This window comes from Variovorax sp. GW821-FHT09B05 (assembly GCF_059418265.1).
Map to the genome: position 1 here is coordinate 166,988 of NZ_JBWKPN010000015.1, position 48,526 is coordinate 215,513.

Below are 48,526 nucleotides of genomic sequence, written 5' to 3' on the forward strand. Positions count from 1 at the left end.
GAGCGCGGCATGAAGATCCACCAGCCCTCGGCCAAGCTCGACACCGACATGCGCCAGGTCGGCGGCATCATGCAGGCCGACTGGCTCAAGGCCGCCGGTGCCGACGGCGCCGCGATCGTCGACGCCTACAAGAAGAACTGATCGTGCGCCGCTTCCTCGATCGCCTGTACGACGGTGCAGGCGCCCTCGGTGCGTTTTGCGTGTTCCTGATCTTCGTGCTGATGATCGTGGCCGGCGTGGGCCGGCAGATGAACTGGCACGTGAGCGGGCTCAACGACGTGGTGGCGTGGCTGTGCGCGGCTGCGGCTTTCTTCGCGATGGCCCATGCGTTTCGCCACGGCGACTTCGTGCGCGTCACGCTGCTGCTCGAGGCCGTGCCCGAGAAGATGCGCCGCGCGCTCGACGTCACCTGCCTGCTGATCGCGGCGGTGTCGGTGGCCTACCTCACCTACTGGGCCACGAGCTTCACTTACGAGAGCTACGAGTTCGCCGAGATGGCCACGGGCCTGGTCGTGATCCCGATCTGGATTCCGCAATCGACCTTCGCCATCGGCTGCTGGCTGCTTCTGATCGCCATGGTCGACGAACTGGTCGGCGTGCTGCGCGGCCACAAACCCAGCTACCAGCGCGCGGTCGAGGAACGACACGCCGCCGGCGATTTTTCTTCCGAAGTCTGAGCCTCCCATGATCGAAACACTCCTCATCGGCGCGCTGCTGCTCGTCATCATGGTGGTGCTGCTCACGGGCGGCGTCTGGATCGCGATGACGCTGGCCATCGTCGGCTGGATCGGCCAGGCCTTCTTCACCAACACGCTGCCCGGCAAGAACCTGTTCTCGGCCTTCTGGGAGTCGAACGCCTCCTGGGAGCTGGCGGCCTTGCCGCTGTTCATCTGGATGGGCGAGATCCTGTTCCGCACCAAGCTCAGCGAGCAGATGTTCGACGGCCTGCGGCCCTGGCTCAACAACGTGCCGGGCCGGCTGATGCACACCACCATCCTCGGCTGCGGCGTGTTCGGCTCGGTCTCGGGCTCCTCGGCCGCGACCTGCGCCACCATCGCCAAGGTCGCGCTGCCCGAGCTCAAGCGCCGCGGCTACAACGAGAAGCTCGCCATCGGCTCGCTCGCCACGGCCGGCACGCTCGGCATCCTGATCCCGCCCTCGATCACCATGGTGGTCTACGCGGTCGCGGCCGACGTCTCGATCATCCGCATCTTCCTGGCCGGCTTCCTGCCGGGCTTCCTGCTGATGCTGCTGTTCTCGGGCTACATCGGCTGGTGGAGCCTGCGCAATCCCGACAAGGTGCCGCCGGCCGATCCGCCGACCACCTTCATCGAGAAGATCCGGCTCTCGGGCAACCTGATCCCCTGCGCGCTGCTGATCGTGTTCATCGTCTGGGTGCTGGTCGCGGGCTGGGCCACGGCCACCGAATGCGCGGCCTTCGGCGTGCTCGGTTCGCTGGCCATCGCCGCCTGGGGCCGCAGCCTGACCTGGAAGAACTTCAGCGACGGGATCATGGGCGCCACGCGCACCAGCTGCATGATCATGTTCATCCTCGCGGGCGCGGCCTTCCTCACCAAGACCATGGCCTTCACGGGCATCCCGCGCGAGCTGGCCGAATGGGTCGACGGCATGCACCTGTCGCCCTATGCGCTGATCAGCGTGCTGGTGCTCGTCTACCTCGTGCTCGGCACGGCGCTCGACGGCATCTCGATGATCGTGCTGACCAGCGCGGTGGTGCTGCCGATGATCCAGAAAGCGGGCTTCGACCTCGTGTGGTTCGGCATCTTCGTCGTGCTGCTGGTCGAGATCGCCGAGGTCACGCCACCGGTTGGCTTCAACCTCTTCGTGCTGCAGAACATGACGGGCAAGGACAGCAACGTGATCGCCAAGGCGGCGATCCCGTTCTTCTTCTGTCTCGTGCTGTGCATCGCGCTGGTCACCTTGTTCCCGAGCATCGTGACGATCCTGCCCGACGTCTTCATGGGCGTGGAGCGGTAGCGCCGCTCCCACCCGCGCACACCGCGCCACCACCGATCGACGAACAACCGCCATGAGGCGGAGGGGTGCGCTCGCCCCTGGAGATCCAGAACGAGCAACACCAGAGGCCCAGGGAGTCTGTTTCCAGTGCCGCCCGCGGTCCGCGAGGACCGCAGGAAGCGGCGCGACCAGACCGGAGGGATTGCGAACGAAAAACCCACGACGTCCCCAGCGAGAAGCGATCAGGGAAGCCGCCGGCGTGCGCGTTGCACCGCGGCTTCCGACAACTCACAAGGAAATCGAAGCATGTTGAATCGTCAAAGAATGAAGCTTTCGGCCATGTCGGTCCTCGTCGCGGCAGTGGTTGCCGCCTGCGGTGGTGGTGGAGGAGGGGACAGCGTCGTCTCCATCGTTCCGCCCGGCACGGGCAATCCGCCCCCCAACACCATGGCCAAATGCAGCTGGGATGCCAGTGCCAAGCTCGCCTACGAAGAGCGCAGGCTCGCGACGCCGCTGCCCTACAGCACCGCCTCGGTGGTGGGCATCGACGAGCGGCCGCTGGCCGACCGCATCGTGAAGGACACGGGGTTCGACCAGTTCGCGCCGAACTTCTCGGCCAAGCTGTGCGGCAGCGATGGCCGCACCAGCGTCGCCGGCTACGACGCCGCGGTGACGCTCGTCAAGTCGGAGGGCGCGGCCCTGTGGCGCGCGGCCGTCGACCGGGTGCAGGGGCGTCGTGCTTCGCCCGCGGGCAGCCAGTTGCCCAACAGCGACGACCGGATGCTGTACTGGGCCCGCGTGCAGATGACCAAGGTGCTGCGCCAGTGGGCACCCGAGTTCGCGCTCTCGGATGCGCAGAAGGCCTCGCTGCAGTGGGAGTTCGAGCGCGCCTCGCGCGGCCAGTACGACATCGAACTGCCCGAAGGCAATGCGCCGAGCGGCGGCAAGTACCGCCGCATGATCGTGAGCGGCTTCGATACCTTCACGCTCGGCGCGCTGGGCACGCCCAACACCGGCCTGCGCAACGGCAACCCCTCGGGCGCCACCGCGCTCGAGATGGACGGCCGCGAGATCACGCTCGACGACGGCAGCGTGCTGCACGTGGAGAGCTACGTGCTGCCGGTGAGCTACGACCCGTTCCACGCGGGCATGCAGGAGGACACGCTGGGTCCGTGGTTCAAGGCCGGGCCGAAGCGCGTCGATGCCTCGATCACCATGAGCCAGGGCAGCGCCAACGTCTTCAACCTCGAGCAGTGGAACGCCCGCTACCACGGTCCCTCGGCGGGCAACGACGGCATCATCTATTGCCCGGTCGGCAACAGGCTGCCGAAGTACGTGCTGCCGATCGGCACCATCACCGTGCCGAACACCGCGCCGATCTCGATGCCGGGCTCGGGCTGCGACACCAACCCGCAGTCCCGCTGGCTGGGCTACGACGCCATCAGCGCCTGGCTCAAGGAAGCACCGCCGCAGTTCACCACCTCGTCGCTGCCGATCGCCGCGATGGTGACCGGCAAGACGGGCGCCGGCGTTGCGCGTCCGCCGGGTGCCACGAGCGAGGGCGCCGACGGCTTCGACGTGACCTGGCACACCAACTACGCGTACTTCGCGGACTGCGACAACGAGGCGGGTACCTCCGTGGCTTCGAACGGCGTGATGAACGCCATGCCCGACCCCTCGCTGGTGAAGGCCCCGCCGGCCACCGCCTGCGCGCAGTCCGGCGGCGGCGGCAACTACCTGTCGAACGAGAGCGCCTACCGCAACACGCTGCTGCGCGATACCTTCAAGCTCGACATCCCGGCGGGCCACATCCACGTGCCGGTGATGACGAACTTCTTCACCGCCGCCACCGGCGGGGTGCCCGACGACAACGCCATGACCGACGCCCGTTTCGAGGCCTACCGCACGGCGATCGTCGCGCAGACGAAGAAGCTGCTGGTGGTGATCGGCAACAACCTCAAGTGACGGGGCACGGCATTCGCTTATCTTCACGAACACACGAAAGCATCACCATGAAACTCAAGCTCACCCTCGCCGCCGCCTCGCTGCTGCTGGCCGGCCTCGCCATGGCGCAGCCCAGCGAGTACTACCTCTGGAAGAACAACAGCACGGGCAAGACCGTCTGCGAGCCCGACATGCCCGCCGACAAGTGGACCAAGCAATCGGGCCCCTACGAGGACCCGAACTGCAAGATCCGCCTGCCGGGCTGAGCTCGACAGAGCCGCGCCGCGCTTCGTGGCGCGGCGCGCGTCGGACCTAGACGCTCCAGCCCGAGTCGTTGATGTGCCGCGCGTACACCGCGAGCACGATGCGTTCGGAATGCACCAGGTAGTCGTTGAGCGCCGCGGCGGCGCGGGCGAATTCGCCGGCCTCCGCGAGCTCCAGGATGCTGGTGTTCATCTCGACGTAGGGCGCATGCAGGAACTCGGCGTCGCGCAGCAGGCCGAAGGCCAGTCGCAGTTCGGCCAGCACCGAACCGAAGAGCTGGTTGAGCCGCTCGCTGTCGGCGAGTTCGACCACGGCCATGTGGAAGGCCATGTTCGCCGTGCCTACGCCGAGCCAGTCGCCGCCGTCGCGGCAGGTCTTCGCGGTCTCGACCGCCTCGCGCATCTTCTTCTTCGCGGGATGGCGCGGGTAGGCCTGCGCGAGCGCCTGGCACTCGATCAGGCGGCGCACGCGGTAGATGTCGATGATCGACGCGATGCTCGGGATGACCACGAACACGCCGCGGTTCGGCGCGTGCTTCACGAGGCCGTCCTTGGCGAGCATGCGGAACACCTCGCGCAGCGTGTTGCGCGAGATGCCGAGGCTCTCGCTCAGCGACTGCTCGGACAGGCGTTCGCCGGGCATGAACTCGCCCTGCGTGATCTTCTGCCGCAAGGCTTCGGCCATGCGCTCGCTCAAGGCCTGGGCAGGGGGAGTCAGCGGTTCGGAAGCGGCGGAGGTCATGCGGATGGGGGATTTCAGGGGTGAGGGGTTGTAGCAGATTCCGTTCCTCGCGCCGCGGCGTCCGGTGCATGGAATCAGGGTTTGCCCCTGTGAGTCGGCATGCATATTGCTCAACTGATTGATTGAATTGTTCAACAATCAAATAAACTTCGTTCCAACAAAACGGCCAGATTCGAGTCGATCCCATGTTCTTCATGCGCCTTCCGAAGCCCTCCCTCCCGCGCCCGGCCCGGCGTGCCCTTCTGTCGGGCACCGCAGCGTGAGCGCCGCGCCGGGCCGCCCCCAGCAAGCTCGCACCGCAGTGCGAAGCACGAAGGTATTCCAATGAGCGCGCTGGATCTCAACAGCGACCTGGGCGAGAGCTTCGGCGCCTGGCGCATGGGCGACGACGCGGCGATGCTCGGCATCGTGAGCAGCGCCAACGTGGCCTGCGGCTTCCATGCCGGCGACGCGGCCGGCATCCTCGACACGCTGCGCCATGCCAAGGCCCATGGCGTGGCGGTCGGTGCCCACGTGTCCTATCCCGATCTCGCGGGCTTCGGCCGCCGCGCGATGGCGATGGGCAGCGCCGAGCTCGTGGCCGACGTGATCTACCAGATCGGCGCGCTGCAGGGCCTGGCCCGCGCCGCCGGCACCTCGGTGCGCTACGTGAAGCCGCACGGCGCGCTCTACAACGCCATCGCGCACGACGAGCGGCAGGCGCGCGACGTGATCGCCGCCGTCCGCGCGATCGACGACCGGCTCTGGCTGGTCGGTCTCGCCGGTTCGCCGCTGCTCGGCTGGGCACGCGCGAGCGGCCTGCGCACCGTCTCCGAGGCCTATGCGGACCGCGCGTACCGCGCCGACGGCACGCTGGTGCCGCGCAGCGAGCCGGGCGCGGTGCTGCACGACGCGCAGGCGGTGGCGCGGCGCATGCTGCGGCTGGCCACGCACGGCGAGGTCGAGGCCATCGACGGCAGCACGCTGCGCCTGCAGGCCGATTCGGTCTGCGTGCATGGCGACAGCCCCGGCGCGGTGGCGATGGCGCGCGAGGTGCGCGCCGCCTTCGAGCGCGCGGGCGTCGCGGTGCGGGCCTTCGCGCGCGAGGACGACGAGCCGGCGGGAGCGCCGCGATGATGCGTTTCCTGCCGGTCAACCTCGACGCGCTGCTGGTCGAGCTCGACGACCTCGCGCAGACGCTCGCGCTGCTGGCCTCGCTGCAGGCCGAGCCGATCGAGGGCATCGAGGAACTGGTGCCGGCCGCGCGCACGATCCTGGTCCGCTTCCGCCCCGGCGCGGTCACGCACGAGGCGCTCGCGCGGCGCATCGGCGAGCACCGCCTCGACGGCACGGTCGAACGCGCGGGCCGGCGCATCGAGATCCCGGTCGACTACGACGGCGAGGACCTCGACGAGGTCGCGCGGCACCTGGGCCTCGCGCGCGAGGAGGTGATCCGCCGCCACACCGGCCACGACTACACCGTGGCCTTCACCGGCTTCGCGCCGGGCTTCGCCTACCTGAGCGGCGGCCACCCGAGCCTCGACGTGCCGCGCCGCGCCACGCCGCGCACCCGCATCCCGGCCGGCGCGGTCGCGCTCGCGGGGCGCTTCAGCGGCGTCTATCCGCAGGCCAGCCCCGGCGGCTGGCAGATCATCGGCGTGACCGCCACGCCGATGTGGGACCTGGGCCGCGCGCAGCCGGCGCTGCTGCAGCCGGGCTACACGGTGCGCTTCGTCGATGTCTCGGGGCAGGCCGCGCCAGCCATCGCGCCACCCGTTTCGGCCCCGGCGCCATCGGCCATGCACGAAGGGCCGGCGCTCGAGGTCCATGCCACCGGCCTGCAGGCGCTGTTCCAGGACCTGGGCCGCCACGGGCTCGCGGGCCAGGGCGTCTCGGCCTCGGGCGCGATGGACCGCGGCGCGCTGCGCGCGGCCAACCGCCTCGTGGGCAATGCCAGCGACGCGGCCTGCATCGAGATCGTCGGCGCGGGCTTCCGCTTCAGCTGCCGCGGCGATGCGGTGCTGGCCATCGCGGGTGCCGACGTGCCGCTGCAACTGCGCGGCGCCGGCGGCGCGCGCTGGACGGTGCCCACGCACGAGGCCATCGCGCTGGCCGATGGCGACAGCCTCACGGTCGGCGAACCGCGCGCGGGCCTGCGCAGCTACCTCGCGGTGCGCGGCGGCTTCGAGGTCGCGCCCGTGCTCGGCAGCGCGGCCACCGACACGCTGGCGCACATCGGCCCGCGGCCGATCGCCGCCGGCGACCGGCTGGCGCTGCGGCCGGTGGCGCGCGGTGCCATCGTCGGCCTGCCCGATGCGGCGCCGCCCGCGCTGCCGACGCTGCACGAGGACGTGGTGCTCGACGTGGTGCTGGGCCCGCGCACCGACTGGTTCACGCCCGAGGCGGTCGCGCTGCTCGCGAGCCAGCGCTGGACCGTCACGCCGCAGTCCAACCGCGTCGGCCTGCGGCTCGCGGGCGAGACACCGCTGGCGCGCCTCGACATCGCCGAGCTGCCCAGCGAGGGCACCGCGCTCGGCGCGATCCAGGTGCCGCCGAGCGGGCAGCCCGTGCTGTTCCTCGCCGACCATCCGCTGACCGGCGGCTACCCGGTGATCGGCGCGGTCGCCACCCACCACCTCGATCGCGCCGGCCAGATCCCGGTCGGCGCGCGCCTGCGTTTCAACCCGGTGCGTGCCTTCGACGCGCACTGCCTTCCCGCTCCTTCCTCCGACACGCCATGAAGAAAGTCCTGATCGCCAACCGCGGCGAGATCGCCGTGCGCATCGCGCGTGCCTGCGCCGACTACGGCGTGCGCTCGGTGGCCGTCTATGCCGACGCCGATTTCGATGCACTGCACACGCGCGTGGCCGACGAGGCCCATGCGCTCGAGGGCACGCGCCCGGCCGACACCTACCTGGCCATCGACAAGCTGCTGGCCGCGGCCGCGCGCAGCGGCGCCGACGCGGTGCATCCGGGCTACGGCTTCCTCTCGGAGAGCGCGGCCTTCGCGCGCGCCGTGATCGAGGCCGGCCTGTGCTGGATCGGCCCGCCGCCTTCGGCGATCGAGGCGCTGGGCGACAAGGTGCAGGCACGCCGCATCGCGCTCGAGGTCGGCGCGCCGCTGGTGGCCGGCACGCCGGCGCCGGTGCGCGACGCGCAGGAGGTGCTGGCCTTCGCCGAGGCGCACGGCCTGCCGATCGCGATCAAGGCGGCCTTCGGCGGCGGCGGCCGCGGCCTCAAGGTCGCGTGGCGGCTCGACGAGGTGGCCGAGCTCTACGAATCGGCGGTGCGCGAGGCCGTCACCGCCTTCGGTCGCGGCGAGTGCTTCGTCGAGCAGTTCCTCGACCGGCCGCGCCACGTCGAGGCGCAGGTGATCGCCGACACGCACGGCCGCGTGGTGGTGCTCGGCACGCGCGACTGCTCGCTGCAGCGGCGCAACCAGAAGCTGGTGGAGGAGGCGCCCGCGCCCTTCCTCACCGAGGCGCAGCGCGAGCGCATCCACCGCGCCGCGCACGACATCTGCGCGCGCGCCGGCTATGTCGGCGCGGGCACGGTCGAGTTCCTGCTCGGGCCCACGGGCGCGATCTCCTTCCTCGAGGTCAACACGCGGCTGCAGGTCGAGCATCCGGTGACCGAGGAAACCACCGGCATCGACCTCGTGGTCGAGCAGCTGCGCATCGCCGACGGGCTGCCGCTGTCGGTCAGCGAGACGCCCGCGCCGCGCGGCCATGCTTTCGAGTTCCGCATCAACGCCGAGGACCCGGGCCGCGGCTTCCTGCCCACGCCCGGACCGGTGCGCCTGTTCGAGCCGCCCTCGGGACCCGGCGTGCGCGTCGACACCGGCGTGGTCTCGGGCTCGAGCGTGCCGGGCAGCTTCGATTCGCTGATGGCCAAGCTGGTCGTCACCGGTGCCACGCGCGCGCAGGCGATGGCGCGCGCGCGCCGCGCCTTGCGCGAGTTCCGCATCGAGGGCGTGGCCTCGGTGCTGCCGTTCCACCGCGCCGTGGTCGAGGCGCCCGACTTCGTGGCCGAGGACGGCTTCAAGGTCCACACGCGCTGGATCGAGACCGACTTCGCGCAGCCGCTGGCCGCGGCCGTGCGCGCCGAGCCCGTGCGCGATGCCGCGCTGCTGCGCACGGCGGTGGAGATCGACGGCCGGCGCGTGACGCTGGGCCTGCCGCCGGCGCTGCTGCGCGGCATCGGTGATGCGCCCGCCGCGCCATCGTCATCGCCGCAGTCCGAGGAGGCCGCCGACCCCGCCGCCGTGGCCGCGCCCATCACCGGCACGCTTCAGGCGTGGACCGTGGACGAGGGCGCGCTGGTCGCGCAGGGCGATCCGATCGCGGTGATGGAAGCGATGAAGATGGAGGTGCAGGTCGTGGCCCACCGCGCGGGCCGGCTCGCGCGGCTGGCCGCGGGCGCGGCGCCGGTGGTGGCGGGCACGACCATCGCGCGCATCGGCTGAACGTTCAAGGCCGGACCATCTTGCAGTCGGTGCCCTGTGCCAGTTCGTTACCGCTGTAGACCGCGTCGGTGCGGAAGCCGTAGTTCGTGCCTTCCCAGCCCAGCTTCACGGCCTTGCCGTCGACCGGCGCGATGGTGTTGACCACCTGCGGCAGCAGCAGCTGGTGGTCCTCGCCGCGCATGCGCACCGGGCCGACCACCGAGTCGTAGCTCAGGTCCTCGAGCGCGCGCGCCACCTTCACGGTGTCGGTGCTCGCGGCCTTCTCGATCGCGGCCGCGAGCAGGCGCGGCGTCAGGTCGATGCGCGGCGCGAGGAAGTCCTTGCCGGTCTTGGCCTTGTAGGCCTTGGCCAGCGCATCGACCTTCGGCGTACCGGCCTGGCCCGGATGCCATTCGGCGACCCATGTGAGCTGGCCCAGCTTCGCCTGCGACACCGCCGTGACCGTGCCCGGCACCGAGCCCGCGCTGTGGTTGAAGTAGCGCAGGTCGTAGCCGGCATCGCCCGCGGCCTTGAGCAGCAGCGTCATGTCCTGCCCCCAGTTGCCGGTGATGACCGAGTCGGCGCCGCTCTGCTTGATGTTGGCGATGTAGGGCGAGAAGTCCTTGACCCGGCCGATCGGATGCAGCGCCTCGCCGACGAACTGGATGTCGGGCCGCGCCAGGCCCACGAGCTGGCGGCCGTAGCTGGCCCACTGCTTGCCATGCGCATAGTCCTGGTTCAGCAGGTAGACCTTCTTCACCTCGGGCGTCTTCTTGATGTAGTTGGCCAGCGCCTTCATCTTCATCGCCGTGTTGGCCTCGGTCTGGAAATGCCAGAAGCTGCAGGCCTTGCCGGTCATCTCGGGATCGATCGACGAGTGGTTGAGCACCAGCAGCTCCTTGCCCGGGTTGCGCTGGTTCCAGCGCGCCACCGCCTGCACCAGCGCCGTCACCACCGAGGAGCCCGAGCCGCCGGTCACGATGGCCTTGGCGCCCTGGTCGATCGCGGCCTGCAGCGCGCTCTGGCTCTCCTGCGCCGAGAGCTTGCTGTCGAACTGCAGCAGCTGCAGCTTCGTGCCGCCGAGCACGCCGCCCCTGGCGTTGATCTCCTCGATCGCGTACTGCGTGTGCATCAGCATCAGTTCGCCGACGTTGGCGAAGGGGCCCGAGAGCGGGTCGATGTAGGCGAGCTTGTAGGTCTGCTGGGCCTGCGCGGTGCTGGCGGCACCGGTGGCGATCAGGCAGGCGAGCGCGATCCGCGCCAGGGGCGCTGGGTGGAACTTCATGGTGTATCTCCTGGGATGGGTGGTCAGTGGCCGGTGCGCAGCCCGATCACGCGGCTCGCGAGCTTCGTGAGCTCGGCCACCACTTCGTCGGGCGAGAGCCGTCCGCCCGGGCGGTACCAGCTGTAGAGGAAGCCCGGCAGGCTGCAGGCCGCGAGCGCGGTGATCTTGGTCTCGTCGAAATCGAGGTCGCCGTCGCGCCGCGCCTGTTCGAGCAGCGGGCACAGCAGGTCGTAGAAGTGGTGCGCGAGCTTCTTCTGCGCGGCCAGGTACTCGGGCCGGTAGACCTGCGGTTCGCGGTAGGGGAAGAAGGCGGCCGGATGGTGCGCGACGGTGGCGCGGATCAGCCGCTCGATGCCCTCGAGCACCTTCTCGCTCGCGCGGCGCGGATCGTCGGCCGCGAAGTCGAGCGCGGTGAAGCAGTCGACCGCGGGGCGCCAGGAGATGGTCTCGAAGATCTCCTGCTTGTCGCGGAAGTAGTAATAGACGAAGGGCTTCGTGACACCGAGCGCGCGCACGATCTGCGCCATGGTGGTGTTGGCGTAGCCCTGCGCCGCGAACAGCTGCGTGGCGGCCTGCAGGATGCGCTCGCGCTGCAGGTCGGTGCCCTGCGTGGCGGCACGCTGGCGGCCGGTGCCCTGCGGCAGGTCGGGGCGCGCCGTGAGGGCAGTGGCCTCCGTCGCATGCGCCTCGTGCATGTCCTGCATGCCTGGCACGCGTGGAGGATCGTCCTGCTCCGCGCGCGCCTTGCGCCCAGAGGGTTTGTGCCGTGTCGCGGAAGTTATACCCATGGGTAGGATTGTTCGTGCACCATCCGGCGATGGCAAGCGCCCGCCAGGCGCGAGCGGCTATCGATAACCCTGAGAAAGTGACGCCATGGAGACAACCGACGAACCCTTGCTGCGCGCGCTCCCGCCGCGCGCGCAACAGCCGCTGCACGACTACCTGCGCGCCCATGCGCGCGAGCGCGGCGGGCATCCGGCCTGCCACTGGTACGGCCATGCGATGAGCTGGCGCGAACTGGACCGCGCGAGCGATGCCTTCGCCGCGCGGCTGCAGGCCCTGGGCGTGCGCAAGGGCGAGCCGGTGGTGCTGTTCCTCAACAACTGCCCGCAGTACCTGGTGGCGCACTTCGGCATCCAGAAGATCGGCGCCATCGTCTGCCCCAGCGGGCCGCTCAACAAGGAGCACGAGCTTGCCTACCAGGTCAACGACCTGAAGGCACGCGTGATCGTCGCGGCCGCGCCGCTGCTGCCGGTGGTCGAGAAGGTTAAGCCCGGCAGCGCGCTCGAACACGTGTTCGTCGTGCACTACGCCGACCTCTTGCCTGAGACGCCCGCGCTCGACCTGCCGGCCGAACTCGCCGCGGAGCGCAACGCCGAACGCACGGTGCCCGCGGGCTGCGAGGACTTCCTCGCCGTCATGAACGCCGATGCGAAGCCGCAGCCGGTGGCGATCGCCATGAATGACGTCGCGCTGATGACCTACACCTCGGGCACCACCGGCCTGCCCAAGGGCGCGATGCTCAGCTACGGCAATGCGCTGTTCAAGACCCGCGCCGCGGCCGACTGCAATGGCGTCGGGCCCGATGACGTGCTGCTGTCGATCGCGCCGCTGTATCACATCGCCGGCATGCTGATGGGCGTCAACGTGCCGGTGCTCACGGGCGCGGCCTCGGTGCTGCTGCACCGCTTCGATCCGCGCGCGGCGCTGCAGGCGATCGCGCGCCACGAGGTGAGCTGGTGGTACAGCATCGCGCCGATGAACGTGGCCTGCATGCAGCTGCCCGACATCGCGGGCTTCGACCTCGCGAGCCTGCGCATGAACCCGGTCACCAGCTTCGGCATCGCCTTCACCGAGCCGCTGGCCGCGCAGTGGCGTTCGCATGCGCCGAGCTGCACCTCCTTCGAGGCCGCCTACGGCCTGAGCGAAACCCACACCTGCGACACCTACACGCCGCGCCATGCGCCGCGCTGGGGCACGCAGGGCGTGGCGGTGCCGGGCGTCACGATCCGCATCGTCGACACGGAAACGCAAGCCGACATGCCCACGGGGGAGGTCGGCGAGATCGTGCTGACCAGCCCGGGCTCCTTCAAGGGCTACTGGAACAAGCCCGAGGCCACGGCCGCCACGCTGCGCGACGGCTGGGTGCACACGGGCGACATGGGCAAGCTCGATGCCGATGGCTACCTGACCTTCATCGGCCGCTTCAAGGAGATGATCAAGGTCTCGGGCTACAGCGTGTTCCCCGAGGAGGTCGAGACCATCCTGATCAAGCATCCGGCGGTGGCGCAGGCCGCGGTGATCGCGCAGCCCGATCCCGAGAAGGGCGAGGTGGTCAAGGCCTTCGTGGTGCGCAAGCCCGGCGCCGGGATCGCGGCCGAGGCGCTGATCGCCTGGTCGCGCGAGAACATGGCGAGCTACAAGGCGCCGCGCTCCGTGAGCTTCATCGATGCATTGCCCACCACCGGCGCCGGCAAGGTGCTGCGCCGGCTGCTCAAAGACAAGAACTGAAAGACCCCGCGTGTTTTCCAAAGTCCTGATTGCCAACCGCGGCGAGATCGCCGTGCGCCTGGTGCGCGCCCTGCGCGACCTCGGCATCGCCAGCGTGGCCGTGCATGCGCGCGACGACGCCTCGGCCCTCCACGTGCAGCTGGCCGACGTGGCGCTCGCGCTCGACGCGACCGGGCCCGCGGCCTACCTCGACATCGGCGCGCTGATCGCGGCCGCGAAGGCGCAGGGTTGCGACGCGGTGCATCCGGGCTACGGCTTCCTCAGCGAGCGCGCCGACTTCGCGCAGGCCTGCGCCGATGCGGGCCTGGTCTTCATCGGGCCCACGCCCGAGCAGCTCGCGCTGTTCGGCGACAAGGCGCGCGCGCGCGAACTGGCCACGCGCTGCGAGGTGCCCGTGATGCCCGGCAGCGCGGGCGCGGTGACGCTCGCGCAGGCGCAGGCCTTCTTCGCCGAGCAGCAGGCGCAGGGCGCGGGCGTGATGGTCAAGGCCATCGGCGGTGGCGGCGGGCGCGGCATGCGCGCGGTGCACGAGGCGGGCGAACTGGCCGAGGCGCATGCGCGCTGCATGTCGGAAGCGCGCGCGGCCTTCGGCATCGAGGGCGTGTACGTCGAGCGGCTGATGCGCGATGCGCGCCACATCGAGGTGCAGGTGCTCGGCGACGGCCAGGCCGTGGCCAGCCTCGGCGAGCGCGAGTGCACCCTGCAGCGGCGCTTCCAGAAGCTGGTCGAGATCGCGCCCAGTCCCTCGCTGCCCGAGGCGCTGCGCGCAGATCTCACGCAGGCCGCGTTGCGCATGGCGCGGGCCGTGGGCTACCGCGGGCTCGGCACCTTCGAGTTCCTGGTCGACGCGGCCTCGGCCACGCTGCCCTATGTCTTCATCGAGGCCAATCCGCGGCTGCAGGTCGAGCACACGGTGACCGAGGCCGTGACCGGGCTCGACCTGGTGCAGCTGCAGATCGCGGTGGCGGCCGGTGAATCGCTGGCGGCGCTCGGCATCGAGGCCGACCGCACCGCGGCGCAGCGCGGCTTCGCGCTGCAGTGGCGCATCAATGCCGAGACCCTCGATGCGCAGGGCCAGGCGCGGCCCTCGGGCGGCACGCTGGCGCGCTTCGACCTGCCCGCCGGGCCGGGCGTGCGCGTCGACACGCATGGCTATGCGGGCCTGGCGCCCTCGCCGCACTACGACACGCTGCTGGCCAAGCTGATCGTGCATGCGCCCTCGGCGCGCTTCGCCGATGCGCTGCGCCGCTCGCTGCGTGCGCTCGACGAGTGCCGCATCGAGGGCATCGCCACCAACCTGCCGCTGCTGCGCGCGATCGCCGCGCGGCCCGAGTTCGCGACCCAGGCGGTGCACACGCGCTTCGTCGAGGCGCATCTGGGCGATCTGCTGGCGGCCGCGGCGTCGCTCGAGAAGCGCGCGAAAGAGACAACACCGGTCGTCGCGCAAGCGGCCGCCCCCGCGATCGATGAAATCGACGATGGCCTCACGGTCAAGGCCCCGATGCCCGCGAAGCTGGTGCAGTTCGAGGTCGCGGTCGGCGACGTGCTGCCCGCGGGCGCGCAGCTCGGCGTGCTCGAGGCCATGAAGATGGAACACCTGCTGCACGCGCCGACCGCGGGCCGCGTGGTGGCACTGCTGGCCGCGCCCGGCGACTACCTGGTCGAGGGCCAGTCGCTGCTGCGGCTGGAGGCGGTCGACGCGCAGGCCGTGGACACCGAGGCGCGCGCCGCGCACGACCTCGACGCGATCCGGCCCGACCTGAAGAAGGTCATCGACCGCCATGCGTTCACGCTCGACGAGAACCGCCGGGCGGCCGTCGACAAGCGCCATGCACAGGGCGGGCGCACCGCGCGCGAGAACATCGCCGACCTCTGCGACAGCGCGGCCGATCCCGGCAACTTCATCGAGTACGGCGCGCTCGCCATCGCGGCGCAGACGCGCCGCCGCACGCTCGAGGACCTGGTCGCCAACACGCCGGCCGACGGCATGGTGACCGGCATCGGCAGCATCAACGCGAGGCAGTTCGGCTCCGAGCAGTCGCGCTGCGCCGTGCTGGCCTACGACTACACGGTGCTGGCCGGCACGCAGGGCATGCGCAACCACCACAAGACCGACCGGCTGCTCGCGGTGGCGCACCAGCTGCGGCTGCCGGTGGTGCTGTTCGCCGAGGGCGGCGGCGGCCGGCCCGGCGACACGGACATGCCAATCGTCGCGGGCCTCAACAACCACACCTTCAGCCAGTTCGCCGCGCTCTCGGGCAAGGTGCCGGTGGTCGGCATCGTGCATGGCCGCTGCTTCGCGGGCAACGCGGCCTTGCTGGGCTGCGCCGACGTGATCATTGCCACGAAGGGCAGCAACATCGGCATGAGTGGCCCCGCGATGATCGAGGGCGGCGGCCTCGGCACCTTCGCGCCCGAGCAGATCGGGCCGAGCGGCGTGCAGTCGCGCAACGGCGTGATCGACATCCTGGTGGAGGACGAGGCAGCGGCGGTCTCGGCCGCGAAGCAGTACCTGTCGTACTTCCAGGGCCCGGTCACCGACTGGCAGTGCGCCGACCCGCGCGCCTTGCGCCACGTGGTGCCCGAGAACCGGCTGCGCGTGTACGACGTGCGCGCCGCGATGCGCGGCGTGGCCGACACCGGCTCGCTGCTCGAACTGCGCGCGGGCTTCGGCGCGGGCATCGTGACGGCACTCGCGCGCATCGAGGGCAAGCCCGTCGGGTTGATGGCCAACAACCCGCACCACCTGGGCGGCGCGATCGACGTGGAGGCGGCCGGCAAGTCGGCGCGCTTCATGCAGCTGTGCAATGCGCACGGCCTGCCGATCGTCTCGCTGTGCGACACGCCGGGCTTCATGGTCGGTCCCGAGATCGAGGCGCAGGCACAGGTGCGCCATGTCTGCCGCATGTTCATGGTGGCCTCGCACCTGCGCGTGCCCTTCTTCGCGGTGGTGCTGCGCAAGGGCTACGGCCTGGGCGCGCAGGCGATGACGGCCGGCGGCTTCGACGCGCCGGTGTTCACCGTGGCCTGGCCCACGGGCGAGTTCGGCGCGATGGGGCTCGAGGGCGCGGTGCGGCTGGGCTTCCGCAAGGAGCTCGCCGCGGCGGCCGAAGGGGCCGAGCGCGATGCGCTGTTCAGGCAGCTGGTGGCGCAGCAGTACGAGAACGGCGAGGCGATCCACATGGCGCAGACGCTGGAGATCGACGCCGTGATCGATCCCGCGCAGACGCGCGACTGGCTGGTGCGCGGGCTGGCCTCGGCCACGCGTCCCCACGAGGCGCCGGCGCCCTACGTAGACACCTGGTAACCAGGCGGCAGACCCTGCCGCGCGAAGTGACACGGGGGCTCCGTACACTTTGGCGCTTTTGCGCGAGGGGCATGACGCTGGTTTCATATCGATTCGCCGGGATCGGCGCCAGGCTGGCGACGGGCATGCTGTGCCTGGCGCTGTTCGCCGCTGTCGCGCACGCCGCGACCCCCTCGGGTGCGCCCGTTGCCCCGATCGCCGGTGAGCACTGGGTCGGCAGCTGGGCCGCCGCGCCGCTGGATTTCCGCCAGCTCTCGCCGCTGGGCACGCCGCCGCCGGTGGCGCCCGAGGACCGCGCCTTCCCCGGCCTCACGCTGCGCCAGCAGCTGCAGCCCAGCGTGGGCGGGTCGCGTCTGCGCGTGCGCTTCTCCAACCGCTTCGGCACCGCGCCGCTGGCCGTGAGCGCCGCGAGCGTGGCGCGCGGCACGGGGGGCGGCGCGATCTCGCCGGCCTCGCTGCAGCCCTTGCGCTTCGACGGCCGCCCGGGCCTCACGATCGCACCGGGCGCCGATGCCTGGAGCGACGGCATCGACTTCGCGGTCGAGGCCGGCCAGACGCTGGTGGTCAGCAGCTACTTCGAGCGTTCCACGCCGCTGTCGACGGTGCACCTGCAGCCGAGCAACGCGACCTGGATGTCGAACGGCAACGCGGTGTCGGCGCCGCGCCTGCCCGACGCGCAGCGGGTGCCGGTCAATGCCTTCGTGACGGGCGTGGACGTCTGGGCCGCGCGCGCCATCCGCACGGTGGTGGCCTTCGGCGATTCGATCACCGCGGGCGGGCTCGACGGCGACGGCGGCGGCAATTCGTACCCGCAGCAACTGGCCACGCTGCTGCGCAAGAGCCCGGGCCCGGGCGCCGCGCGCGAGGTGGCGGTGCTCAACGTCGGCATCGGCGGCAACCGGCTGCTCTACGGCGGCGCGGGGCAGAGCGGCCTCGCGCGCTTCGGCGCCGACGTGCTGGGCCAGAGCGGCGTCACGCACGTGATCGTGCTGATGGGCACCAACGACATCGGCCGCACCGCCTTCATCGGCGCGCCCGGGCAGGTGGTGCCGGCGAGCGAGATCCCGACGCCCGAGCAGTTGCAGGCCGGGCTGCAGCAGCTGGTGCGGCAGGCGCGCGAGAAGGGCCTGAAGGTGCTGCTGGGCACGATCCCGCCGTTCGGCGGCTCGTCGTACTGGAACGAGCACACCGAGGCGCTGCGCGGTGCGGTCAACCGCTGGATCCGCGGCCGGCAGGACGTGGACGCGGTGGTCGATTTCGACGCCGCGGTGCGCAACCCGGCGCAGCCGCTGGCACTGCTGCCGGCCTACGACAGCGGCGACCACCTGCATCCCAATGCCGCGGGCCTCGCGGCGATGGCCGGCGCGGTGGATCTGCAGGAATTGCGGGAATAGGCCTACGCGCGTCGGCCGCGGCCTGCAGGCGGCGCGCCGGGCGCCGCGTCACAGCTCTACACAAGATTTCGCGTGGCGCTTACAGGCGCTTCACAAGGCACCGGCAGCATGAAGGCTCCTCCAACAACTCATGGAGCCTTGCCATGAAAAGACTCGCAGCCATCGCTTTTTCCGTCGCCGCCACCTCGCTGTTCTCGGTGGGCGCGCTCACGCTGCCGACGGCCGCCCAGGCGCAGCCGGTGGTCATGATCCAGGTGCCGCCTCCGCCGCCGCGCTACGAGCGGGTGCCGCCGCCGCGCCGCGGCTATGTCTGGGCACCGGGCCACTACGAGTGGCGCGGCGGCCGCCATGTCTGGACCAACGGCGTCTGGGTGCGGGCCCGCCCGGGCTATGCCTACCGCGCGCCCGAATGGCGCCAGGAGGGCGGCCGCTGGGCCTACAGCGCCGGCCGCTGGGACCGCGACGGCGACGGCGTGCCCAACCGCTACGACCGCCGCCCGAACAACCCGAACCGCAACTGACGCGGCCGGCATGAAAAAGCCCCCGGGGCGACCTGCAAAGGCCGCCCCGGGGGCTTTTTTTTCCGGGCGACGCTCGCTCAGCGGAACACGACGGTGCGGTGCCCGTTGAGCAGCACGCGGTGCTCGCTGTGCCACTTCACCGCGCGCGCCAGCACCTGGCTCTCGGTGTCGCGGCCGCGGGCCGTGAGGTCCTCGACGGTGTCGGTGTGGTCGGCGCGCGCCACGTCCTGCTCGATGATCGGGCCCTCGTCGAGGTCGGCCGTCACGTAGTGGGCGGTGGCGCCGATCAGCTTCACGCCGCGGTCGTGCGCCTGGTAGTAGGGCTTGGCGCCCTTGAAGCTCGGCAGGAACGAGTGGTGGATGTTGATCGCGCGGCCGGCCAGGCTCTGGCACAGGCCGTTGCTGAGGATCTGCATGTAGCGCGCCAGCACCACGAGCTCGGCGCCCTCGGCCTCGATGATCTCGAGCTGCTTGGCCTCGGCCTGCGCCTTGGTCGCGGCCGTCACCGGGATGTGGTGGAAGGGCACGTTGTAGCTGGCCGCCAGCTGGTAGAAGTCGCGGTGGTTCGAGACGATCGCGCGCACGTCGATGGCCAGCAGGCCGCTCTTCCAGCGGAACAGCAGGTCGTTGAGGCAGTGGCCTTCCTTGCTGACCAGGATCACCGTCTTCATCGGCTGGGCGGCGGCCTGCAATTGCAAGGTCATGCCGAAGCCCTGGGCGAAGGCGGCGAGCTGCTCGCGCAGCGCGGCCTCGCCATGCTCGGCGCAGGCGAAGCGCACGCGCATGAAGAACAGGCCCGTGTCGTGGTCGTTGTACTGGGCGGCCTCTTCGATGTTGCCGCCGCGCTCCAGCAGGAAGCCCGAGACGGCATGCACGATGCCCGTACGGTCGGGGCAGGAGAGGGTGAGGATGTAGGCAGGGGTGGTGGTCATGGTCAGGGGCGTGATTGTCGCAGGGGTGCCAGAATGCCGTTCTCCCCGTCCGCCACGTCCCTTTTCCCGGGGGCGCCGGCCGTTCGGCGGCGGGACCTTCCACATTCCGACGAGACACACAGGAGCACGCGCATGGCCTACCAGGACTTCAACATGGACAACCAGTGGTTGCCCTTCACCCCGAACCGCCATTTCAAGAAGGACCCGCGGGTCTTCGTGGCGGCCGACGGGATGGAGTTCACCACCCACGACGGCCGCAAGGTGATCGACGGCATCTCGTCGCTGTGGTGCGTGGGCGCGGGCCACAACCGCAAGCCGATCAACGAGGCGATCAAGCAGCAGCTCGACACGCTCGACTACGCCACCGCCTTCCAGATCAGCAACGACAAGGCCTTCCGCGCGGCCGAGATGATCGCCGCGCTGGCCCCCGGCGACCTCAACAAGGTGCTGTTCTGCAACTCCGGCAGCGAGGCCGCCGACACCTCGATGAAGGTGGCGCTGGCCTACCACCGCGCACGCGGCGAGGGCCACCGCAACGTCTTCATCGGCCGCGAGCGCGGCTACCACGGCGTGGGCTTCGGCGGCATGTCGGTGGGCGGCATCCCGGGCAACCGCAAGGTGTTCGGCTCGGCCTTCCTGCCGCGCGTGGACCACATGCGCTTCATCCACGACCCGGTCAACAACGCCTACATCCACAACCAGGAACCGGTGTGGGCCGAGGACCCGCTGGTCGAGCTCGAGACCCGCATCCTGCCGCTGCACGACCCGAGCAACGTGGCCGCGATCATCGTCGAGCCGGTGGCCGGTTCGGCCGGCTGGTACCTGCCGCCGCAGGGCTACCTTAAGCGCCTGCGCGAGATCTGCGACAAGCACGGCATCCTGCTGATCTTCGACGAGGTCATCACCGGCTTCGGCCGCATGGGCACCAACTTCGCGTCGGACTACTTCGGCGTGGTGCCCGACATGCTGAACTTCGCCAAGTGCGTGACCAACGGCGTGATCCCGCTGGGCGGCGTGATCTGCCGCGACAAGCTCTACGACGCGATGATGAAGACCGACGCGCCCGAGCACGTGGTCGAGTTCTTCCACGGCTACACCTACTCGGGCCACCCGGTGGCCTGCGCGGCGGCGATCGCCACGCTCGAGCTGTTCGAGAAGGAAAGCCTGTTCCCGCGCGCCGGCGAGATGGGCAAGCTGCTGGGCGACGCCTTCCACGGCACCTTCAAGGGCCTGCCCAACGTGATCGGCATCCGCAGCCTCGGCCTGGCCGCGGCGGTCGAGCTGGCGCCGATCGCGGGCGCGCCCGGCAAGCGGGCCTACGACATCTTCCTCGACTGCTTCCACAAGGGCGCGCTGGTGCGCCCCGCGGGCGACGTGCTGGTGATCGCGCCGCCGTACATCGTCGAGAAGTCGCACATCGACACGCTGGTGAACACGCTGGCGGACGCGATCAAGGCGCACGCCTGATCGCAGGCCCCACCGCGGCCCGCAACGGGCCGCGGACGCGCCCCCGCCACGGGGGCGCGAGCCCCGGCCGGCCCCTCGTGCGGCGCACAGGATCGGGGCGGCCGCACTGTCCGGCCATCCAGTAATCACCGCTGGTTTGTACTCATAGGTACTACTGGTTTCCGGAATAGCCAGCCTGCCGGCCCGATCCATAGCATCCTCTTTACAAAGAAGTAGCACTTTTCGTTTAAGTGCTCTTCCTCCTGAAAGGAGCTGCCATGCCTCGTGCATCCCGTGCCGCCGTATCCCGGTGCTCCGATCGTCGTCGTGGTGCGCCCTGGGCCGCCACGGTGCACGTGGCCCTGGTGGTGGCGCTGCTCCTGGTGGCGGCGCCGCGCGCGCAGGCCAACAACGTCGGCGAGAACGCCGCCTGGCAGTTCCAGACCAGCTCCGACAAGGTCAACCAGGCCGCGGTGCAGGACATGATCCGCAAGCAGAAGAGCGGCTACTACGCGGCGCCGGTCTACAACACCACGGTCGGGCGCCAGTACAACTGCAACGTCTCGGCGACCTCGACCGGCAACGACGGCAACAACAGCACGGTCGCCAACTCGCCCGCGAATGCCGGGGCGCGCTCGGGCGCCACGGGCAACGACAGCAACAGCGCGGTCGGCACGCTCGGCGCCGCGGTGGTGGGCACCAACCAGGCCAACGCGGGCACGGTGGGCTCGGCGGTCGTCGGCGGCACCAGCACGCAGGTGCAGGGCGCGGCCTGGCAGGCGCTGAACTCGGCCCAGGGCAATACCGGCGCGCAGACGGCGGGGGTGAACGGCAGCGCCGCCTGCGCCTTCGGCGTGCTCAACTGAACGGGGGCGCCATGCACTGCATCTCGCCCCACGCCCGCCGGGCGGTCTTTCTCGCGGCGCCGCTGGCCGGCGCGCTGGTGCTGGCCGGCTGCACCTCGGCGCCGCAGCAGCGCTTCGCGCCCAACGAGGCACCGGTGGTGCTCGGGCCCTCGGTGCGCGACAACGTCACGCCGATGGAACCGGTGCTGGCCTGCTTCGCCGACCACATCGCGGCCACGCGCCGGCCCGAGGTGGTGATCGGCGTGGGCGACGTGAAGGACTACACCGGCAAGTACAGCATCAACGAAGGCAACGCGATCACGCAGGGCGGCGCGCTGATGGTCTATTCGGCGCTCGGCAAGCTCGGCGGCGCGGTGCGCATCGCCGAGCGCTTCGACCCGGTGATCGCCGAGCGCGAGCTGGCCTACGCCGACCGGCGCCAGCTCGGCGACGGCCGCACGCACCAGCTCGGCGGCGGGCCCGGCGGCGGCGCGCAGGTGGTGCCGTGGCTGCCGTACTTCGGTGGCACGATCAACAAGTCCGACTACTTCATCGTCGGCGGCATCACCGAGCTCAACTACAACATCAACTCGGGCGGTGCCGAGGTGGCGGTGAACCAGGTCGGCGTGAAGGCGCGCACCTTCACCCAGTCGGTGGGCGTGGACCTGCGCATCGTCGACACGCGTTCGCTGATGGTGGTGCGCACGGTGAGCCTCACCAAGCAGTTCAACGGCTACGAGGTCGGGCTCAACGTGTTCCGCTTCTTCGGCAGCCGGCTCTACGACGTCGACATCGGCGCCAAGGGCCAGGAGCCGGTGCAGATGGGCGTGCGCGCCGCGCTCGAGGAGGGCGTGGTGCGGCTGATGGCCGCGGTCACGCAGGTCGACCACCGGCCCTGCATGACCCTGCGCCCCGGCGGCGGCGAGCAGATCCCGCTGGTGCCGGCCGAGCAGCTGCGCAAGGTGCAGAACCCGGCCGATGCCGGTGCGGCCGGCGGCGCGGCGCCGCCGGTGGTGCAGGCGGCCCCGGGCGTGGCCGTCAACGCCGCGGGCACGGGCGGCGCGCGGCTGACCGGCGCGGCGCTGCAGGTGGCCTTCGACTTCGGCGCCACCACGCTCGGCGGCAGCGCGCTGGCGCAGATCGACCAGGTCGCGGGCGCCGCGAAGAAGGGCGCCACCGACATCGTGCTGGTGGCGCGCGACACCGAGAACTGGGATGCGCGCAAGCGCGACGAGCTGATCGACCAGCGCATCGCCGCCGTGACCTCGGCGCTGGCCAACCGCGGCATTCCGCCGGGCGCGATCACGGTGCTGTGGCGGCCCGACGCGGCCGACACCTCGATCCACCGCGACGGCCCCGGGCTGCAGGAGATCGCGAAGCTGCGCATCGGCGCGCCGGTGGTGGGCAACGGGCCGGCGCCCGCCGCGCCGCAGGGCGCCGCCACGGTCGCGCCCACGCCCAGCGCCTCCGTCGCGCCCGCGCCGGCACCGGCGGGCGACAGCGCGGTCGCCCCGGCCGGCGCCGCCGACACCGCCGCCGTGCCCGAGGCGGCCGAGACCGTCAGCGCGAGCGGCCCCGCCGCCGCCGCCAGCCCCGATCCCGCCGCCGCCCCCGGCCGCGGCAGCTGACACCCCCGTTCCCGCGAACCGTGCGCGCCTGCGAGGGCGGCCCGGTTCCCCTGCGTTCGTCCGTCCCTTTCGTCCACAACGTCTTCACACCAGGAGTCACGCCATGAAAGCTCGCAAGATCCGCAATCGGGGCGCCCGCAGGCCCGCCACCAGTCTCAGCCGCATCGGTTCCGCGGTCGCGGTCGCGCTGCTCGCCGCCGGCGCCGCGCAGGCGGCCGACACCACCGTGAGCAACACGCTCAACGGCTCGGTGTCGGGGGCGTCGACGGCGAACTCGCAGCCCTCCAACACCAACGGCGTGACGGCGGGGATCACGGGCGCCGTCGGCGGCACCACGGTCAGCGGCACGCCGGCCAATCCGAACCCGATCGCGGCCAGCACCACCGGCAACCTGATCGGCGCCAGCGCCGCCGGCAACGACTTCGCGAACGCGATCCAGCCCGCCTCGGGCAGCCCGGCCTCCACGCCGGTCGACAACGCGGCTTCGCTGGGCGTGGCCACCAACAGCGGATCGATCGCCGCCGGCGTCGCCAACAGCAGGCTCGCGGTCGAGCTCAACAACTTCACGAGCGGCAGCGCGGCCGCCACCGACAACACGATCTCGGCCTCGACCGTGATCAACAAGGGCAGCTCGCTGGTGACCGGCGGCGCGATGGCCGGCGCCGTCGGCATCACCGGCGGCGCGGCGCTGACCTACCCGGGCGGCACGCCGCTGTTCGACGCGCAGGGCAACATCGTCGTGACCTCGCTGCAGCTGGGCACCGGCCCGGCCTCGGGCGCGGGCCTGGCCAACAACAGGATCGACCTGGCGCTGACCTCGACGATGGCCAATGCCGTGACCGTGGGCGCCTCGCTCGACCGCAACACGCTGTCGGCCACGCTGCGGGGCAACAGCGCGAGCAGCGCGGCCGAGATCCAGTCGGGCGCGGCGCCGAGCTTCGCGGGCTCGGCGGTGGTGTCGAACCTGCAGGCCAACGGCAACGGCATCCTCGCGGCGGTCACGCATGCGGCCGACAACACCAACTCGACCGTGCAGGCGCTGGTCACCGGCGCGCCCGCGGGCGTGGTCAACGAACTGCGCGGCTCGCTCTCGGTGCAGGGCAACACCATCTCGAGCGCCGCCACCGGCAACGAGGCGCTCTCGGCCACCGCCGGCAGCGCGGGCAACCGCATCGTGATGAACGGCGTGTCGGTGGTCGCCGCGACCCCGCCCCTCACGCCGGTCAATGCCAGCGTGCACGGCGGCACGGCCGTCACCACCACCCTCGATGCCGACCTGGCCGTGCTCAACAGCCAGGGCAACCTGCGCTCCAGCGTGCTGGCACAGACCATCAACGGCCAGGTGCTCGCGGGCGTGCAGTCCATCGACAGCGGCAGCGTCACGCTCAAGGACAACAGCGTGAGCGCCGCGGCCACCGGCAACATCGCCTCGAGCGCGATCCTGCCCGGCACCACCGCGGCCAGCTTCACGGGCACGGCGGGCATCTCGAACCAGCAGGCCAACACCGAATCGACGGTGTCGGCCGTCGCCAACGGCACCGTCATCGCGGTGCAGACCGGCGACGCCACCGGCCAGACGAATGCCAGCACCGTGACCGTGGCGAACAACAGCGCGGCGGTCGCGGCGCGCGGCAACCAGATCAACCAGGGCCTGGCGCTCGACGCCAACACCGTGGCGCTCGGCAGCGATGCGGTGGCGCTCGGCGGCGGCACCAGCGCCGACGGCCGCGTGTCGGCCACCGGCGCCGTCACGCTGACCAACCTGCAGGGCAACTACAACGGCAGCCTGGTCACGGCGATCAACGGCGGCTCCAAGGTCTGGCTGGTCGCGAACGGACCGGCCACGGTGGCCGACAGCGCGCTGTCGCTCACCGGCAATCGCCAGGAGGCGGTGGCGGTCGGCAGCGGCGCCACCAGCGACCTGTCGATCAAGGGCAATGCGGTCGGCACCGGCGCCGGCATCGCCAGCGTCCAGATGAACGATGCCACCTCCTCGGTCGGCGCGGTGCTCAGCGTGCCCGAGGCCCGCGTCGCCGTGTTCGGCAACCTGTCGGGCGGCTCGGCCACGGTCAGCGACAACCTGCAGCGCGCGATCGCCTACGGCAACTCGGCCACCAGCACGCTGGGCGTGCAGGCCGGCAACGTCACGGTGAACCCGTCCACGGACGTCGCCTCGACCATCACGGCCAACCTCGGCAACAACCTGCCCTTCGACAACAGCCTGGCCACGCAGCCGGCGGTGAATGCCTCCTACGCCATCCTCGGCAGCCAGTCGATCCAGTCGACGGTGAGCACCACGGCCAGCGGCGTGAATTCGTTCGCGGCCTCGGTGAGCGGCGACGTGGCGTCGGCCAGCCTCGGCAACGACCGCAACGCCTTCGTCGCCGCGAGCTACGGCAACGATGCGGCCAACGGCCTGAAGCTCGCGGCCAACCAGATCGCCTCGAGCGACTTCGCCTCGGTGGCCAACGTGACCAACGTGCAGTCGGTGGCCGGTGCCAACACCAAGGTCGAGGCCAACACGGTCGGCGGCAACGTGGTGCGCACGGTGGTCGGCGGCGGCCTGCAGGACGCCTCGGTCTCGAGCAGCGGCAACACCACCCAGGCCCTGGCCTACGGCAGCCGCGCCACCGGCAACACGGTGGACGTGACGGCCACCTCGATCGACGCGGCGGGCTTCGTGCTCTCGGGCGCCACCGTCACCGGCGGGGTCGCGACCACCGATGCCTCGTTCAGCGTGCAGAACGCGCAGTCGGGCCAGGGCACGGTGGCGGCCACGCGCAGCGGCGGGCCCGAGGTGCTGACGCAGATCGCCTTCGGCGTCGGCAACTCGAAGCTCGATGCCGACAACAACACCACCGCGGCCGCCGCGACCAGCAACAGCGCGGTCAACGGCGTGCGGCTCGGCGCGGCCGGCATCGCCACCACCACGGCGGTGCAGAACCTGCAGGTCACCACCGCCAAGACCACCTCCGAACTCGGGCTCGAGGGCGGCGCGTTGACCGACCAGGCCGGGGTGCAGCTCGCGGTCAGCGGCAAGGGCATCGTCGACTCGCAGCTCTCGGTGGACGGCAACGCGGTGCGCGGCGCCGCCACCGGCAACACGGCCGTCAACGGCATCGACGTGAAGGGCAACACCATCGACACGGGCGGCGTGCTGCCGGTGGCCGCGGCGGCCAACGCCGCGGTGCTGACCGGCGCGCTCGGCGACCATGCGCTGTCGAACGCGCAGCTGATGCTGAGCACCGCGACGATCTCGTCCAAGGCGGCCGGTGCCTTCGGCATCGACACCGCGCCGGGCACGGGGGTCAACGGCAGCACGCTCAGCGTGTCGAACAACGCCCAGAGCGCGAAGGCGGTGGCCAACAGCGCCAGCAACGACATCGCGCTGGCGGCCGGCAGCGTCTCGGCCACCTCGGCGCTGCAGTCGGGCCAGGCCAGCCTGGCGGCGGTGGAAGCGCGTTCCTTCGTGCAGGCCTTCGCGCCGGCCTCGGTGTCGAGCGCGTCGGTGACGATCTCGGGCAACGCCAACAGCGCGCTGGCCGTGGTCAACGACGCGACCAGCCGCATCGCCGTCGCGGCCGACACCACGGCCGGCGCGATCCTGCCCACCCTGGTGCTGCAGACCGCGGGACCGGGCGACGGGGGCACGGTCGCCATCCATGCGCTGATGAACCGCCAGTCGGCCGTCACCTCGGCCAGCGCGACCGCCGACAGCGCGATCTACAACGACGACCGCGCCGTGCCGGGCGGCCCGGGCGTGGTCGACAGCGCGGTCGCGATGTCGGGCAACCAGACGCTGGCCGAGGCCGCGGGCAACCGCGCGGGCAATGCGGTGTCGCTCACGGGCGGTGCGTCGCAGGGCGCCACCACCGGCCTGCTGAACTCGCAGGCCTCCGCCGCCGCCGTGGGCGGGGTCGCCAACAACACGACCCGGCTGACCCTGAACGGCACCACCGCGCTGATCGACAGCAGCGCCACGCTCGAGGGCAACACCACCGGCGCGGCCGCCACCGGCAATGCCTCGACCAACAGCATCGAGGTGAAGGGCGGCGCCATCGCCACCGGCCTGGCGGGTTCCGCGGGGATCGCGGCCGCGGGCTCGGCGGTGCTCGCGAGCGCCGACCATGCGCTGGTCAACGTGCAGGTGGGCGCCGGCCCGGTGGGCGCGATCGCGACCGGCAGCATCGGCATCGACACCGCCGGCACCGCCGCGGTGCAGGGCGCGACGCTGAGCGTGTCCGACAACCGGCAGAGCGCGCGCGCCGCCTCGAACACCACGGTCAACGGCGTGACGCTCTCGAGCGCCAACGTCGATGCGCGCGCGGTGGTCCAGTCGACGCAGGTCGGCCAGGCGGCGGTCGCGGCCAGCTCGAGCGCCGAGCTGTTCGCGCCGGCCGCATCCTCGGGCTCGTCGGTGCGGATCTCGGGCAACACCAACACGGCGCTGGGCGTGATGAACGACGCGACCAACACGCTCGACGTGAAGGCCGCCAACCTGCAGCCGGCGGCGACGACCGGTGCCGTGGCGCTGTCGGAGACGGCGGCGGGCGGCCAGGCGGCCACGGGCGACCACCTGGTGGCGAACCGCCAGGCCGCGTCGACCTCGGTCACCAGCAGCGCCAGCACCGCGATCTACAACGACGACCGGCTGGTGCCGAACACGGCGGGGCTGTTCAACGGCGCGGTGACGATCTCGAACAACAGCACGCTGGCCGAGGCCTCGGCGAACCGCGCGATCAACACCGCCACGGTGGCGGGCGACGCGACGCAGGGCGCGAGCGTGGGGGTGTCGAACGCGCAGACCAGCAGCGCGGTGGTGACCTCGTCGGCCGTCACGGCCGCGGGCGTGACGATCGCGGGCACCGATCCGCTCAATGCGGGCAGCGTGGCCCTCAACGGCAACACCACCTCGGCGCTGGCGCGCGGCAACGCGGCCACCAACCTGGTCGACTCGAGCGCGGGCGGCAGCTACGGCGGCGCGGCCCCGAGCGGCAGCGTGGGCTTCGTGGCCTCGCCGCTGGCGCTCAACCTCGGTGCCAGCGTGGGCGTGCTCAACAGCCAGACCAACAGCGGGCAGGTGAACGCGTCCAGCACGAACACCAGCTACCAGGTGGCGCTCAACGCGACCGGCCCGGGCACGCTCAACGGCAGCGTCGGTGTCTACGGCAACACGCTGAGCGCGCAGGCCTTCGGCAACAGCGCCACCAACCGCGTGACGCAGACCGCGCTGAACACCGGCACGGCGAGCGCGGCGGTCGGCAACTACCAGGTCAACAGCGGCGCGGTGTCGGCCACGGTGACGACGGTGAACTTCGGCGTCGGCGTGGTGGGACCGGTGGGCAGCAGCACCTTGCGCACCACGGGCAACCAGGTCACGGCCTCGGCCACCGGCAACTCGGCGACCTCGTCGATCCTGTCGCGCTGAGGCGGGCGCGGGCCTGCGGGCCCGCCGCATGAAGAAAGACGAAGGCCGCGGCCGGACGTTCGTCCTGCCGCGGCCTTCGCACGTCCGGGTCGCTCAGGACTTCTTCGCCGGGCCCATCGACTTGCGGAGTTCCGCGCAGTAGTCCTTCTCGGGCAGGGGCGGCGTGCGCCAGGTGCGGTCGTAGCCGGCCGATGCCGCGTCGGCACCGGCGGGCGCGGCGAGCAGGCGCACGGCCTTGAACGAAACCTCGTTCGGCAGGTGCTGCGCCACGCCGAGCTGGCGGTCGACATGGCCCGCGCCCGCGATCAGCAGCACGGTGCGGCCCGGCTGGCGCGCCTTGACGATGGCCTGGGCCATGGCGCGGTCGCGGCCGACCTGGATCCGGGTCATGGGCACGATCTGCGCTTCGGGCAGCAGCTTGCAGTGGCCCTCGCGCACGGCGTCCTGCTGTGCGGTGTAGGCCTCGCCGTTGAGCTGCACGTCGAGCGAGACGTCGGCCATCGCGTCCTTCATGCGCGCGCGCGGCAGGTTGGCGCCGACCACCGGCACGCCGGCGCGCACCGCGGCCATCACGGCCGGACCGTAGTCGGCCCAGGGCCAGGCCTTGTCGTTCCAGCTCAGCGCGGTGCGCACCTGGGCTTCGGTGGCCGCGGCCGGCAGGTGGGCGGTGCCGTTGCCTTCCTCGGCCATCTCGAGCGCCAGCGCGGCGAGCCGGCCGCGCGCGGCCAGCGCCTCGACCGTCTCGCGCTCGATCGCATGGTGCTCGGGGGCGTCGTGCTGCTCGCCGAGCAGCAGGGCGTCGGTGGGCAGCAGGGCCTCGACGCGGCGCGCGATGGGGGCGTCGGGTGCCTCGGCGCCGCCGGGCCAGCCCGCGCAGCCGGCGATGAGGGTGCTGCCGAGAAGAGCAAGCAGGAGGGAGGAGACGGGCCGGTGCGCGAAAGACATCGCGCCATACTACGCAACGGCGCCGCGCGCGCTGCCGTCCTTTGCCCCTACCGCCTGTCCGTCCGTTCCGCGTGTCCCTTTCCTTCCCGGTCCGCGTGCTGGCCACGCTGCTGCTCGCCTTCGTGGCGGCCCAGATCTGCCTCGCGCTCCACACCCCGCTGCCCTGGATGATCGGCCCGCTGGTGGCGGTGTCGCTGGCCTCGATCGCCGGCGCGCCCATGGCCAGCCACGTGCCGCTGCGCAATGCCGGGCAGTGGACCATCGGCACCGCGCTGGGCCTGTACTTCACGCCGCACGTGGTCGCGCTGGTGGCCAGCGTCTGGTGGGCGATCGTGCTCGCGATCGCCTGGGCGCTGCTGCTGGGCTGGGGCTTCGGGCGCTGGCTCTACGGCCTGCATGCGCCGCGCATGCCCCAGGTGCCGGAGCGTTCCATGAGAGCCACGACTTACTTCGCGGGCGCGATCGGCGGCGCCTCGGAGATGACGCTGCTGGCCGAGGCCCAGGGCGCGCGCACCGACCTGGTGGCCGCGGCCCACAGCCTGCGCGTGCTGATCGTGACGGTGACGATCCCGTTCGCGATGCAGTGGAGCGGGCTGCATGGCCTGGAGATCAGCCCGCCGAGCGCGCGCGAGGTGAACCCCGGCGGCCTCGCGCTGCTGGCCGTGGCCACCGGCGCGGGCGGCTTGGCGATGCGCGCGCTGGGCCGCACCAACCCCTGGTTCATGGGGGCGCTGCTGGTCGCGATGGGTTTCACGGTCGCCGGGCTGTCGCTGTCGGCGGTGCCGGGCTGGATGTCGAATGCCGCGCAGCTGGTGATCGCCGTCAGCCTGGGCGTGCGCTTCAGCCGCGAGTTCCTGCACACCGCGCCGCGCTGGCTCGGCTCGGTGACGCTGGGCACGCTGGCCATGCTCGTGGTGTGCGCCGGCGTGGCCTGGCTGCTGGCCTGGGCCACCGGGCTGCATCCGGCGACCATGATCCTCGGCACCTCGCCGGGCGGCATCGCCGAGATGTCGATCACGGCCAAGGTGCTGCAGCTCGGGGTGCCGGTAGTGACGGCGTTCCAGGTCTGCCGGCTGGTGGCGGTGCTGCTGCTGGTGGGGCCGATGTTCCGCTGGATCTATCGTTAGCCCCCCGGCTTTTCACTCGCTTCGCTCCTGTAACTCCACCCCCCGAGGGGGAGGCGCGGCCGCCTTGGGGCGGCCCGGCGGCGGCCGTTCGTCGCGCCCCAAAGAAAAAGCGCCCCGCGGGGCGCTTCGTTTCTTGTAGCACGGGGCTCGGGCTCGGCTCAGTGCACCAGCAGCGGCGTCTGCGCCAGCTCGGCGTAGCCCTCGAGCGTGTCCTCGACCTCTTCCTGGGTCGGGGTGTTGAGCTGCCAGGCCGCGATCTGCTGGCGGAACAGCTCGGCCCAGGAACCGTCGAGGTAGAGCTCCTTGCCGGAGCGCTTGTCGACGATCTCGAAGCCGTGGCGCTCGAGCACCGGCACGTTGGGTTCGGCCGGAACTTCGCCTTCGTTCGGCTGCACGTGCACGACGACGAAGGAATCCGAGTCGTAAAGCATGTTCATGGCGGGGCCTGTGAGGATGTCGAGGGCGTTCATGAGGGTTACATAGCAATCAACGCGCCAGTTTCAAGATGGGTTGTCGTGTTGCCATTAAAACGTTTGGATGACTGGTTTTTCGCATCAACCGGCCGGTGCGGCGGGTAGGGGTTTGCGCAATTGGGCGTCGGCGAAGTCGCCGTTCGGCTCGGTCTGGCGGATCCGCACCGGCAGGTAGCCGTAGGCCGGGGCCAGCCAGAGCTCGACCTTGCGGTCGAAAGGCTTGCGCGGATCGCGCGTGAGCTTGCGCGCCAGGTACTCGCCGGCCGGCAGGCTCAGCTTCTCCTCGTCGCCGACCACGAACACCCAGACGTCGGCATCGCGCGCGCCCACGGTCTGGATCGCGATCCGGGTGCCGGCCGGGTAGCGCTCGGGGCTGGCGGCCAGCAGGCCGCCGAGCTGCATCATGACGCTCATGCGGTCCTGGGCGCCGGGCTGGAGCGGCACGGGCGGCGCGTTGTTGCTGAACACCACCTCGCCGCGGTCGCGCGCGAAATGCGAGGCCACCTCGGCCTTGCGGCTCTCGGAATAGCGCTCGGGCTCCAGGCCCGACAGGCCGATCTGGCCGGTGCTGCGCCAGTTCAGCAAGGTGAAGAAGACGGCCTTGAGCGTGAGCCGGCCGTCGTAGCGGGTGCCGTCGTGCAGCCACACCAGCTCGCCGAACACGCCGCGCTGCGGCGAGGCGCCGATCTGGCCCGTGGCCTCGAAATCCAGCGTGACAGAGCCCGGGATGCGCAGCGACTGGGTGCCGGCCATCGTGGTGGTCGCTTCGCCAGTGCCGGCGGCGGGGGCGCTGGCCGGCGTGGCCGATGGGGCGGCGGCCGCGCTGGCGGGCTGTTCGGGCGTGGGTGCTGCTCCTGAATCGGGAGCAGCCTGCGCCACCAGGTCGGGCGATTCGGGATCCTTGGGCGCCGTGGCCTCGGGCGCGGGGTCGGGCGAGGGCGCGGCCGCCGCGGGGACCGGATCGGGCTTGGGCCGCGGCGCATGCACCGCGCGCGGCCGCAGCGGCTTGGTCGCCGCGGGCGGGGCCGTCGCGGCCGGTGGCGGCGCCGCCGCGGGCGTTTCGGCCACCGGGGGCGCGATCACGATCGTGCGCGTGCTGAACTTCGTGATCGGCGACACCGGCTCGGCCCCGAGCCCGGCCGGCGCGAGGCCCAGCAGCGCCATGTGCGCGAGCGCCACCAGCAGGACCAGCAGCGCCAGCGCCCGCCACGAAGGCCGCCAGGGCACCGGGGAGGGCGCCAGGGCGGAGGACGGCGGGGCGACGGTCGTCGGCATGGAAGGTGGAGTGGGCGTCGCCGCCGAGGTTCATCGAAGCCACCTCGGTACACTGCCGCCCGTCCAACCAGTTTAGGGGAGCGGCGCGCGGCCCGGCGCGGCGCCCCGTCGCCTTTTTCCCAGCACCGCACCATGAAACTCGCCACCCTCAAGGACGGCTCCCGCGACGGCCAGCTCGTCGTCGTGTCGCGCGACCTCACGCTCGCCCACTACGCCACCGGCATCGCCCACCGCCTGCAGCAGGTGCTCGACGACTGGGGTTTCATGGCGCCGCAGCTGCAGGACCTGTACGCCGCGCTCAACGCCGGCCGCGCGCGCCATGCCTTTCCCTTCGATCCCGCCCAGTGCATGGCACCGCTGCCGCGCGCCTACCAGTGGGCCGACGGCTCGGCCTACCTCAACCACGTCGAGCTGGTGCGCAAGGCCCGCAACGCCGAGGTGCCCGAGAGCTTCTACCAGGATCCGCTGATGTACCAGGGCGGCAGCGACGACTTCATCGGCCCGACCGACGACGTGGTCGTGCCCAGCGAGGCCATGGGCATCGACTTCGAGGCCGAGATCGCGGTCGTCACCGGCGACGTGAAGATGGGCGCCACGCCCGAGCAGGCGCTCGACGGCATCCGCCTCGTGATGCTGGCCAACGACGTCAGCCTGCGCAACCTGATCCCGGCCGAGCTCGCCAAGGGCTTCGGCTTCTTCCAGAGCAAGCCCGCCACCGCCTTCAGCCCCGTGGCCGTGACCCTCGACGAGCTCGGCGAGGCCTGGGCCGGCGGCCGCGTGCACCTCGCGCTGCAGAGCAACTGGAACGGCCGCAAGGTCGGCCTGTGCGAGGCCGGTCCCGAGATGACCTTCCACTTCGGCCAGCTCATCGCCCATGTCGCCAAGACGCGCAACGTGCGCGCCGGCAGCATCGTCGGCAGCGGCACCGTGAGCAACAAGGGCGTGGAGAAGAACGGCCGCATGGAATGGCCGCGCGGCTATTCGTGCATCGCCGAGAAGCGCTGCATCGAGACCATTCAGGACGGCGCGCCCTCGACCGAGTTCATGCGCTACGGCGACACCATCCGCATCGAGATGAAGGGGCTCGACGGCCGCTCGATGTTCGGCGCGATCGACCAGGAGATCGTGGCGCCGGGCGGGCGCGCGAAGGCGGCGGCGGACGAGGCCGCGAAGCCCGCGCCGGTGGCGGTGCCCGACGACGCGGCCGAGGCGCAGGCTTCCGAGGACTGAGCCCCGCTCACTGCGCGGCGGGCCAGCCGCGCAGCAATTCCTTCTGCGACCGTATCCCCAGCCGCCGGAACGCCCGGTACTGGTGGGTACGCACGGTCGTGAGCTCGACGCCGATCTCGCGCGCCGCCTCCTTCGCGGTGCGCCCGGCCATCAGGTGGCCGATGACCTCGCGCTCGCGCAGGCTCAACGTGAGCAGCCGCGAGGCCAGTGCGGGTGCCGTGGCCTCGCGCGCGGCCACGGCGCTGCGGCCATGGGCGGTGGTGGCGTCGGCCAGCAGGGTGGCGTGGCGCTCGATGACGGCGAAGTCGGCGGCGCCGAACTCGGGCTGCGCCAGGCTGCGGTAGAAGCTCACGGCCACGCGCTGGCCCGTGGGCAGCAGCAACAGCACCGAGGCGCGCTCGCGGATGCCGACGTCGCCATAGCAGGCGGCACGGTAGGCCGGGTCGGCCACCTCGTCGCCGAGCTGGTGGCCCAGCCACAGCTGCGCGCGCCGCGGCAGCTTGCGCGCGGCCAGCCAGGCCATGTTGGGATCGAGCAGGTCGAAGCGCTGCGCCACGTAGCGCTCGGCCGTGCGCTCGGCCGTGCTGCCGTAGCTGCTGGCGGCCGACACGGTCTCGATGCGGCCGCTGGCGCCGACCGCGAACACGGTGCAGAAGGTGACGGGCATCACGCGCTGCATCGCGGCGAGGTAGCTGGCCGCGAGGTGCGGCGTGCCGACGCCGGCGAGCACGTCGCCGACCACGCTGGCCGACAGCGTGGCCTCGGGCGCGGCGGGAAGGCGCCAGCGTTTCATGGGGCGGGGAGAGGGCGGGGGATTCGGGTAAACACTTCGTACGAAGTTATGACAATGCGGAGCCGGGCGCGTCGGGACAATCCCGGGCATGAACCGCCCCGTTGCTCTCTCGAACCCCGTGCCGGTTGTGCCGGCCGCGCGCCCCGGCGACGCCGCCGGCGGACCGCTGCCGCCGGCCGTGGCCGGCCTGCCGCCCTCGGTCGGCGCCTTCGACTACACGCGCTACCCGGTGCGCCTGCCGGCGCTCGCGGCCGACGGCCTCGAGGCCGTGGCGGGCGGCAGCCATCCGGTGGTGATCGCGGGCGGCGGCCCGGTCGGCATGGCGCTCGCGCTGGGGCTCGCCAACCATGGTGTGCGCAGCGTGATCCTCGAGGCCGACGACACGGTCTGCGTGGGCAGCCGAGCGGCCTGCATCTCGCGCCGCAGCCTGGAGATCATGGCGCGGCTGGGCGCGCTGCCGGCCTTCCTGGCCAAGGGCCTGCCGTGGACCGGCGGGCGCAGCTTCTACAAGACCGAGGAGGTGTTCCGCTTCGAGATGCCGCACGACGCGCGGCAGAAGCTGCCGCCGATGATCAACCTCGAGCAGTACTACGCCGAGCACTACCTGCTCGAGGAGATCGAGCGCCGCAACGCCGCGGCGCCGGGGCTGATCGACATCCGCTGGGGCACCGAGCTCACCGGCCTTTCGCAGGACGACGCGGGCGTGCTGCTCGAGGCACGCAACGCGCAGGGCGACTACCAGCTGCGCGGCCAGTGGCTCGCGGCCTGCGACGGCGGCCAGAGCTTCGTGCGCAAGGCGCTGGGTCTGGCGCTCGAGGGCACGGGCTATGAAGGCCGCTACGTGATCATCGACATCGAACTGAAGAGCGGCCATCCGACCGAGCGCCGCGCCTGGTTCGACCCGCCGTGGAACCCGGGCTCGACCGTGCTGATGCACCGGCAGCCTGACGACATCTGGCGCATCGACTACCAGTTGCGCGCCGGCCAGAGCACCGAGGAGGCGCTGCAGCCGCCGGCCGTGGCCGAGTTCGTGCAGCGCCACCTCGACGCCATCGGCGAGGGCCACCTGCCGTGGAAGACGGTCTGGACCTCGGTCTACCGCGCCGGCGCGATGACGCTCTCGAGCTACCGCCACGGCCGCGTACTGTTCGCGGGCAACGCGGCGCATGCGATGCCGATCTTCGGCGTGCGCGGCCTCAACTCGGGCTTCGACGATGCCGACAACCTGGCCTGGAAGCTGGCCTTCGTGGCGCGCGGGCTGTCGGATGCCGCGCTGCTCGACAGCTACTCGGCCGAGCGCATCGCCGCCTTCCACGTCAATGCCGAGAACGCGATGCGCAGCACCGAGTTCATGTCGCCGCCCTCGCGCGGCTTCGACCTGCTGCGCGAGGCCGCGCTGTCGCTGTCGGGCGCGCACCGCGGCATCGCGCAGCTGATCAATCCGCGCCAGACGCAGGCGGTGCGCTACGAACATTCGCCGCTGTCGAGCGAGGACGGCGACGCGTTGCTCGCGGGCCCGCTGCCCGGCGAGGCGATGCCCGAGCAGCAGCTCGCGCAGGGCCATCTCACCGACCGGATCGGCGCGCGCTTCACGCTGCTGGTGCTGCGGCCCGCGCAGGGCGCCGCCATCGACTTGCCGGCCAACGACATCGCTCGAGCGCAACAGGGACCCCTGCCGTTCGCGCTGTGCACGATCGCGGCCGACGGCCCCGCCGATGCCCATGCCGACGCGCGGGTGTTCGAGGCCCTCGGCGCGCGCGAGGGCGCCGTCTACCTGCTGCGCCCCGACGGCCACGTGGCCGCGCGCTGGCGCCGCCTGCCCGCAGGCGCGCTGCCGCGCACGCTCGAACGCGCGGCCGCCGCCGTGCAACTGGAGACCCTCGCCGTATGACCACCGCACTTCCCACCCTGGCCCCCGAGGCCCGCGACCGGCTCTATGCCGACTGCGCGAACGCCATCAGCGAGGCCGGCACCGAGCGCGAATCGCTGTTCCTCGCGCGGCTCGCGCTGCTGCTGTTCGAGCAGGTCGGCGACGAGGCGCGCTGCCGCGCCGCGCTGGCCGACGCGCTGCATGCGCTGCCCGTACCATCGCTGTCCGCAACCGAATGACAACCTGGAGATGACCCTCATGGACCGCCGTACCCTCCTTGCCACGCTCGCCTCGGGCGCCGCCGTGGCCGCCGCGCCCTTCGCCCGCGCGCAGGACTATCCCTCGCAACTGATCCGCTGGGTGGTGCCCTATCCCGCGGGCGGCGGCACCGACGTGATCGCGCGCGCGCTGGCCGAGGCCATGCGCCAGACGCTGGGCCAGCAGATCGTGATCGACAACCGCCCCGGCGCCTCGACCAACATCGGCGCCGACATGGTCGCCAAGAGCAAGCCCGACGGCTACACCGTGCTGTCGGCCGACAACGCGGTGCTGGCCTTCAACGAGCACCTGTTCGGCAAGCTGCCCTTCAACCCCGAGAAGGACTTCAGCTACATCGGCGCGATCGGCAAGTTCCCGCTGGCGCTGGTGGTGCACCCGGACTTCCCGGCCAAGAACTTCAAGGAGTTCCTGGCCTACGTGAAGGCGAACCCGGGCAAGGTCAACTACGCCTCGCCGGGCAACGGCTCGCCGCACCACCTGGCGATGGAGATGTTCAAGGTGCGCACCGGCACCTTCATCACCCACATCCCCTACCGTGGCGCGGCGCCGGCCATGGCCGACGTGATGGGCGGCCAGGTGCCGTGCATGTTCCTCGACCTGGCCTCGGGCCTGTCGATCATGAAGGGCAACAAGGTGCGCGTGCTGGCCATCGGCTCGGGCGCGCGCAGCAAGCTGCTGCCCGACGTGCCGACGCTGGCCGAGGTGGGCGTGGCGAATTCCGAGGTGTTCGCGTTCCAGGGCGTGCTCGGCCCGGCCGGCCTGCCCGCGGCGGTGGTGAGCAAGCTCAACGGCGACCTCAACCGCGCCTTCGCCAATCCGCAGGTGCAGAAGCGCTTCGAGGACTTTGGCATGGAAGCCATGCCCGGCACGCCCGCCCAGTTCGCGGCGCTGTCGCGCGCGGAGTCGAACCGCTGGGGTCCGATCATCAAGCAGGCAGGCATCAAGCTCGATTGATCGATCGCCCCGGGGGACGGCTCGTCAGCGCGCGTAGGCCTTGCGCGAGCCGTCCTCGAACACCTCGTCGTCGCGCACCAGCTCGCCGTTCTCGTCCCAGCTGCGCTCGCGCGTGACGCGGCCGCGTGCGTCGAAGCTCGATTCGGCGACCAGCGTGCCCTTCTCGTCGAAGCGCTGGTGCGTGCCCTGCGGCAGCTGCCGCGCGCCGCGCCCGCCCACGAGGTAGCGGCCCAGCGCGGCGCGCTGGCCGTTGTCGTGGAACTCGGTGACCAGCACCGTGCGCGCGCTGCCCGCGCCGCTGTAGACCGACTTCGTGTGCGGCTGGCCGTTGAGGTAGTAGCTGTCGTCGCCGATCGGCTCGCCGGCGCTGTTCCAGCGCTGGTCGCGCACCAGCGTGCCGCGCTCGGAGAACTCCTGGTCGCGCAGGCGGATCGCCGAGCGTGCCGCCCCCAGCAGCGACACGGTCTCGCGGCGCTTCACGCCCTCTGACGAGAACTGGCGCTCGGTGCGCTGGTTGCCGCTGATCTCGTCGAGCTGCGAGGGCTTGCCGTTGTCGTAGAAATCCTGCGTGCGCACGCGCTTGCCGGCCAGGTAGGACTGGCGCGAGCGCAGGATGCCGCGCGCGTCGAACAGCTCGACCTGCGAGGGCGCGCCGCCGAAGCCGCACAGCCGCGCGTCGTCGGCCGCGGGCGCCAGCACCGGCGCGTTGCCGCAGCGCAGCGCCGAGAGCTGGCCGCGCTCGGTGAACTCGGCCGAGGCCCGGTCGCCGCCCTGGTCGGGATAGAAGCTGGCGCGGCGCAGCTTGCCGCCCGGATAGAAGCTGCGCACCAGGCCGCGTTCCTGGCCGTCGTCGTAAGTGGCCTCGCGCAGCACCTGGCCGCCGGGCGCGAACTCGCGCGCCAGGCCGTGCATGTTGCCCTTGGCGTTGAGCGTGTGCTCCTTCGCGAGCCGGCCGTTCTCGTAGACGCGCACCAGGCCCATGGAGACGCCGTTCTGGACCTGTTCCTCGCGCAGCAGCTGGCCGCTGCCGCGGTCCTTGCAGCGCAGCACGCCGGTCTTGCGCGCGGTCTCGTTGCCGTTGGCGGGGTTGACCGGCTGGCCGTTGAGCTCGCAGTCCTGCGCCGCGCGCGCGGCGGCGGTGCCGAACAGCAGCGGCAGGGCCAGCGTCGCGGCCAGGGCCAGCCGCGCCGCGAGCCGCGGAACACCGACCGGCCGGACCGGAGCGTGGGTCACTTGTCGTAAAGCGCGTCGAGCGAGCGGAAGCCCTTGGCCTCGATCGGGTTGCCGAAGGGGTCGCAGAAGAACATGGTCCACTGCTCGCCCGGCTGTCCTTCGAAACGCACCTGGGGCTTGAGCACGAAGTCGGTGCCGGCGGCCTCGAGCCGCGCGGCCAGTGCCTGCCAGTCGGGCAGGGCCAGCACGATGCCGAAATGGGGCATCGGCACCATCGCGTCGCCGACCCGGCCGGTGCGCGTGGTGGCGAAGGGTTCGCCCAGGTGCAGCGAGATCTGGTGGCCGAAAAAGTCGAAATCGACCCAGGTGTCGGTGCTGCGGCCTTCGGTGCAGCCGAGGGCCTCGCCATAGAAGCGGCGCGCGACGTCGAGGTCGCGCACATGGAAGGCGAGATGGAAGATGCTCTGCATGTTCCGGATTATGGGCAGCGGTGCTGTTGTAATGCCGGACTTTCTTTCTTCATGGAGCGAGCCTTGCGGATACTCCGGGCACTGGTTGCACCGAGGCGCGAAATCGACAAGCCGGCCGATCGGTCGGCACGGCGCATGCGCCTGGTCTCCTCTTCTTTCCTCTCTTCCTTCCGTTTCTCCTTCTCCTGGGCGCGCGGCGCGCTGCCGGCCCTGGTCGGTGCCTGCTGCGCGCTGGCCGGCGTGGCGGCGCAGGCGGCCTGTCCGCCCTCGGCCATCGGCAGCCTGGAGCGCTCGCGCAGCTCGAGCGACCAGCGCAGCGGCGCCGACCGCGGCCTGCTGTGGCGCATCGAGAAGGACGGCCGCACCTCGTGGCTGTACGGCACCATCCACCTCGGGCGCGCGCCCTGGCTGCGCCCCGGCCCGACCGTGCAGCGCGCGCTCGGCCAGAGCGACGCGCTGGCGCTCGAGATCGACGTGCGCGATCCCGCCGCGATGAAGCCGCTGACCCAGCCGGCCGACCCGGCGCTGGTCGCGCGGCTGCTCAGCGGCGAGCGCGCGCAGCGGCTGGCGCGGCAGAACGAGATCGCCTGCGTGACGCCGGGCGCCAACGCGGCGCTGCAGCCGATCCTGCAGGTGACGGCGCTGACCGGCCTGGCCGGGCGGGCCGACGGCCTCTATCCCGACTTCGGCATCGACGAGATGCTGGCCGTGTGGGCGCGCAACGCCAACAAGCCGGTGTTCGCGCTCGAGAACCCGGCGGCCCAGCTCGAGATGCTGACCGGCGGCTCCGAGGAGGAGGAGGCGGCGCAGATCGATTCGGCGCTCGACGAACTCGAATCGGGCCAGCTGCGCACCCAGCTCAAGGAACTGGCCGACGCTTGGGCGCGTGGCGACCTCGCGCGGCTCGCGCGCTTCCCGGAATGGTGCGACTGCATGCGCACGCCGGCCGAGCAACGGCTGATGAAGCGGCTGCTCGACGACCGCAACCCGATCCTGGCGGCCGGCATCACGCGCATGCACGAGGGTGGCCAGCGGGTGTTCGCGGCCGTGGGCGCGCTGCACATGATCGGCGCGCAGGGCCTGCCGACCTTGCTGGCGGCGCAGGGCTTCACGGTGTCCGAGGTGCTGCCGGGCGAGCGCGGCACGCTGCCCGCGGCGGCCGAGGAGCCCGAGGCCGAAGCCGCGGCGGCACCGCCCGTGCGTTCGGCGCGCGGCACGCGCGGTGGCCGCACGGCCAAGGCCGCGCCGGTTCGCGGTAAGGCGGGCGCGCGTGCGGCGGCGCCGGCCAAGGGCGGCAAGGCGGCGCCGAAGGGCGCCAAGCCGTCGGCCAAGGCGCCGCCCAAGTCGACGGCCAAGCCGGCCGCGAAGGCCCCGGCCAAGCCCGCCGCGTCCAAAACGCGTCGATAATCGCGCCCGCCATGCACCTGATGCGCCGCCACACCCGCTTCCTCGGCCTCGCCGGCCGCTGGGTGCTGCTGTGGTTCGCGCTTTCGCTCGGCGCGGCGATCGCCTCGCCGCTGGTGCATCCGCAGGCGATCGAGCTGGTCTGCTCGAGCGCCGGCGCCGTCAAGGCGGTGGTCCACACCGAGGACGGCGTGCAGGAAATGGGCGTCTCGCACATGGACTGCCCGCTGTGCGTGCTGACCGGCGCGCCGCCGCCGGTACCGCCGGTCGCCACCCTCGACCTTCCCCTGCCGCTGGGGCGCGTGCTCCAGCCGATTCCCGCCGCGCGCCTGGCCGCGGCCACCGCGGCGCCGCTGCCCGCGCGCGGACCGCCTTCGCGCTCCTGAAACCCTCGAGTCCATGGCTGGATGCGCCCGTTCGACGGGCGTCTCCGGTCCTTCCTGGCCAGCGTTTCGTGGAGCAGCGTCCCTGTGAACAAGCATTCCCGCGCCGTGGCGATCGCCATGGCATTCCCGCTGGGCGCCTCGCTCGGCGCGCCCGCCTGGGCGCAAACCGCGCCGGCGGCTGATACGGCCGGCGCCGAACGAGCGCTCGGCGCCATCACCGTCACCGGCGGCCGGCCGACCTCGCTGCCGGCGCAGATCCCGACCACCATCGAAGGCACGACGCACGCGCAGATCGTCGAGACGGTGAACGCCACCGACAGCGAGGACGCGCTCAAGTACCTGCCGAGCCTGGTCGTGCGCAAGCGCTACATCGGCGACTTCAACCACGCGGTGCTGGCCACGCGCGCCTCGGGCACCGGCAACAGCGCGCGCTCGATGGTCTACGCCGACGGCATCATGCTGTCGAACCCGCTGGGCAATGGCGCCACCTACGCGCCGCGCTGGGGCATGGTCTCGCCCGAGGAGATCGAGCGCGTCGACGTGCTGTACGGGCCGTTCTCGGCCGCCTACCCCGGCAACTCGGTGGGCGCGGTGGTCGACTACGTGACGCGCATGCCCGAGAAGTTCGAGGCCCACGTGAAGCTCAGCGGCTTCGTCTCGAACTTCGATCTCTACAACAGCCATTCCTCGCCGGCCGGCCAGCAGCTCGACCTGTCGCTGGGCAGCCGCAGCGGCGACTGGTCGTGGTGGCTCAGCGCCTCGCGCACGCAAAGCAAGGGCCAGGCGCTGGTGTTCGGCAACCGGCTGCTGAGCGCGGGCACGCTCGGCGATGCCGGCACCCCGGTCACCGGCGCGGTGCTGGGGCTCAATCCGTCGAACCAGCCCTGGTGGCTGGTCGGCGGTGCGACCCTCTACGACACCACGCAGGAACAGGCCAAGCTCAAGCTGGCCTACGACTTCTCGCCCACGGTGCGCGCCACCTACACGTTGGGCGCCTGGAACAACACCACGCACGGCAGCGTCGACACCTGGCTGCGCGATCCGCTGGGCCAGCCGGTCTACGGCGGGCGGGTCAACATCGCCGGGCGCAGCTACAACCTCGACGCGCCCAGCGGCGCGCTGGTGCCGACCGAGACCCGGCTCACCCATTACATGCACGGCCTCTCGGTCAAGAGCCACAGCGGCGGCGTGTTCGACTGGGAGGTGGCGGCCAGCCTGTTCGACTACGCGAGCGACACCTCGCGCACGCCGACCACGCCGCTGCCCGGCGCCTTCCTCGGCGGGCCGGGCCGCACCACCGACATGGGCGGCAGCGGCTGGCGCACCTTCAAGGCCGCGGGCACCTGGCGGCCGACCGGCTCGGCCGAGGGCGTGGGCGCGCACGTGGTCGACTTCGGCTTCCAGCAGGACACGGCCAAGCTGCGCACCAGCGTCGGCAACACCCTCGACTGGATCGGCGGCCCGCCGGTCACGCCGTTCTCGGCCTTCAACGGCAACACGCGGCTGCAGTCGCTCTACCTGCAGGACACCTGGCGCTTCGCGCGCGACTGGAAAACCACGCTGGGCCTGCGCCACGAGCGCTGGGAGGCCTGGGGCGGGCAGCTCGGCAACGCGACCCGGCTGCTCTACTTCGCGCCGCGCAGGAACAGCTACGACTCGCCCAAGGCCGCGATCGCCTGGCAGGCCACGTCCCACTGGCTGTTCAAGGCCTCGACCGGCCGCGCGGTGCGCATGCCGACCGTGAGCGAGCTCTACCAGGGCTCGATCGACGGCAACCGCATCGTCAACACCGACCCCAACCTGCGGCCCGAGCGCTCGTGGACCACCGAGCTCAGCGCCGAACGCGGCCTCGATGGCTGGGGGCTCGACGGCGTGCTGCGTACCACGCTGTTCTTCGAGCGCACGAAGGACGCGCTCTACAGCCAGGCGCTGACCAACCTCGTGAGCACGGTGCAGAACGTCGATGCCATCCGCACCCGCGGACTCGAGGTGGCGCTGAACGCCACCGACGTCGGCATCCGCGGCCTCGACCTCGGCGGCAGCCTCACGCTCGCGAACTCGAAGATCACGGCCAACCGCGGCTTTCCGGCCAGCGTCGGCCAGCAGCAGCCGCGCGTGCCCAAGGTGCGCGCCACCCTGCTGGCCACCTACCGGCCCGACGCCAACTGGAGCTACACCCTGGGCATGCGCTACAGCGGCAAGCAGTACGGCACGCTCGACAACAGCGACCCGAACGGCTTCGCCTACATGGGCTTCTCGAAGTTCTTCGTGGCCGACCTGCGCGTGCGCTACCGCATCGACCGCCAATGGAGCGCATCCTTCGGCATCGACAACCTGAACAACAACAAGTACTGGGCCTTCCACCCCTATCCGCAGCGCACCTACGTGGGCGAACTCAAGTTCGACCTCTGACGCCTGCCCTGTCTTTCACCGTCTTTCCTCAAGGAGTACCTCTCATGAACCGTCACCTCACCCTGCGCACCGTCGCCGCCGCCGTCCTGCTGGCCGGCAGCGCCGCCGCCGTGCTGGCCCATGTCACGCTGCCGCCCGGCGGCGTCACCGTGGGCAGCGACTACGACGCCGCCTTCCGCGTCGGCCATGCCTGCGAAGGCGCCAAGGCCACCACCGGCCTGGCGGTGAAGCTGCCGCCGGGCTTCGTGCTGAGCGAGGCGCAGGCGCGCAAGGGCTGGAAGCTCGATGTGCAGAAGGGCGCCGGCGGCGAGGTGCGCTGGACCGCCGAAAACGCGCAGGCCGCGCTGCCCGGCAGCGAGAAGGCCGAGTTCGTGGTGCGCGGCAAGGCGCCGGCCACGCCGGGCACGCTGTGGTTCAAGGTGCTGCAGACCTGCGACGTGGGCAGCGCCGACTGGGCCGAGGTGCCGGCCTCGGGCAATTCCACCGCGGGCCTGAAGCGCCCGGCCGCCAAGCTGGACGTGGTGGCGCAGGGCGTGGCCACGGTCGACGTGCGCGACGGCTGGGTGCGCCAGTCGGTGCCGGGCCAGAGCGGCACCGGTGCCTTCATGAAGCTGACCTCGCCCACGGGCACCAAGCTCGTGAGCATCTCCACGCCCGCGGCCGGCGTGGCCGAGGTGCACGAGATGAAGATGGAAGGCGACACCATGAAGATGCGCGAGCTGAGCGCCGGCCTCGACCTGCCGGCCGGCCAGACGGTGGAACTGAAGCCGGGCGGCTTCCACGTCATGCTGATGGACCTGAAGGGCGCGGTCGCCAAGGGCACGAACGTGCCGCTGACCCTGAAGTTCGAGGACGCGAAGGGCGTGAAGACCGCGCTCGACGTCACGCTGCCCGTGGGCGCGCCGGCCGGCGCCGACGCGGGCGGGGCGGCGCATCAGCACAAGCACTGACGCGGTTGAAGTGGTCGAAGTGGTGTCGGACTAGAGCAACTGGTCCGGCGCCAGCGGCCCGAAGAGTTTGAGCAGCAGGCGCAGGCTCAGGCTGGCATCGGGCTCGGTCCGGCTGTCGGGCAGGCCGCTGCCCTCGGGCGCGTGCCAGACCAGCGAACCGTCGACCAGTTCGACATGCCACGCGCGCTCGCGCAGCCCGCGCTCGATCTGCTCGGCCGCCAGGCCCGACAGCTCGGTGCTGCGGATCAAGAGCGCGATCTCGGTGTTCTGCAGCTGCGAGCGCAGGTCGAGGTTCATCGAGCCGACCACCAGCAGCCGGCCGTCCATCACCAGCACCTTCGAATGCAGCATCGCGCGCGACTCGCCGGTCACGCTGCTGCCGCCGGTCGAGCCGGTGGAGCCGCCGAAGGCGCTGCCCAGGCCGGCCTGCTCGCTACGCAGCTCGTACAGGCCGATGCCCATCTTGAGCAGCTCCTCGCGATGGCGCGCGTAGCCCACGTGGGCCACCGGCGCGTCGTTCGAGGCCAGCGAATTGGTCAGCACCCGGATGCGCACGCCGCGCGCGCGGGCGGCGGCGAAGGCCTGCTTCATGTCGGCGCCGGGCACGAAGTAGGGCGAGATGATCAGCAGATCGGAGCGGGCCTGGCCGATGAGCTGCAGCAGCCCCTCGACCACCGTCTCGCTGCCGGCCGCGAGGTCGGAGTCGGCCGTGAGCGCGGCCGCGCTGCGCGACACGCCGGCCTTGTCCTCGGGCTGGCTCACCACCAGGCCGGGCGCGCGCGCGCCGTCCGGGCCGCCGGGCACGTCGGCCGGGATCTTGCCGGGCTGGTCGACCAGCATCGCGGCCGGCGCCCAGACGAAGCGCGCGCTGCGCAGGTCGAGCGGCTTCTCGTCCCAGGCGCGCGCGCGCTGCTCGGCGGTGGGCGGACCGTCGGGGCGGGGCTCGCCGTCGGGCGGCTTGGGCTGGTCGCCGGAGTTCGCGGTGGCGGGGTCGCGCGCGCGGGCCGATTCCTCGGCCAGCTCCTGGTCGGTCTGGCGCGCGCGATCGCGGATCGCCTGCAGCTCCTCGCGCGAGACCAGCGACTGCGCCGGGTAGGCGCGCTCGTTGTTCCAGTAGCTGTCGAAGCTGCGCGAGAGGTCCTGCACGATCGGGCCGGCCGCGAGCACGTCGACGTCGATGAAGTTGCCGTTGAGCGAATTGCCGAAGTAGGCGTCGCCGAGGTTGCGCCCGCCGGTCACGCCCAGCACGTTGTCGGCCAGGAACAGCTTGTTGTGCATGCGCTGCTGGATGCGCGAGGCGTCGCCGGCCGAATTCAGCAGCCGGCTGAAGGTCGAGCCGCGCGCGCCCGCGAGCGGGTTGAACAGCCGCAGCTCGATGTTCGGCACGAAGGCCAGGCCCAGCACCAGCGCGTCGCGGCCGGTGCTGTGGAAGTCGTCGAGCAGGATGCGCACCCGCACGCCGCGTTCGGCCGCGGCGCGCAGGCCGCGCACCAGGCGGCCGGTGCTGGCATCGACGTGGATGGCGTAGTACTGGAGGTCCAGCGTCTTCTGGGCGCCGTCGATCAGCGCCAGCCGGCTGCCGTAAGCCGCCTGCGGGCCCGCGAGCAAGACGAAGCCCGACTCGTAGCGCGCCGCGTCGGCCCGGCGGCGCTCCTGGACCAGTGTGGCCAGGGCCGTGCCGGCCGGGGCGGCCAGTGCGGTGGACACCGGGCGGTCCACGTTCTGGGGCAATTGGGCGCAGGCGCCGAGGGCGAGCAGCAGGGCCGCCGCCGTCGATCGGCCGAGGTACGCTGGAATGAACGGCATGCGGTGGACTCCCCCGGCGCTTTCTGTTGTCTGGACTGGGTGCCGCATGTATAGCCGAGGTCGCGGCCGTCCGGCGTCGGACGGCACGCGGACTCAGCGGCTGGCGCCCAGTTCTTCCTGTCGCTCCATCGCGGTCAGCAGTTCGTCGTCGATCTGGGCATGGCGGGCCGCCAGCTCGGTGGCGCGCGAGGCGTCGGTGGCGTAGATCGCACCGCCGTCGAGCGCCAGGATTTCCGCGACGCGCTTCTGCTCGGTTTCCAGCGCTTCGATCAGCGCGGGGAGGGCGTCGAACTCGCGCTGCTCCTTGTAGCTGAGCTTCTTGCGCGGCGCGCCGGCGGGGGCCGCGGCCGGGCGCGCGGGGCTGGCCACGCTGGCGGCAGGCGGGGGCGGCGCCACGGCGGGCGTGGCGGCCGCGGCCAGGCGCTGCTCGGCGATCTCGCGCGCACGGCGGGACTGGATCAGCCAGTCCTGCACGCTGCCCTCGTACTCGCGCCAGTGGCCGTCGCCCTCGTAGGCGATGGTGCTGGTCACCACGTTGTCGAGGAAGGTGCGGTCGTGGCTCACGAGGAACACCGTGCCGTCGTAGTCCTGCAGCAGGCCTTCGAGCAGCTCCAGCGTGTCGATGTCGAGATCGTTGGTCGGTTCGTCGAGCACCAGCACGTTGGCCGGGCGGGCGAACAGGCGCGCCAGCAGCAGCCGGTTGCGCTCGCCGCCGCTCAGGGAGCGCACCGGGGAGTTGGCGCGCGCGGGGGAGAACAGGAAGTCCGACAGGTAGCTCTTGACGTGCTTGCGCTGGCTGCCGATCTCGATCCATTCGCTGCCGGGGCTGATGAAGTCCTCGAGCGTGGCGTCGAGGTCGAGCTTGTCGCGCATCTGGTCGAAGTAGGCGACCTCGAGGTTGGTGCCGCGGCGGATCTTGCCGCTGTCGGGTTCGAGCTCGCCGAGGATCAGCTTGAGCAGCGTGGTCTTGCCCGCGCCGTTGGGGCCGAGCAGGCCGATCTTGTCGCCGCGCAGGATGGTGCCGCTGAAATTGCGGATCACGGTCTTCTCGCCGAAGGACTTGGAGGCTTCGGTCAGCTCGGCCACGATCTTGCCGCTGGCCTGGCCGGTGGCCACGTCCATGTTGACGCTGCCCTGCACCTCGCGGCGGGCGGTGCGGTTGGCGCGCAGGGCCTCGAGGCGGCCGATGCGGCTCTGGCTGCGGGTGCGGCGGGCTTCGACGCCCTTGCGGATCCAGACCTCTTCCTGCGCCAGCAGCTTGTCGGCCTTGGCGTTGATCACCGCTTCCTGGGCCAGCTGTTCTTCCTTCTGCAGCAGGTACTGCTCGAAGTTGCCGGGGTAGGAGCCGAGCTTGCCGCGGTCGAGTTCCACGATGCGGGTGGCGACCCGGTTCAGGAAGCTGCGGTCGTGGGTCACGGTGACCACGCTGCCCTTGAAGTCGATCAGCAGCTGCTCGAGCCACTCGATGGAGTCGAGGTCCAGGTGGTTGGTGGGTTCGTCGAGCAGGAGCACGTCGGGTGCCGCGACCAGGGCCTGTGCCAGGGCCACCCGCTTGCGGGTGCCGCCCGACAGGTTGCCGACGCGGGCATTGCGGTCCAGATGGAGGCGGTGCAGCGTTTCCTCGACGCGCTGCTCCCAGTTCCAGGCGTCGAAGGCCTCGATCTGGGACTGGAGGGCGTCCAGGTCCAGGCCGTCTGCGCCCGATAGATAGAGGTCCCGCACGGCGATCACCTCGGACAGCCCGGCACTGGCGGCGGTGAACACGTCGGCCTCCATGTCCAGGGCGGGTTCCTGCGCCACATAGGAGACGCGCAGGTGCTGTTGGTATTGGAGGGCGCCGTCGTCGGGCTTTTCCAGTCCTCCCAGTATCTTGAGCAGGGAGGACTTCCCCGCGCCATTGCGGCCGATCAGGCCGATGCGCTCCGATTCGAGAAGGGAGAAGTCCGTGTGATCGAGCAGCGGGACGTGACCGAACGCCAGTTGGGCGTCGAGGAGTGTGATGAGTGCCATGTGGGGCGGATTATCCGAGGAGCCTGTTCTGCCTGCGGCAGCGCGTAGCGCTGCCGCAGGCAGGAAAGCCGGACGGTCGATTTGTTTGCAGCACTCTTGCAGGGCTGGATAAATGGCATATACTCGCTGGCTCGGCTGACGATGCGGCAACGCAAATCGGATCGACGGGCCCGAAGGCGAAAGCCGAGGGCAGGTTGATGAAGCAGTCGAAAAAACTTCTCTCGAAGTTGACGCAAGTTGAAAAATCTGTGCATAATCGAGGGCTTCGCTGGACGGCTTCAGCGGCGGATGACGGAAGTTGTTCTGCTGGTGGTTGAAGGTGA

At 71.4% G+C, this 48,526-nt stretch carries 37 protein-coding genes (1 of these 37 only partly in view); 25 read left to right on the forward strand and 12 right to left on the reverse strand.

Annotated features, from left to right (window positions below; genetic code table 11):
• From AC07RM_RS31630 to AC07RM_RS31650, 5 genes are all read left to right on the forward strand, one after another.
• Positions 1–141 carry the 3' portion of a TRAP transporter substrate-binding protein gene (locus AC07RM_RS31630; protein ID WP_208511590.1) on the forward strand. Its footprint begins 828 nt before the window's first position, so the window shows 141 of its 969 coding nt (coding positions 829–969); its start codon lies beyond the left edge, outside the window; the stop codon is at positions 139–141.
• Between the two features lie 2 nt (positions 142–143).
• Positions 144–677 carry a TRAP transporter small permease gene (locus AC07RM_RS31635; protein ID WP_398498545.1) on the forward strand — a complete coding sequence of 178 codons (534 nt, stop codon included), beginning with the start codon at positions 144–146 and terminating at the stop codon, positions 675–677.
• Between the two features lie 7 nt (positions 678–684).
• On the forward strand, positions 685–1,998 hold the full coding sequence (locus tag AC07RM_RS31640; protein WP_495337011.1) for a TRAP transporter large permease: 1,314 nt from the start codon (positions 685–687) through the stop codon (positions 1,996–1,998).
• Positions 1,999–2,316: 318 nt separating this feature from the next.
• Positions 2,317–3,942 carry a PA0049 C-terminal domain-containing protein gene (locus AC07RM_RS31645; protein WP_431510596.1) on the forward strand — a complete coding sequence of 542 codons (1,626 nt, stop codon included), beginning with the start codon at positions 2,317–2,319 and terminating at the stop codon, positions 3,940–3,942.
• 47 nt (positions 3,943–3,989) lie between these two features.
• Complete coding sequence (locus AC07RM_RS31650; protein WP_057594440.1) at positions 3,990–4,187, forward strand: hypothetical protein; 198 nt, start codon at positions 3,990–3,992, stop codon at positions 4,185–4,187.
• Between the two features lie 46 nt (positions 4,188–4,233).
• Here AC07RM_RS31650 and AC07RM_RS31655 read toward each other — a convergent pair whose 3' ends face one another.
• Complete coding sequence (locus AC07RM_RS31655; RefSeq protein WP_208513607.1) at positions 4,234–4,926, reverse strand: GntR family transcriptional regulator; 693 nt, start codon at positions 4,924–4,926, stop codon at positions 4,234–4,236.
• Between the two features lie 324 nt (positions 4,927–5,250).
• On the opposite strand from AC07RM_RS31655, the gene AC07RM_RS31660 reads away from it, so the two are divergent.
• From AC07RM_RS31660 to AC07RM_RS31670, 3 genes are read left to right on the forward strand one after another with little or no spacing between them, the layout of a single operon-like run.
• On the forward strand, positions 5,251–6,042 hold the full coding sequence (locus tag AC07RM_RS31660; protein WP_296797333.1) for a LamB/YcsF family protein: 792 nt from the start codon (positions 5,251–5,253) through the stop codon (positions 6,040–6,042).
• Complete coding sequence (locus tag AC07RM_RS31665; protein ID WP_495337031.1) at positions 6,042–7,646, forward strand: 5-oxoprolinase subunit B/C family protein; 1,605 nt, start codon at positions 6,042–6,044, stop codon at positions 7,644–7,646. The genes AC07RM_RS31660 and AC07RM_RS31665 overlap by 1 nt, the downstream gene beginning before the upstream one ends.
• Positions 7,643–9,370 (forward strand): acetyl/propionyl/methylcrotonyl-CoA carboxylase subunit alpha, encoded by a 1,728-nt coding sequence (locus AC07RM_RS31670; RefSeq protein WP_495337012.1) that lies wholly within the window; start codon positions 7,643–7,645, stop codon positions 9,368–9,370. Before AC07RM_RS31665 ends, AC07RM_RS31670 begins: the two co-directional genes overlap by 4 nt.
• Positions 9,371–9,374: 4 nt before the next feature.
• Here the strand turns inward: AC07RM_RS31670 and AC07RM_RS31675 are convergent, their stop codons facing one another.
• Together AC07RM_RS31675 and AC07RM_RS31680 are read right to left on the reverse strand one after the other, a co-directional pair.
• Positions 9,375–10,634: a branched-chain amino acid ABC transporter substrate-binding protein gene (locus AC07RM_RS31675; protein WP_495337013.1), complete on the reverse strand. Its 1,260-nt coding sequence runs from the start codon at positions 10,632–10,634 to the stop codon at positions 9,375–9,377.
• A 23-nt stretch (positions 10,635–10,657) separates the two neighbouring features.
• On the reverse strand, positions 10,658–11,329 hold the full coding sequence (locus AC07RM_RS31680; RefSeq protein WP_444814358.1) for a TetR/AcrR family transcriptional regulator: 672 nt from the start codon (positions 11,327–11,329) through the stop codon (positions 10,658–10,660).
• 178 nt (positions 11,330–11,507) lie between these two features.
• Between AC07RM_RS31680 and AC07RM_RS31685 the strand changes: the two genes are divergently transcribed.
• The 4 genes from AC07RM_RS31685 (at position 11,508) to AC07RM_RS31700 (ending at position 18,367) form a co-directional block, all read left to right on the forward strand.
• Positions 11,508–13,145, forward strand: coding sequence for an AMP-binding protein (locus tag AC07RM_RS31685; RefSeq protein ID WP_495337014.1), 1,638 nt, complete (start codon positions 11,508–11,510; stop codon positions 13,143–13,145).
• 10 nt (positions 13,146–13,155) lie between these two features.
• On the forward strand, positions 13,156–16,452 hold the full coding sequence (locus AC07RM_RS31690; protein ID WP_495337015.1) for a carboxyl transferase domain-containing protein: 3,297 nt from the start codon (positions 13,156–13,158) through the stop codon (positions 16,450–16,452).
• Between the two features lie 71 nt (positions 16,453–16,523).
• Positions 16,524–17,846: a GDSL-type esterase/lipase family protein gene (locus AC07RM_RS31695; RefSeq protein WP_495337016.1), complete on the forward strand. Its 1,323-nt coding sequence runs from the start codon at positions 16,524–16,526 to the stop codon at positions 17,844–17,846.
• 143 nt (positions 17,847–17,989) lie between these two features.
• Positions 17,990–18,367, forward strand: coding sequence for a YXWGXW repeat-containing protein (locus AC07RM_RS31700; RefSeq protein ID WP_208513612.1), 378 nt, complete (start codon positions 17,990–17,992; stop codon positions 18,365–18,367).
• 77 nt (positions 18,368–18,444) lie between these two features.
• Here AC07RM_RS31700 and purU read toward each other — a convergent pair whose 3' ends face one another.
• Positions 18,445–19,299, reverse strand: a complete 855-nt coding sequence (purU, locus tag AC07RM_RS31705) for a formyltetrahydrofolate deformylase (protein WP_057594448.1) — start codon at positions 19,297–19,299, stop codon at positions 18,445–18,447.
• Between the two features lie 132 nt (positions 19,300–19,431).
• On the opposite strand from purU, the gene aptA reads away from it, so the two are divergent.
• The 4 genes from aptA (at position 19,432) to AC07RM_RS31725 (ending at position 28,646) form a co-directional block, all read left to right on the forward strand.
• Positions 19,432–20,766: an omega-aminotransferase AptA gene (gene aptA, locus AC07RM_RS31710; protein ID WP_093356010.1), complete on the forward strand. Its 1,335-nt coding sequence runs from the start codon at positions 19,432–19,434 to the stop codon at positions 20,764–20,766.
• 257 nt (positions 20,767–21,023) lie between these two features.
• Positions 21,024–21,611: a hypothetical protein gene (locus tag AC07RM_RS31715; RefSeq protein ID WP_296780317.1), complete on the forward strand. Its 588-nt coding sequence runs from the start codon at positions 21,024–21,026 to the stop codon at positions 21,609–21,611.
• A gap of 11 nt (positions 21,612–21,622) precedes the next feature.
• Entirely contained in the window at positions 21,623–23,218 is a 1,596-nt protein-coding gene (locus tag AC07RM_RS31720) for a CsgG/HfaB family protein (protein WP_495337017.1), read from the forward strand.
• Positions 23,219–23,321: 103 nt separating this feature from the next.
• Positions 23,322–28,646, forward strand: coding sequence for a beta strand repeat-containing protein (locus tag AC07RM_RS31725; protein ID WP_495337018.1), 5,325 nt, complete (start codon positions 23,322–23,324; stop codon positions 28,644–28,646).
• 93 nt (positions 28,647–28,739) lie between these two features.
• Here AC07RM_RS31725 and AC07RM_RS31730 read toward each other — a convergent pair whose 3' ends face one another.
• Complete coding sequence (locus AC07RM_RS31730) at positions 28,740–29,591, reverse strand: ChaN family lipoprotein (RefSeq protein ID WP_495337019.1); 852 nt, start codon at positions 29,589–29,591, stop codon at positions 28,740–28,742.
• Between the two features lie 71 nt (positions 29,592–29,662).
• Here AC07RM_RS31730 and AC07RM_RS31735 point away from each other — a divergent pair, with 71 nt between their 5' ends.
• Positions 29,663–30,718, forward strand: coding sequence for an AbrB family transcriptional regulator (locus AC07RM_RS31735; protein WP_495337020.1), 1,056 nt, complete (start codon positions 29,663–29,665; stop codon positions 30,716–30,718).
• A gap of 158 nt (positions 30,719–30,876) precedes the next feature.
• Here the strand turns inward: AC07RM_RS31735 and AC07RM_RS31740 are convergent, their stop codons facing one another.
• Entirely contained in the window at positions 30,877–31,155 is a 279-nt protein-coding gene (locus AC07RM_RS31740) for a BTH_I0359 family protein (RefSeq protein WP_057597632.1), read from the reverse strand.
• A 117-nt stretch (positions 31,156–31,272) separates the two neighbouring features.
• A complete protein-coding gene (locus AC07RM_RS31745; protein WP_495337021.1) occupies positions 31,273–32,466 on the reverse strand; it encodes a DUF3108 domain-containing protein in 1,194 nt (397 codons plus the stop codon).
• Between the two features lie 132 nt (positions 32,467–32,598).
• Between AC07RM_RS31745 and AC07RM_RS31750 the strand changes: the two genes are divergently transcribed.
• Positions 32,599–33,696 carry a fumarylacetoacetate hydrolase family protein gene (locus tag AC07RM_RS31750; protein ID WP_431510584.1) on the forward strand — a complete coding sequence of 366 codons (1,098 nt, stop codon included), beginning with the start codon at positions 32,599–32,601 and terminating at the stop codon, positions 33,694–33,696.
• Between the two features lie 7 nt (positions 33,697–33,703).
• Here AC07RM_RS31750 and AC07RM_RS31755 read toward each other — a convergent pair whose 3' ends face one another.
• Positions 33,704–34,489 carry a response regulator transcription factor gene (locus tag AC07RM_RS31755; RefSeq protein WP_093356030.1) on the reverse strand — a complete coding sequence of 262 codons (786 nt, stop codon included), beginning with the start codon at positions 34,487–34,489 and terminating at the stop codon, positions 33,704–33,706.
• Positions 34,490–34,577: 88 nt separating this feature from the next.
• Between AC07RM_RS31755 and AC07RM_RS31760 the strand changes: the two genes are divergently transcribed.
• The 3 genes from AC07RM_RS31760 to AC07RM_RS31770 are packed head-to-tail and all read left to right on the forward strand — an operon-like array spanning position 34,578 to position 37,592.
• The gene (locus tag AC07RM_RS31760) at positions 34,578–36,380 is read left to right on the forward strand and encodes an FAD-dependent monooxygenase (RefSeq protein WP_495337022.1); all 1,803 of its coding nucleotides are present in this window, start codon (positions 34,578–34,580) and stop codon (positions 36,378–36,380) included.
• Positions 36,377–36,598 carry a hypothetical protein gene (locus tag AC07RM_RS31765; protein ID WP_209542871.1) on the forward strand — a complete coding sequence of 74 codons (222 nt, stop codon included), beginning with the start codon at positions 36,377–36,379 and terminating at the stop codon, positions 36,596–36,598. Before AC07RM_RS31760 ends, AC07RM_RS31765 begins: the two co-directional genes overlap by 4 nt.
• A gap of 19 nt (positions 36,599–36,617) precedes the next feature.
• Entirely contained in the window at positions 36,618–37,592 is a 975-nt protein-coding gene (locus tag AC07RM_RS31770) for a Bug family tripartite tricarboxylate transporter substrate binding protein (protein WP_495337023.1), read from the forward strand.
• 24 nt (positions 37,593–37,616) lie between these two features.
• Here AC07RM_RS31770 and AC07RM_RS31775 read toward each other — a convergent pair whose 3' ends face one another.
• Together AC07RM_RS31775 and AC07RM_RS31780 are read right to left on the reverse strand one after the other, a co-directional pair.
• Positions 37,617–38,825: a toxin-antitoxin system YwqK family antitoxin gene (locus AC07RM_RS31775; protein ID WP_495337024.1), complete on the reverse strand. Its 1,209-nt coding sequence runs from the start codon at positions 38,823–38,825 to the stop codon at positions 37,617–37,619.
• Positions 38,822–39,235, reverse strand: coding sequence for a VOC family protein (locus AC07RM_RS31780; protein ID WP_495337025.1), 414 nt, complete (start codon positions 39,233–39,235; stop codon positions 38,822–38,824). The genes AC07RM_RS31775 and AC07RM_RS31780 overlap by 4 nt, the downstream gene beginning before the upstream one ends.
• Before the next feature lie 135 nt (positions 39,236–39,370).
• Between AC07RM_RS31780 and AC07RM_RS31785 the strand changes: the two genes are divergently transcribed.
• From AC07RM_RS31785 to AC07RM_RS31800, 4 genes are all read left to right on the forward strand, one after another.
• Positions 39,371–40,642 carry a TraB/GumN family protein gene (locus AC07RM_RS31785; protein WP_495337026.1) on the forward strand — a complete coding sequence of 424 codons (1,272 nt, stop codon included), beginning with the start codon at positions 39,371–39,373 and terminating at the stop codon, positions 40,640–40,642.
• A gap of 11 nt (positions 40,643–40,653) precedes the next feature.
• Entirely contained in the window at positions 40,654–41,025 is a 372-nt protein-coding gene (locus AC07RM_RS31790) for a DUF2946 family protein (RefSeq protein WP_057597421.1), read from the forward strand.
• Between the two features lie 117 nt (positions 41,026–41,142).
• Complete coding sequence (locus AC07RM_RS31795) at positions 41,143–43,437, forward strand: TonB-dependent receptor (protein ID WP_495337032.1); 2,295 nt, start codon at positions 41,143–41,145, stop codon at positions 43,435–43,437.
• Between the two features lie 44 nt (positions 43,438–43,481).
• Positions 43,482–44,387 carry a copper chaperone PCu(A)C domain-containing protein gene (locus tag AC07RM_RS31800; protein WP_495337027.1) on the forward strand — a complete coding sequence of 302 codons (906 nt, stop codon included), beginning with the start codon at positions 43,482–43,484 and terminating at the stop codon, positions 44,385–44,387.
• Positions 44,388–44,417: 30 nt separating this feature from the next.
• Here the strand turns inward: AC07RM_RS31800 and AC07RM_RS31805 are convergent, their stop codons facing one another.
• Positions 44,418–46,193 (reverse strand): phospholipase D family protein, encoded by a 1,776-nt coding sequence (locus AC07RM_RS31805; RefSeq protein ID WP_495337028.1) that lies wholly within the window; start codon positions 46,191–46,193, stop codon positions 44,418–44,420.
• Between the two features lie 93 nt (positions 46,194–46,286).
• Entirely contained in the window at positions 46,287–48,203 is a 1,917-nt protein-coding gene (locus AC07RM_RS31810) for an ATP-binding cassette domain-containing protein (RefSeq protein ID WP_495337029.1), read from the reverse strand.
• Between the last annotated feature and the right edge of the window lie 323 nt (positions 48,204–48,526).

Excerpts from the sequence above, each read along its gene's own strand:
- AC07RM_RS31640 (WP_495337011.1), top strand. The coding sequence starts at position 685 with ATGATCGAAACACTCCTCATCGGCGCGCTGCTGCTCGTCATCATGGTG.
- AC07RM_RS31645 (WP_431510596.1), top strand. The coding sequence starts at position 2,317 with ATGTCGGTCCTCGTCGCGGCAGTGGTTGCCGCCTGCGGTGGTGGTGGA.
- AC07RM_RS31650 (WP_057594440.1), top strand. The coding sequence starts at position 3,990 with ATGAAACTCAAGCTCACCCTCGCCGCCGCCTCGCTGCTGCTGGCCGGC.
- AC07RM_RS31655 (WP_208513607.1), bottom strand. The coding sequence starts at position 4,926 with ATGACCTCCGCCGCTTCCGAACCGCTGACTCCCCCTGCCCAGGCCTTG.
- AC07RM_RS31660 (WP_296797333.1), top strand. The coding sequence starts at position 5,251 with ATGAGCGCGCTGGATCTCAACAGCGACCTGGGCGAGAGCTTCGGCGCC.
- AC07RM_RS31665 (WP_495337031.1), top strand. The coding sequence starts at position 6,042 with ATGCGTTTCCTGCCGGTCAACCTCGACGCGCTGCTGGTCGAGCTCGAC.
- AC07RM_RS31670 (WP_495337012.1), top strand. The coding sequence starts at position 7,643 with ATGAAGAAAGTCCTGATCGCCAACCGCGGCGAGATCGCCGTGCGCATC.
- AC07RM_RS31675 (WP_495337013.1), bottom strand. The coding sequence starts at position 10,634 with ATGAAGTTCCACCCAGCGCCCCTGGCGCGGATCGCGCTCGCCTGCCTG.
- AC07RM_RS31680 (WP_444814358.1), bottom strand. The coding sequence starts at position 11,329 with ATGCACGAGGCGCATGCGACGGAGGCCACTGCCCTCACGGCGCGCCCC.
- AC07RM_RS31685 (WP_495337014.1), top strand. The coding sequence starts at position 11,508 with ATGGAGACAACCGACGAACCCTTGCTGCGCGCGCTCCCGCCGCGCGCG.
- AC07RM_RS31695 (WP_495337016.1), top strand. The coding sequence starts at position 16,524 with ATGACGCTGGTTTCATATCGATTCGCCGGGATCGGCGCCAGGCTGGCG.
- AC07RM_RS31700 (WP_208513612.1), top strand. The coding sequence starts at position 17,990 with ATGAAAAGACTCGCAGCCATCGCTTTTTCCGTCGCCGCCACCTCGCTG.
- purU (WP_057594448.1), bottom strand. The coding sequence starts at position 19,299 with ATGACCACCACCCCTGCCTACATCCTCACCCTCTCCTGCCCCGACCGT.
- aptA (WP_093356010.1), top strand. The coding sequence starts at position 19,432 with ATGGCCTACCAGGACTTCAACATGGACAACCAGTGGTTGCCCTTCACC.
- AC07RM_RS31715 (WP_296780317.1), top strand. The coding sequence starts at position 21,024 with ATGCCTCGTGCATCCCGTGCCGCCGTATCCCGGTGCTCCGATCGTCGT.
- AC07RM_RS31720 (WP_495337017.1), top strand. The coding sequence starts at position 21,623 with ATGCACTGCATCTCGCCCCACGCCCGCCGGGCGGTCTTTCTCGCGGCG.
- AC07RM_RS31725 (WP_495337018.1), top strand. The coding sequence starts at position 23,322 with ATGAAAGCTCGCAAGATCCGCAATCGGGGCGCCCGCAGGCCCGCCACC.
- AC07RM_RS31730 (WP_495337019.1), bottom strand. The coding sequence starts at position 29,591 with ATGTCTTTCGCGCACCGGCCCGTCTCCTCCCTCCTGCTTGCTCTTCTC.
- AC07RM_RS31740 (WP_057597632.1), bottom strand. The coding sequence starts at position 31,155 with ATGAACATGCTTTACGACTCGGATTCCTTCGTCGTCGTGCACGTGCAG.
- AC07RM_RS31745 (WP_495337021.1), bottom strand. The coding sequence starts at position 32,466 with ATGCCGACGACCGTCGCCCCGCCGTCCTCCGCCCTGGCGCCCTCCCCG.
- AC07RM_RS31750 (WP_431510584.1), top strand. The coding sequence starts at position 32,599 with ATGAAACTCGCCACCCTCAAGGACGGCTCCCGCGACGGCCAGCTCGTC.
- AC07RM_RS31755 (WP_093356030.1), bottom strand. The coding sequence starts at position 34,489 with ATGAAACGCTGGCGCCTTCCCGCCGCGCCCGAGGCCACGCTGTCGGCC.
- AC07RM_RS31760 (WP_495337022.1), top strand. The coding sequence starts at position 34,578 with ATGAACCGCCCCGTTGCTCTCTCGAACCCCGTGCCGGTTGTGCCGGCC.
- AC07RM_RS31765 (WP_209542871.1), top strand. The coding sequence starts at position 36,377 with ATGACCACCGCACTTCCCACCCTGGCCCCCGAGGCCCGCGACCGGCTC.
- AC07RM_RS31770 (WP_495337023.1), top strand. The coding sequence starts at position 36,618 with ATGGACCGCCGTACCCTCCTTGCCACGCTCGCCTCGGGCGCCGCCGTG.
- AC07RM_RS31780 (WP_495337025.1), bottom strand. The coding sequence starts at position 39,235 with ATGCAGAGCATCTTCCATCTCGCCTTCCATGTGCGCGACCTCGACGTC.
- AC07RM_RS31785 (WP_495337026.1), top strand. The coding sequence starts at position 39,371 with ATGCGCCTGGTCTCCTCTTCTTTCCTCTCTTCCTTCCGTTTCTCCTTC.
- AC07RM_RS31790 (WP_057597421.1), top strand. The coding sequence starts at position 40,654 with ATGCACCTGATGCGCCGCCACACCCGCTTCCTCGGCCTCGCCGGCCGC.
- AC07RM_RS31795 (WP_495337032.1), top strand. The coding sequence starts at position 41,143 with ATGGCATTCCCGCTGGGCGCCTCGCTCGGCGCGCCCGCCTGGGCGCAA.
- AC07RM_RS31800 (WP_495337027.1), top strand. The coding sequence starts at position 43,482 with ATGAACCGTCACCTCACCCTGCGCACCGTCGCCGCCGCCGTCCTGCTG.
- AC07RM_RS31805 (WP_495337028.1), bottom strand. The coding sequence starts at position 46,193 with ATGCCGTTCATTCCAGCGTACCTCGGCCGATCGACGGCGGCGGCCCTG.
- AC07RM_RS31810 (WP_495337029.1), bottom strand. The coding sequence starts at position 48,203 with ATGGCACTCATCACACTCCTCGACGCCCAACTGGCGTTCGGTCACGTC.